The sequence below is a fragment of the Stenotrophomonas sp. YJH_SMC_94-11 genome, from assembly GCF_059370435.1.
The window spans coordinates 56,001-99,520 of sequence record NZ_JCAFTR010000013.1 but is presented as its reverse complement, the minus strand read 5'-3'; the positions used below and the strand labels follow the sequence as shown (position 1 = coordinate 99,520).

Here is a 43,520-nt window from a genome sequence, read left to right as displayed (position 1 = left end):
GTGCTGGCGCGCGCGGTGCGCCGCCATGTGGAGCACCGCATCCTGCTCAACGGGCACCGCACGGTGGTGTTCCGGTAATCGCCCATCCCGCGTCCGCCGGGCATGGCCCGGCGCTACCACGGGTGCTATCCGGTAGTGCCGGCCGCTGGCCGGCAACTGCAGAGATCCCGAGGTTGCCGGCCAGCGGCCGGCACTACCGAATCCTGATTTCATCCAATGAAAAGCCCCTGGTTCGGCCGTCCCGCGATCTGTAGGGGGGCGTAGTTAGGGGGCTGGATGAATCGATTGTGTTGTTGTGGGCAGGAGCGCGCAAGCGGCATAAGCGACGTGCGCGGTAGCGCCGGGCCATGCCCGGCGGTCACGCCTCAGGCGATCGCGATCCCTGCCTTGCCCAGCGCTTCGCGCACCATCGCGTCGTTGGCTTCGGTCACCGGCCGGGTCAGCTCCCACAGGAACTTCACCCGGAAGCCGGACTTCACCGCATCCTGCCCGCTCCACAGCACGCAGTAGTCGCGGGCCAGGCCGCACACATGCACTTCGCGGATGCGGCGCTCATGCAGCCAGCCGGCCAGGCCGGTGGCCGGGCGCTCGCCATCAGGGCCGTGGTTCTCGCGGAAGGCGCTGTACGAATCCACCTGTTGGCGCGTGCCCTTGCGCAGGATCAGGTCGGCCACGGCCCAGTCCACGCCCGGGTGCAGCGCGGCGCCATCGCTGCCCTGCACGCAATGGTCGGGCCACAGGGTCTGTGGCTGCGCGTGCAGCAGGATGGTTTCGAACGGGCGCTGGCCGGGGTGTTGGCTGGCGAACGAGGCGTGGTCGGCCGGGTGCCAGTCCTGGGTCGCCACCACGGTGCGGTAGCGACGCTGTGCCAGCAGGTCGGCAATCGGTGCCACCAGCGCATCGCCCTGGTCGCAGGCCAGCGCACCGCCGGGCATGAAGTCCGGCTGCAGGTCGATCACCAGCAGGGCGACATCGGCGGGCAGGGCGGTCATGGCAGTTCCGGTACAACAGAAGGGGCGACCAGCGTGGCCGCCCCATGCCTGCACGTCAATCGCCCTGCGGCGTCTCAGCGTCCTGCCCGTAGTACAGCAGGCCGATCTTGATCCGTTCGCGCCCGTTCTCGCGGCGGTGGCGGTTGGCATCGCGCAGCGAGTACACGCAGCCGCAGTACTCCTGCTGGTAGAACTGCTCGCGCTTGCTGATCTCGATCATGCGGCTGGCACCGCCGCCCTTGCGCCAGTTGTAGTCCCAGTACTGCAGGCCTTCATAGCGCGACGCCGCGCGGATGCCGCAGTCGTTGATCTGCGCCATGTTCTTCCAGCGCGAGATGCCCAGCGACGAACTGATGGTGTCGTAGCCGTGTTCATGCGCGTACAGCGCGGTGCGCTCGAAACGCATGTCGAAGCACATCGTGCAGCGGATGCCGCGCTCGGGCTCGTTCTCCATGCCACGCGCACGGCTGAACCAGTTGTCGGTGTCGTAGTCGCAGTCGATGAACGGAATGCCGTGCTGCTCGGCGAAGCGGATGTTCTCCTGCTTGCGCAGCTCGTACTCCTTCACCGGATGGATGTTGGGGTTGTAGAAGAAGATCGCGTAGTCGATCCCGGAAGCGGTGATCGCCTCCATCACTTCGCCCGAGCACGGCGCGCAGCACGAATGCAGCAGCAGGCGCTTGCCATCGGCGGGCAGGGTCAGGGTGGGGCGTTGGAACTCGGTCATCGTGGCGTGCGTCAGGGCGTGGGAGCGGTCTGGCCGGTTACCGTGAACAGGACGCGCGCGGCCACGCCGCCTGTACGTGCAGGCTGGCGATGGCCCCGGCACCCTCCCCGCGGAGAGTCCAGGTCGAATCAGGGGACGGTCGTGTCCCCCGGCCGGGGCCGGTATTCGGGCTGATGGACACGGGCCGCAGCCCACCTACTCCCTGCCGCTTCCCAGGCGCGAGCCCAGTGCTGTTGGCAGGATTCGTTTCCATTCACCGCTGCGGGGCAGCTCCGGAATGGGCGCACGAAGCGCCTTCACCGGATTCCCGTTTAACTCCCTGCCGCCATCCAGCCACGGCAGGGATACCTTCGGCGTGCCCACGGTGGACGCGTTGCCGGCGTGGGTCAAGGGGCACCGGGGTCGGAGCCCTTTGCGCTGCAACGGGATCCGACCCCGGTCGGGATGCGCCTCAACGCCCCGCCGCAGCCCGCGCGCGGATCTCATCCAAGCGCTGGTCGTGCAGCAGGCGCCCGTTCTCCCACACGGTCACCATCGCATCCTCGAAGCCGGTCGGCAGCGCCTCGTCACCGCTGGGAGGCAACGCCACCGTGTGCAGGCTGCCGTCATCCAGGCGCCGCAGCAGGCGCATGCGGCCACGCTTGCTGGTCTTGCCGGCATCGGTGACCGGGTCCTTGTAGACGTCGATCCACTCACCCTCGACCCGTGCTGCCGAGCACTTCAGCGCGAACTTCTGGGTGTCGCGGTCCAGCCGCTGCAACAGCGCGCCGCCCATGCCGAAGGCCACGTTGTCGGCGGCGTAGCCGTCTTCGGTGATGCGCTGCAGGATGGCGCGGATCGTATCCGGGTTGATGCCATCGCCCTGGATCACCCGCACGTGGTTGAGTACGCGGTAGCCCTTGCCGTTGAGGGTGTGGCCGAATGCTTCATCCAGCCGGCGCAGGCTTTCGGCCACCACGTCCACCGGGTCACCCGAGTCGGGGCGGATGACCAGGGTGGCGCCCGAAGCGATCACTTCATCACGCAGCGTCGTGCCCCAGTGTTCACTGATCGCGCGGTAGATGTCATAGCTGTCCGACACCACTGCCACGATCGCGCCCGGCTTGCCGAACTGGCGCAGCATGTTGCGGTAGGCGTCCACTTCGCGCTCGCGGCCCCAGCTGGTGATGGTGCTGTGCTCGGCGGCGGGAATCGAATAACCGGCCATCGGCGCGTGATAGTGCGCGCGGGCCAGGCACAGGGCCGAGACGGTGTCGGTGCCGAGGAAGTTGACCAGGTGTGCGGCACCACCGAGCGCAGCCGATTCCAGGCTCGATACACCGCGCGCGCCGAAGTCGTGCAGCTTGAAGGGCAGCTGCCCCTGCGGATCGTCGCTGGTCTGCTGCAGGAACGCAGCAATGGTCTGCCGTGCATGCCAGCTGATGGTGGCCACGGTGACCGGGTACCACACGCGCAGCAGCAGCGTTTCCAGGTACGACGGCACCCAGAATGCAGCCGGGTCGGTCGACTCGATCGTCATCAGTGCCTGGTGGGTGGGTACCACGCTGCCCTCGGGCACGGCACGGATGCGCACTGGCAGGTTGCCCCCGAGCCGGTCGACGATATCGCGCCAGCCGGCTTCGTTGAACGGCTCGCCATGGGCGGCGAATACCGCAGCAGCGTCGTCGATGTCAGCGTGGGTGACCGGCCGTGCCAGCGCGTCCTTGAGGATCGCCTGCAGGCCGAAGAACACCGTGCGATCGTGCAGGCCGCCACGTGATTCGACGTAGAAGAACGTGGCATCGGTACCCGGCGGGTACTGCAGCCAATGGCTGGCCTTGTAGCTGTCGGTGTTGAGGAGAAGATTATCGAGGTAGTGCATGACGGAAGCTCCTTCGCGTCGAGTGACACCAGCGGTCTATCCGCCAGTGGGGAGAGCCGGGCAGGTCAGCCGCGGCCGAGGAAATACTCCAGGATGTGCAGGTGGTCCTCGAACAGCTGCGGGCCCATGTCCAACGCCTCACTCACCGGTATCCAGCGCGCCTTGTCGGCGTCGTCGCCACCGCGCACCGGCGGCAGGTCACCGGCCGGGAATTCGAAGTGGAACCCGTGGGTGATGGTGCGGCCGCGCTGGCTGCGGTCGGGGTGGTCGAATACCTGCTGGCCCTTCAGCGAACCCTTCAGCACCGGCAGCGGAATCTTCAGACGGGTTTCCTCGCGCAGTTCGCGCAGGCAACTGTCCAGCAGGCTCTGCTCCTGGCCAACGAAACCGCCGGGCAGCGCCCACAGGCCCTTGCCGGGCTCCGAACGGCGCCGTACCAGCAGCACGTGGCCCGAATGCACTACCACCGCATCGGTGGTGACGAAGGTGGGCGCGTAGGGCGCATCCTTCCAGGCGGCCTTGTACTGTTCGATGAAGCGGTACTCGGCCACCAGCTGGGCATACGCAGGCGCGCTTTTGCGGAACGCTTCGAGCATGTCGTACACCGGCGCCGGCACATTGCCACGCAGCATCAGCAGCGCGCCGTGGAAGTCGACGTCGCCGGCTTCGAACAGGTAGCGCCGCAGCTCGGTGGCCGACAGGGTGGCGGTGTGCTGCACGTCCACCAGCGGCCATTGCGGGAACTCCCTCAGGTAGTAGCTGGAGGCATCCTTGTCCATGCCGATCAGGCCGACCTTGGCATCGGCGGCGGCGCCGTCGTTGCGCAGGGCTTCGGCCACCTGGCGCTGCACGTTGGCGATCCACTGCGCTTCGTTGTACAGGTGGTCGCGCAGCGGGCGGATCAGCAGGCGGTCGGTGTGGCCATCGAGGGCTGCCTGGATCATCACGGCGCGTTCGGCCACGGTCCAGGGATTGCGGAGGCTGCGGGGGGTATCGGCAGAGCCGACCAGGAAGATCAGCTTGCGGGCCCGGCTCAGGGCCAGGTGGGCAACGGCGGCGTGGCCGTTGTGGAAGGGCTCGAATCGCCCGATGAAGACGAGATAGTCGAATTCCATGAGAATCCCTCATGTCGTTGTGGCAGCCGCGGGTCTGTCCCTTGGCTTGCTGCAGATGCTACGCCGATGGTGGGGCCGGTCAAGCCTGCAGGCCTGCCATCTGCTGAACGCCGCAGATTCCCGCCCGGACTGCGGTGGTGTTCTCAGGCCCTGAGAAGCCGCTGCGCCATACTGGCATTCACGCGGCGGACGGCATGCTCGGGGGCAAGACGGTGGCGGACAAGTACTGCGATCTGGTCATGAAAGGCGGCATCACCAGCGGCATCGTGTACCCCAATGCGGTACTGGCGCTGGCACGCGAGTATCGGTTCAAGAGCATCGGCGGCACCTCCGCTGGCGCCATCGCTGCGGCGGTAGCGGCTGCGGCGGCATGCGGTGATCGCCGCATGCAGGCCGGCGAGCACCTGCCCGGTGATGCCGGTTATGGCGGGCTGTCGGCGGTGTCGGCGCAGTTGTCGCGGCGCGGGTTCATCTACAGCCTGTTCCAACCGGCGCGGGGCGCGCGCGCGGCCTATCGGCTGCTGGTGGTGCTGACCGGCAATGCCGGCCTGCCGCACAAGCTGCTGTGCCTGGCGGTGGCGGTATTCGAGATCGCGCCGCTGGAAGTGCTGGTGTCGCTGGCGCTGCTGCTCGGCCTGGGCTGGTGGGGCGGTGGCTGGAGCGGCGTGGCCGCAACGCTGCTGCCGTCGCTGCTGTGCGCCTACGGTGCAGGCGTGGCCGGAGCCGCGTTGCGCGTTGCGCGTGTGGCCCGGCGCAACCTGCTGGGCCTGTGCAGTGGCCTCGGCCGCGATGCACGTAAACCGGCATTGACCGAGTGGCTGCATGAATGCCTGCAGCAGTTGTCCGGCAAGCCGCTGGATGCACCGCTGACCTTTGCCGACCTGCACGAGGCGCCGCGCTATGCCGGCGAGCCGGACAGCCCGCATGCGATCAGCCTGCAGATGATCACCACCTGCGTGTCGCACAATGAACCACGCACACTGCCGCTGGGCGGCGCGCAGTTCTGGTTCCTGCGCGAGGAGTTCGAGCAGTTGTTCCCCGCCAGCGTGGTGCAGTGGCTGGTGACGCAGGCCGGCCCGCCGCTGGAGGTGGAAGGGCGCCGGTACTACCACCTGCCGCAGGGCCCGAAGCTGCCGGTGCTGGTGGCCACGCGCATGAGCCTGAGTTTCCCGTTGCTGATCAGCGCGGTGCCGCTGCATGAGCCCTCGCGCCGCGAGCGCCGCTGCGAACCCACTGCACCGGCCGCCGACCAGGAACACAACGTGGCCGACAGCATGGAAGGGCTGACCAGCGCTGGGCAGACCTGCGGCCCGGTGATCACCGCGTTCCGCATCTGCTGGTTCTCCGATGGCGGCATCAGCAGCAACTTCCCGATCCATCTGTTCGATGCCGCGTTGCCGCGCTGGCCGACCTTCGCCATCAACCTGGTCTACCCGCAGCATGCCGAAGACGTGGGCCACGGTAGTGATGGCCGCCAGGCGCTGGAACATGCCGTGTTCCTGCCCACCGAGAACCGCCACGGCTGGCAGCGGACCTACCAGTCGATCGCCAGACCGTTGGCGGCGGCCGAGCTGGGTCGCTTCCTGTTCGCGGTGGTGGCGACCATGCAGAACTGGCGCGACCTGCTGCAGGCGCGCGCGCCGGGTTACCGTGACCGCATCGTGCACGTCAGCCTGCAGGGCGACGAAGGCGGCATGAACCTGGACATGCCGCAGGAGGTGCTGACCCGCATCGCCGACAAGGGCAGCCTGGCGGGTGCGCGCTTCTGTTCGTTCTCGTTCGGGAACCACTACTGGATCCGCTGGCGAAACCTGGCCTCGGCCTACCAGCGCTACACGCTGGAAGTGGCGCGTACCGACGACCCGGCGCAGCAGGTGCTGGCCTACCGCGCGGCGTACTCGATGGTTGCCCGTGGCGAGCCGGCACCGCCGTCGTACAAGCTGGGCTCGGAAGACAAGCGTCGCGGCTCGCAGCAGCTGTGGGCGCAGATGGTCGAGCAGGGCCGCACCTGGGAAGACCTTGGCCCGGACCTGACCGACGGCGCACCGCGCCCGCTGCCGCAGATGAAGGTGACGCCGATCTACTGACCCGGTAGTAGAACCACGCCATGCGTGGATGAACGTCCATCGAAATCGAATATTTCGAACATTCATCGAAGAGCATCCACGCATGGCGTGGATCTACCGTGTCGACCAAGGTCGACACCTACCAGAGCAATACGTCGTTCCGACAGATGGAAGGAAACTGTCGAAGGCGGGGTGGTGTCGGATTGCGGGGTGTCCGCGGCATGGATGCCGCGGCCAAGCCCCCAGGGACGGGTTCACGGCGTCCCCGCAATCCGACACCGCCCCGCAATCCCACGGAATGCCAGCTTTTGCTGTTGCTGTTGCTGTTGCTTCGGCTTCGGCAGGTGCAGGGCGCAGCCCTGCCGAACCAACCCTATCGCCCCGGTAACTGCGCGAACGCACGCTGCATGCAGTCCTCGCGTGGGCACACCCGGCAACCCGGTCCGATCGAAACCGAGTTCCCTGGGCTCTGCACATCCAGCCCCAGCGAATACACCAGGCGTTCGGCATGCTGTAGATCGCAGCCCAGCGCCACCGCGAAGGTCTTGCGCGGCTGGCCATGGCCCACCGGGCCACTGCTGACCTGCCGCGCCAGCCAGAAATGGCGGCGCCCGTCGGGCATGCGCGCGGTCTGGGTAAGGATGCGCCCGGGCTGGTTGAACGCCTCGTAGACGATCCACAGCGGGCACGAGCCGCCCACCTGCGAGAAATGGAAGTCGGTGGCCGAATGGCGCTTGGACACATTGCCGGCACGGTCTACGCGGATGAAGAAGAACGGCAGGCCGGGCGCACTGCGCCGTGCCAGCGTGCTCAGCCGGTGGCAGACCGCCTCGAAGCCGACGCCGAACTGGTGCGCCAGCAGTTCGATGTCATAGCTGCTGGCCTCGGCCGCACGCAGGAAGCGCATGTAGGGCATGACCAGCGCGCCGGCGAAGTAATTTGAAAGACCCACCCGTGCCTGCGCGATGCATGCGTCATCGGTGAAGCCGGCACGCGCCACCACCGCATCGATCTGCGGCAGGTAGCCGTGCAGGGCCAGTTCGGCGGCCATCTGGAACGCCTGCTGGCCCGGCTCCAGGTAGTCCGGCAGCCACAGCCGCCGCGTACCCGCATCGTACTGGCGCTTCTCGCGCCCGGCCTGCAGTGCGGCCACTTCCACCAGCACGCCGTGACGGTCGGCCAGCAGCTGGCGCAAGCGCGGCGCCACATGCCCGGGCGAGAGCCCCCACTCGGCGAACAGGCGCTCGGCCAGTTCGTCCAGCTCGGGAATGTGGTTGTGCATGCGGTTGAAGAACTCGCGTACCTGGTCGCCGGCCGGCAGGGTGCTGCCGGCGCCGGGCTCGCCCAGCTGGAATTCCAGCGCGGCGGCATGCTCGCGCAGTGCCAGGTGGCGGCGGTGCAGGTCCAGCAGCGCACGGCTGACCTGCGGCAGGTTGCCCGCCAGGGCGCGCAGTTCGGTGGCACTGACTTCGGCCAGGCCCAGGTCGCGCAGGGTCTCGCCCAGCGCTTCCTGCAGCGCGGCGGGCTCATCTTCGTCGAACAACACGGAAACATCGCCCAATACCTCGCCCAGCTTCTTCTGCACCGCTGGTGTGAGGGGGCGCTTGTTGCGCTCGATCTGGTTCAGGTAGCTGGCCGACAGCCCCAGCGCCCGCGCCAGGTCAACCTGGCTGTAGCCGCGCTGTTCGCGCAGGCGCAGCACGCGCAGGCCGAGTTGCCGCTGGGGAGCTGGGGTATTCACAAAATTAACAGGAATCGTGGGGTGTGTTGGCCAGATTAAGCGGATTCAGCCCGGAAATCGAGGTGCGTGCTGTGAATAATGCCAAGCATCTTTCGCACCCTGTGGGATTGTCGTCATGACTGTTGAAGCGCCCCGTATCCGCATGCTGATCGATGGCCAGTTCGTTGAATCGGCCACCTCCCACTGGCAGGACGTGATCAATCCGGCCACCCAGGACGTGCTGGCCAAGGTGCCCTTCGCCACCACCGGTGAAGTGGACGCCGCCGTCGCAGCCGCCAAGGAGGCCTTCAAGACCTGGCGCAAGACCCCGATCGGCACCCGTGCGCGCATCTTCCTGAAGTACCAGCAGCTGATCCGCGAAAACATGAGCGAGCTGGCCCACATCCTCACCGCCGAACAGGGCAAGACCCTGCCGGACGCCGAAGGCGATGTGTTCCGCGGCCTGGAAGTGGTCGAGCACGCCGCCGCCATCGGCAACCTGCAACTGGGCGAGCTGGCCAACAACGTGGCCAATGGCGTGGACACCTACACGATCATGCAGCCGCTGGGCGTGTGCGCCGGCATCACCCCGTTCAACTTCCCGGCGATGATCCCGCTGTGGATGTTCCCGATGGCGATTGCAACGGGCAACACCTTCATCCTCAAGCCGTCCGAGCAGGACCCGATGGTCACCATGCGCCTGGTCGAGCTTGCCTTGGAAGCCGGCATTCCGAAGGGCGTGCTGAACGTCGTCCACGGCGGCGAAGAAGTGGTCAACGCGATCTGCGACCACCCGGACATCAAGGCCGTGTCGTTCGTCGGTTCCACCCGCGTCGGCACCCACGTGTACAACCGTGCCTCGCTGGCCGGCAAGCGCGTGCAGTGCATGATGGGCGCCAAGAACCACGCCGTGGTGCTGCCGGACGCCAACAAGGAACAGACCCTCAACGCGATGGTCGGTGCGGCCTTCGGCGCCGCGGGCCAGCGCTGCATGGCTGCCTCCACCCTGGTGCTGGTCGGTGAAGCGCGCAACTGGGTGCAGGATCTGGTCGAAAAGGCCAAGACCCTGAAGGTCAGCGCCGGCACCGTATCCGGCACCGACGTCGGTCCGGTCATTTCCTGCAGTGCCCGCGAGCGCGTGGAAGGCTTGATCGCCTCGGGGGTGGAGCAGGGCGCCTCGCTGGTGCTCGATGGCCGCAACCCGCAGGTGGATGGCTTCGAGAAGGGCAACTTCGTCGGCCCGACCATCTTTGCCGGTGTCACCACCGACATGCGCATCTACCAGGAAGAAATCTTCGGGCCGGTGCTGGTCATCCTCGAAGCGGAGACGCTGGAAGACGCCATCGCGATGGTCAACAGCAACCCGAACGGCAACGGCACCGCACTGTTCACCCAGTCCGGCGCGGCCGCGCGCAAGTTCCAGGAAGACATCGACGTCGGCCAGGTCGGCATCAACGTGCCGATCCCGGTGCCGGTGCCGCTGTTCTCGTTCACCGGTTCGCGCGCCTCCAAGCTGGGCGACCTGGGCCCATACGGCAAGCAGGTGGTGCTGTTCTACACCCAGACCAAGACGGTCACCGCGCGCTGGTTCGATGACGAAACGCTGAGCCACGGCGTCAACACCACGATCAGCCTGAAGTAACGGCAGGAGCAGCCATGAGCCACTCGATGACGACGGAACTGGAAGAAGCGCAGCAGGCGTACCGCGAGGCAGCGCGCGACTTCGCACAGGCCGAACTGGCGCCACACGCCGCGCGATGGGATGCGGAGGGCATCTTTCCGCGCGAGGCGATCGCCAAGGCCGGTGAACTGGGCTTCTGCGGTCTGTACATGGACCCGGAAGTGGGCGGCAGCGGCCTGAGCCGGCTGGACGCCGCCGTCGTCATCGAGGAGCTCGCCAACGTCGATCCGTCGACTGCGGCCTACATCAGCATCCACAACATGGCCTCGTGGATGGTGTCCACGTGGGGCCAGCCAGCACTGCGCGATGCGTGGGGCACTGACCTGTCCGCGGGCAGCAAGCTGGCCTCGTACTGCCTGACCGAACCGGGTGCCGGCTCGGATGCGGCCTCGCTGAAGACCACCGCCGTGCGCGACGCCGATCATTACGTGCTGAACGGCTCGAAGGCCTTCATCTCCGGCGCCGGTGCCACCGAACTGCTGGTGGTGATGGCACGTACCGGCGGTGCCGGTGCTGGCGGCGTCAGCGCCATTGCAGTGCCGTCGGACCTGCCGGGCATCAGCTTCGGCCGCAAGGAAGAGAAGATGGGCTGGAACAGCCAGCCCACCCGTGGCATCACCTTCGAAAACGTCCGCGTGCCGGTCAGCCACCTTCTGGGAGAGGAAGGCGGCGGCTTCAAGCTGGCGATGAAGGGGCTTGATGGTGGCCGCATCAACATTGCCGCCTGCTCGCTGGGTGCCGCGCAGGGCGCGCTGGATGCCGCGCGCCGCTACATGGGCGAGCGCCGCCAGTTCGGCAAGGCGCTGGCCGAGTTCCAGGCGCTGCAGTTCAAGCTGGCCGACATGGTCACCCAACTGGTGGCTGCGCGGCAGATGGTGCACACCGCCGCACGCAAGCTCGATGCCGGGGCCAGCGATGCCAATGTGTGGTGCGCGATGGCCAAGCGCTTCGCCACCGATGCCGGTTTCAACGTCTGCAATGAAGCGCTGCAGATCCACGGTGGCTACGGCTACATCCGCGAGTACCCGATCGAGCGCCTGCTGCGTGACTGCCGCGTGCACCAGATCCTGGAAGGCACCAATGAGATCATGCGGGTGATCGTTGCCCGTCACCTGCTCAACACCGAAGAGGAACTGCGATGAAGGATTGGCGTACCCAGGAGCACGTGGGCCTGAAGGTCGAGGCCGACGGCCATACCGCCGTGGTCACCCTGAACAACCCGCCGGCGCACACCTGGACCGTGCACAGCCTGTCGGCGCTGCGCGACCTGGTCGGCGCGCTCAACGCAGACCGCGACATCTACGCGCTGGTGATCACCGGTGACGGCGAGAAGTTCTTCTCCGCCGGTGCCGACCTCAACCAGTTCGCTTCCGGCGACAAGGCCGCAGCGCGCGAAGCCGCGCGCCGTTTCGGCGAAGCCTTCGAGGCGTTGTCCGGTTTCCGTGGCGTGTCGATCGCCGCGATCAACGGCTACGCGATGGGCGGAGGCCTGGAATGCGCACTGGCCTGCGACCTGCGCATCATCGAAGAGCACGCCCAGGTGGCGCTGCCGGAGGCCACCGTTGGCCTGCTGCCGTGCGCCGGTGGCACCCAGAACCTGCCGCGCCTGGTCGGCGAAGGCTGGGCCAAGCGCATGATCCTGCTGGGTGAGCGCATCAACGCCGAGACCGCGCTGCGCATCGGGCTGGCCGAAGAAAAGGTCGGCAAGGGCGAAGCCAAGGCACTGGCGCTGGAATGGGCGAAAAAGGCCGGCAAGCAGAGCCCGACCAGCATCGCCGCCTGCAAGACGCTGGTGCAGTCCACCCGCACCGGCACCCACGCCTCGGCGCTGGTGGCCGAGCGCGAAGCCTTCGTCGACCTGTTCGACACCGCCGACCAGGTCGAGGGCGTGACTGCCTTCCTGGAAAAGCGCGCCGCGCAGTGGAAGAACGCATGAGCGCCGACACCGCTGCCGACGACGCACCGGTGCTGTTCGAGGAGCGCGTGGCCGGTAACGGCGTGCGCATCGGCCTCGCCACGCTCAACGCGCCGCGCACGCTCAATGGCTTCTCGCTGCCGATGGCACACCTGCTGCTGGAGCAGTTGAACGCTTGGGCCGACGACGACGGCATCGCCATGGTGGTGCTGCAGGGTGCTGGCGAAAAGGCGTTCTGCGCCGGCGGCGACCTGCACAGCCTGTACAAGGCCATGGTCGCCTTCCGTGAGGACGGCCGCAGCGACATCCGCGAGAACGACTACGCCGCCGAGTTCTTCGACGTTGAGTACCGCGTCGATTACCTCATCCACACCTACGCCAAGCCGATCCTGTGCTGGGGCCACGGCATCGTGATGGGCGGCGGCATCGGCCTGATGTCCGGCGCCAGCCACCGTGTGGTCAGCGAGCGCTCCAAGCTGGCCTTCCCGGAAATCACCGTCGGCCTGTTCCCTGATGTCGGTGGCAGCTGGCTGCTGCCGCGCGTGCCGGGCAAGGGCGGGCTGTTCCTGGCCCTGACCGGCGCGCTGCTCAACCCGGGCGATGCCATCTACGCTGGCCTGGCCGATGTACATGTGCCCGAAGAGCGCCGCAGTACGGTGTTCGATGCGCTGCTGCAGGTGGCCTGGTCCAGTGACTCCGCACACAACCACGAACGCCTGACCCATCTGCTGCAGGCGCATGCCAGCGATGCCGCCACCGGTCCGCTGCTGGCCAATGCGGCGCAGGTCGATGCGTTGTGCGAAGGCGATGACCTTGAAGCCATTGTCGCGCGCATTGCCGGCCTGCAGACCGATGATGCGTGGTTGCAGGCGGCACAGAAGACCCTCGCCGCCGGTGCGCCGGGTTCGGCACGGTTGTCGTACGAGCTGCAGCGCCGCAGTGCCGGCCAGGATCTGGCCGCGATCTACCGCCTGGAGTACATCGTCGCCCTGCATTGCGCCGCCCACGGTGATTTCGCCGAAGGCATCCGCGCGCTGCTGATCGACAAGGACCGCAATCCGCAGTGGAACCCGGCCACCCTGGCCGAGGCCACCGGTGCGTGGGCCGACACCTTCTTCGCTTCCCCCTGGGCCGCTGCCGCGCATCCGCTGGCCGACCTGGGCACTCCCCTTGTTGAAAGGAGCCTTGCATGAGCCGCATTGCATTCATCGGGTTGGGCAACATGGGTGGCCCGATGGCCGCCAATCTGGTCAAGAACGGCCACACCGTGCGCGTGTTCGATCTGGTCCCGGCCGCGGTGCAGGCCGCCGTCGATGCCGGTGCCAGCGCGGCGTCGTCGGCACGCGACACCCTGGCCGATGCGGAAGTCGTGATCTCGATGCTGCCGGCCAGCCGCCACGTCGAAGGCGTCTACCTGGGCGATGACGGCATCCTCGCCGCAATCCCGGCCGGTGCACTGGTCATCGACTGCAGCACGATCGCACCAGCCAGTGCCCGCAAGGTCTCGGAAGCGGCCGCCGCGCGTGGCCTGCTGATGATCGACGCGCCGGTCTCCGGCGGTACCGCCGGCGCCCAGGCCGGTACCCTGACCTTCATCGTCGGTGGCGAAGAGGACGCGCTGGAGCGCGCCCGCCCGGTGCTGCAGGCGATGGGCAAGAACATCTTCCATGTCGGCGCCAGCGGTGCCGGCCAGGTCGCCAAGCTGTGCAACAACATGGCGCTGGGCGTGATCATGGCGGTGACCGGTGAAGCCATCGCACTGGGCGTGGCGCACGGGCTGGACCCGAAGGTGCTGTCGCAGATGATGGCGGTCAGCACCGGCCGCAGCTGGGCCACCGAAGTGTGCAACCCGTGGCCGGGCGTGCTGGAAAATGCGCCGGCCTCGCGCGGCTACAGCGGCGGTTTCGGCAGCGATCTGATGCTGAAGGACATGGGCCTGGCGGTGGAAGCGGCGATGAGTGTCGGCGCCTCGATCCCGCTGGGCGAAGTGGCCCGCAACCTGTACTCGATGAACCACCAGGCAGGCCGCGGCAAGCTGGATTTCTCCAGCGTCGTGCAGCTCATCACCAGCGACCAGTAACTGGTCGCTGGTCCGCGCATTCCACCTTATCCCCGCGCCGTTGGCGCGCCCCCTTGAACAACAAGGGGGCTCTTCTCCAGAAGGATGGATGCGCGCCGCAGCGAATGCGTCCCCGGCCGCGCGCCGGGGCCCACCCGGGGTGGGATGGGCGGATGTTTGGTTTCGACCGGCATCCGCCCATTTTTTTGCACCGCGCGCGGGTAGTGCCGGCCGTTGGCCGGCAGCGCTGCATCAGGCAACGATCAGCGTCACGTCGATGTTGCCGCGGGTGGCGTTGGAGTACGGGCACACGATGTGTGCCTTCTGCACCAGTTCTTCCACCTGCTCGCGCGGCACGCCCGGCACGTTGATGGTCAGCTCGGCCTCGATGCCGAAACCGGTCGGGATCTGGCCGATGCCGACCTTGCCGGTGACGGTGGTGTCGGCCGGCAGCGCGACCTTGGCCTGGCCGGCCACGAACTTCAGCGCGCCCAGGAAGCAGGCCGAGTAGCCGGCGGCGAACAGTTGTTCCGGGTTGGTGCCTGGGCCACCGGCGCCGCCCAGCTCGCGTGGGGTCGACAGCTGGATGTCCAGCACGTTGTCGGAGGAGACGGAACGGCCTTCGCGGCCGCCGGTGGAGGTGGCCTGGGCGGTGTACAGAACCTTTTCGATGGACATCGGGATGCTCCTGGTCAGTGGGTGGGTGTTGCGTTGGAGCCTACTTTGCCCGCTTTCCGCGTACGTTGGGTTGCAACGCGTACGAAAAACTTGATCGATCGTCCTGTTGGCCTAGATCGTCCACTCGCGGTCGGTGGTGAACATGATGGTCAGCCAGCGGTCCGGCGAGGCCTCGCCCAGCGCTTCGCCGATCTCGTCGCGCAGCCGGTCCCATTCCACCAAGGGCCGCGGCGGGTCGTCTTCCGGCACCACGAAGAACAACTCGATCTGCTCGCCACGCCCCACCTGCGCCACGTAGCTGCGGTGCTCGACGAAGCCGTGCCTGGCCACGATCGCGCGTGCCACCGCATCCACATGCGCCTGCAGTTCCGGCGGAGTGACCAGCAGGATGCCGGCCAGCGCCCGGCGCACGGTGCCGAGCGGGGCGATCATCACCAGCACGCAGACGAAGGCGAGAATGGCCGGGTCGATGTACGGCCCGACCCACGCCAGCGAGGTGCCCTGCACCAGCACGCCGCCGAGGAAGGCCAGCAGATAGCAGGCCGACATGCTGGCGGCGATCGCCCAGTTCTTCGCGTCCAGTGCGATGAACTCCGAACCGATGCGCCGGTTGGCGCGCAGCACGAACCAGGCCAGCGCACCTTCGCCGACGATCGACAGCCCGGCGAAGGCGATGGCCGGGCCGAGCGCGATGTGGCGGCCGCCGGACATCAGCGCGTCGACCGCATTGACCAGCGCATACAGCGCCGCGCCGATCATCAGCGTGCCGCTCACCCCCAGCACGATCGGCTCCAGGTGCCAGAACCCCATGGTGAAGCGCTGGTTGAGCCGCGACTGCAGCGCGTCGGTCTGGGTGGACAGCGCGATCAGGCGTGCCACCAGCAGCGACAGCCAGGTCATCACCACGTCGATCAGGCCGTAGATGCCATCGAAGATGATCAGCGAGGAATTGGCCAGCAGGCCGAATACCACTGCGGCGGCGGCCAGCAGCAGCGAGGCGGCGATCGACAGGCGCAGCACGCCCTGTTCGGTGGTGGGGTCGAAGAACGGCGGGCGGTGGATGGCCATGGCCCGATTGTAGAGCGGCGGCATGCTTCGTTGCCTTCCGCTGTCCGGCATCGTCGCAGAACGTCGAGGACATCGCTGAGACGCCCAGCGAGCGTGACCGCGAATGCGCCGCCCAGGGCGTGGCCAACCTGGTCATCGAATTCCTCGGCCGCATGCGGGATATGCAGCGCTACGATGCCGGTGACACGCAGGTCTACCGCGTGCGTGGGCAGGTGTTCCTTGCCTCGGCCGGCACTCTGGGTGCGGTGTTCGATTATCAGCACGTGACGCCGAAGGTGCAGATTGATCTGCGCGACGCCCACCTGTGAGACCTGACCGCCGCAGCCGCGCTGGAACGCGCGCAGGAATAGCTGGCCGCACATAGGGCGAAGGTGACGGTGGTGGGGCTGAATGCTGCCAGCCAGACGTTGATCGAGCAGGTGGGTGGCGCGCGGCGGGCACTGAGGCGGCAGTGTTTCAATGCCTGCGTCGGTTCTGGGGGGCTAAGCCTCCAGAATTTTCCTGAATCGGCTTTTCAGTGAGGTAGCGCCATTACAGATGGAGAGTCCATATGTGGCCAGCGCCTTGGCAGATTCGGTGTCAGCCTTTGCCTGCCACGAATGGGCAGCGAGCAGAGCCCTGCCGACGCGCGTGATCGAACTGAAGTGTGCCGGCGTCGTGTCGGCCTGAATGGCCGCGACCGTCAGAGCTTCACAGATGGGATCGATGTCCTGGAACTTTGAGAAAAAGGGAAGGGCACTCTCTGTCAATAGAGCATCCACCTCAGTCCTGAGCAGATCAGCGTCCTTTTCAACGGCTATCCAATGGTCGCTGTTCCCTGGGGGAGCGGCCCTGCATCTCACGTCGCAGTCGGTTTCGTTGAGATTGGTGGTCCGATCCATGCAACGCCGCGGGATGAAGCGGGCGAGCACACCGACATTGAGTGCGAATGCTTTGCCGTCGCTTCTGATCTGAGGCGAGAGCACGTCAATGAAATTCTCGCGGCATCTCGTAAAAGTTGGTCCATTTCGGACAAATCCTGCGTCCTTCAAGGATGCGTAGACGATGCTCAGGGCGCGCTTTGTGATAGCGGTCATGAGGCGAGCATCAGGAGGGAGGATGATTGCAGGCGAGGCCTCTCAGACTGGGTAAGCCGGTGCGAGGCAATGAGTGTATCGACTTGGCTGGGAGCGGTAACTGGCATTGACGCCAGTAGCTGTCGCTATCAACAAAAGTTGTTGTTTGGCCGTTGTTCCCTGGGTCGCGAAACCCCGAAAGACGTCGGATCGCATGATGCAGATTGCAGCTTTTCTCATTGCCAATCTTCTGAGTATGGAAGCAGGCTGGAGACACGCGATTCTGTGTTCAAGGAAGCAGCATCCATGGAATCGAATTTTTCGGTGTCATTCAAATGTCTGTTGGCTTTTGCGCTTGCGCTTGGTTCGACGACATGGCCGGGAGTGACGGCGTTGGACCGCCTTGCGGTTGCCGTCGATAGGACCACGCGCTACAGCGCCGGAACTGACGAAGCGAACGAAGTCGTTCGATGGCTGGACGCACGCAAGGATGTCCACCAGCGGACGCTTGCACTTGGGACACTGACCATTCGCCATCGCTGTAGGGGGGAGCGGGATTCACCTCGGACGCCAGCCATCCGCGCCCTTTTCCATCATGGTGCTTCCGGAGAGAAGATCACTATTACCAACGATCTTCCAGGATGCGCACGCGAGACGTGGACGTTCGCATGGACCGGAGATGGCCAGGACGCCTACTGGAAGCAGACCGCCTATGGATGGCGGGTACTGACCACTTAGGGAAAGCTCCGGACGGACTTATCTGTCGTCAAAGCGTCGACGCGATCAAACCGGATCGACTACACCTCGAGGCCGACTACCTCGAAGCGTGGGCACGCTCCGGGGCGCAAGACCTCGCATTTGCGACAATCCCCGATGCACCTCAACCAACGCCCTCGTCGGCCTCAAGCCGACGAGGGGTGAGCAAGGCAATGGCACTCACGGGCCAGTTGGCCCGCTCTCTTACGCCATTATGGCCCGCGGGCCGTGCTGCTGGGTCTGCTGGTCGATCTTCTGCTGCTCGCGCTGCTGATCGCTCACCTGCAATGCCCGCTCGCTGTTTTCCTGCACGCTCTGGCGCATCGCGTCTGCCGTCGATACCGGCGCGGTATTGCGGTTCAACGCGCTTTCGTCGTGCAGTGCATTGGCCTGCACCGCGCGCGCCATCGAGCCATCCTGGTTCAGCTCAACGCGATCAACCCGGTACAGGCCGGCACGTGCAGCTTCCACGGTAAGCGCAGCGGCCAGCTTCTCGCTGTGCTCGCCGGAGGGCAGGCCACGCGCTTCCTCGGCGAACTTCACCTGCACCAGGGTCTCGGTGTACAGCCAGTTCTGCGGGCTGCGCGGATCGGACATCGGGTACACCGTCTCGCGTGCAGGCTCGGCCGCTGCCTGCTGTTCCGGGGTGTTGCCCTGCGCCTGCGCACGCTGCTGCACTTCATTGGCCAGCGCCTGGCGGGTTTCCGCATCGGCAATGCCGGTCGCAGGCAAGCCATGCTGCTGCTGGAAAGCATTGATCGCATGGCGGCTGCCACCGCCCAGATAGCCATCGCTGCCGATGGCCTGGCCCTTGGCGTCGGTCAGCCCCAGCGCGGCCAGGTTGCCCTGCAGTTCGCGCGCGTCGCGGTCGATCGCGGCCAGCGTGGCTGGCCCGGCCTTGCCGTCCACCGGGTCCAGGTTGTGTGCGCGCTGGAAGTCTTCCACCGCCTTGCGGGTGGTGGCATCGAAGCGCCGGTCCGGATTCAGTGTCTGGTGGCCGTCAGCACTGGCATAGCCCAGCGTGACCAGGTTGCTTTCCAGCTTCAGCACGTCACGGCCGCTGGACCCTTCCTTCAACGTCTGCGAACCGGCCTGCTGGCGCGGTGCGCCGATCTGGTCCAGCGCCACCTTGATGTCCGCATCGTTGTGCTCACCGGCGGGCGAGTAGTCGCGGCTGCTGACCTTGGCATGGGCGCGGTCCATTGCGTCCTTGTTGTTGGCGTAGGCATTTTCGTAGCGCACGGCGATGTCGCCGGCCTTGGGCGCGTCGAAGTACTGGTAGGTCTCGCGGATCTGCCCGGCCTTCGCGCGCAGCGCCTCGTAGTCACCGCCTTCTTCCAGCACCTTCTGCAGCTTGGGCAACTGGCTGGGCAACTGGTTGGCGGTCTTGGCGATCAGGCTGATCGCTTCGAAGCGGTTTTCCTCGGCGATGCCGCTGCCGTGTGCGTCCACCATCGCCATGCCGATCCGGGTGGCGTTGCGCACCTGCGGGTAGTCGATATTCGCGTGGATCCACTGCTTGCCCTCGGCCGAACCGGCCCAGGCGTTGATGCTGTCGCGCGTGTTGGTATCGATGAACTGGATCGAGCTGCGCCCGCTCAGGCCATTGCCGTGGCTGAGCAGGTCGCGGCGCAGGTCGGCGTGGTCCTGGGTGAAGGGCAGGTTGTGCGCCTTGGCATAGGTGCTGGCCTGATCGATCACGGCGTCGACATAGGTCGTCTCGCCCGCCTTCAGTGCGTGGCCGTCGATGGCGCCCAGCGCCCACTCGCCGCGCTGGCCGAAGTCGACCTGAATCGCGCCCAGGCTGTAACCGCTGTTCTGCGCGACTTTGTTCACCGTGCCCCAGTACGGTTCGGTCACGCCCTGGGTGATGCCGGCGATGGCCAGATGGTAGGAGGCGGGGCCACCTTCGGTACCACGGCCGACGGCGAAATACACGGCGCCGGAGGTGGCATCGAGATCATGGGTATCGATGTTGGTTGGCATGTCTTACATCCTTGTGCAGTCAGAGGGTCTGCCCCTCAAGGGTCAGTCCAGCAGCTGCAGATACTTCTGCAGCTGGTCGGCACGCGCGCTCAGGCGCATCACATCGTTCAGCTCGCCCTGCAGGTTGCCGGGCTGCGAATCGTCGTACAGCGCGGTATCCAGTTCGCCATCGCGGCTGCGCGACTGCAGCCACGCGCGCTGGGCATTGACCAGCTTGGTCTTCTTCGCGCCACTCAGCTTTGCCTGCAGCTGACGGTACGCCTGGTTCAGGCGCTGGTCCTGGCGTGCGCTTTCCGAGGTCAGGCAGGCGGCCTGCTCGATCGCACCCTGTGCCTTTTCACGGCAGGTGGTGAAGGTCGGGCTCAGCCCGGTGGCAGCCGGTGCTGCGGCTGCCGTGCCGATGGCCAGTACGGCGACCGCCAGCGCGGTGGCGAGGGTCCTGCTCAAACGCTTGTGCTGCATCATCTGCTCCACACGTCCAATCCATTGCGAGCGACGGACTATAACGGCGTCAATATTTCGTCGTCGTCAACGAATCGCGACAACTGTGACCGGTTGCCCGTCATTGTGGGGTGGCGCCGCCCGGCTTGCGGACGGCCCTCGGGCCCGGGCGCCCCAGCGCAGTCCCGGCGCCACCCGCCGCCATTCAGCCGTCCGGTGTAAACTATTGATCTCACTGGCAATGCCAGTCTCCGCGATCAACACCCCGATGACGTCCGCCACCGCCCGCTACGCCGATTCCCTGCGCCTGTCCGTGGCCCCCATGATGGACTGGACCGACCGCCATTGCCGCGTGTTCCACCGCGTGCTGGCGCCGGGTGCGCGCCTGTACACGGAAATGGTGCACGCCAACGCGGTCATCCACGGCGACCGCGAGCGCCTGCTCGGCTTCGACCGCAGCGAACAGCCGCTGGCGCTGCAGTTGGGGGGCAGCGACCCGGCGCCGCTGGCGCAGGCCGCGCGCATCGCCGCGGAGTGGGGCTACGACGAGGTCAACCTCAACTGCGGCTGTCCGTCCGACCGCGTGCAGGCCGGGCGTTTTGGCGCCTGCCTGATGCGCGAGCCGGCGCTGGTAGCCGACTGCGTGGCGGCGATGGTCGACGCGGTCGACATCCCGGTGACGGTGAAGTGCCGCCTGGGCGTGGACGAGGACAACGACTATGACGTGTTCGCCGCCTTCGTCGACCGCCAGGTCGCCGCCGGTGCCGCAATGGTGGTGGTGCATGCGCGCAACGCGTGGCTGAAGGGCCTGTCGCCGAAGGAGAACCGCGAGGTTCCGCCACTGAAGTACGACTGGGCCTACCGCCTGAAGCAGGAGCGCCCGGCGCTGCCGGTGGTGCTCAATGGCGGCCTGGCCAGCATCGAGGCGGTGCAGGCGCAGGCCGCGCACGTCGATGGCGTGATGCTGGGCCGCGCGGCCTACCACGACCCCTACCTGCTGCATCAGCTGGAGGCGCTGCAGACCGGCGCCCCGCTGCAGGCCCGCGGCGACCTGCTGCGCACGCTGCGTCCCTACGTGGAAGCGCGCCTGGGCGAAGGCCTGGCGCTGAAGCACATCGCCCGCCACCTGCTCGGCCTGTTCCACGGCCAGCCCGGTGGCCGCGCGTTCCGCCAGGTGCTGAGCGAGGGCGCGCACCGCCCGGGCGCCGACTGGAGCTTGGTCGAGCAGGCGCTGTCGGTCACCGAGCGCGAAGCCGATCGTGCCGCAGCGTGACCGCAGTCACATTCCTGACTTGACAAGGGACGGCGATTCGTCCCGAATGTTCACCTAGCTGAACATCGCGGGGCTGCGACCGGAAAAGTTCAGACCGGATTCACTGCCCCAAACCAAGAATTTGCAAAGGATTTGTAAAGCGCCGTGTCCCGAACCCGGCATCCGGATTTACGACTTTTGAACGAATCGCCGTGCTCGGCTAGGATCGCATCGATGTCTTCCGCTCCCTTCCATTGCCGCATTGCCCTGGCCACCTGTGTGGCGCTGTCGGCTGCGCCGCTGTCTTCGGCGCTGGCGCAACAGCCGCCGCGCGGCGAGCAGGCACGGGCGGAAATGATGGATCGGGGAGAGCGTGGCAACCGTGGCGACGAGCGTTCGCTGTCCGATGCCGTGCGCCGCGTGCAGCGCAGCACCGGCGGCCACATCCTCGGCGCCGAGCGCGTGCCGTTCGATGGTCGTGATATCAACCGGGTGAAGTACATGGACGACCGGGGCCGGGTCCGCTACATGGACGACCCCGCCCCGTCGCGTTCACAGCCGCGCACGCCGCGGTCGGATATGTCATCACTACGCGGCGATAACCCCTGAACAGGGATAGTCGTCGCTATCAACCCGTACCCCACAGGCCTCCAGGCCACACCCAGGACACTAGGGAGAGTTCATGCGTATCCTTCTGGTCGAAGACGAAGCCCCGCTGCGTGAGACCCTGGCAGCCCGGCTCAAGCGCGAAGGCTTTGCCGTCGATGCTGCGCAGGACGGCGAGGAAGGCCTCTACATGGGGCGCGAAGTTCCGTTCGATGTCGGCATCATCGACCTCGGCCTGCCCAAGATGTCGGGCATGGAGCTGATCAAGGCCCTGCGTGACGAAGGCAAGAAGTTCCCGGTACTGATCCTGACCGCGCGTTCGAGCTGGCAGGACAAGGTCGAGGGCCTGAAGCAGGGCGCCGACGATTACCTGGTCAAGCCGTTCCACGTCGAAGAGCTGCTGGCCCGCGTCAACGCGCTGCTGCGCCGCGCCGCCGGCTGGAGCAAGCCGACCCTGGAATGCGGCCCGGTCGCCCTGGACCTTGCTGCCCAGACGGTCAGCGTGGCCGGCAGCAATGTCGACCTGACCAGCTACGAGTACAAGGTGCTGGAGTATCTGATGATGCATGCCGGTGAACTGGTCTCCAAGGCCGACCTCACCGAACACATCTACCAGCAGGACTTCGACCGCGACTCCAACGTGCTGGAGGTCTTCATCGGCCGCCTGCGCAAGAAGCTGGACCCGGATGGCGAACTGAAGCCGATCGAGACCGTGCGCGGTCGCGGCTACCGTTTCGCGATCCCGCGCAACGAGGGCTGAGCCGGCTCACCCTGGCGATAACACGATGTCCGGCCGTCTGTGGTTCTTCCGACGCTGGCGGCCGCGCTCACTGCAGGCGCGCCAGATGCTCGCCGCGTCCGTGGGCCTGGTGGCGTTCCTGGCGCTGGCCGGCTACGCGCTCGACGCCGCCTTCGCCGATACGGCGAAGGCGAACCTGCGTGAGCGCCTGAAGAACTACGCCACCTCCTACGCGGCCGGCATCGACTTCACCCGCGACCGCTCGCTGTACATCCGCGAGCAGCCGCCGGATTCACGCTTCGACGTACCTGGCAGTGGCCTGTACCTGCAGGTGGTGATGCCGCACGGCAAGGGCAATTCGATGTCCGCCGAAGGGCCCATGCTGCCCACCGTGGGCGGCGGCCTGCTGGCGCCGCGCCAGGAAGTGTTCGAAGGCCCGCTGCCGATGATCCAGATCGATGGCAGCCAGGGCTCGGTGTACCGCTATGGCCTGGGCCTGGTGTGGGGCGCCGACGCCGACCCCGCCACTGAATTCCCCTACACCATCTATGTGATGGAAGACTCGCGCGCGCTGGGTGCGCAGCTGCGCGTGTTCCGTGGCCGCGTCTGGTTCTACCTGGGCGGCATCGGCCTGATCCTGCTGCTGCTGCAGACCGTCATCCTGCAGTGGAGCCTGCGCCCGTTGCGCCGGGTGATCACCGAGCTGACCAAGGTGCAGCGCGGCGAGACCGAGCGCATGAGTGAGCGCCACCCGCGCGAGCTGGAACCGCTGACCGACAGCATCAACGCCTTCATCGAAAGCGAGCGCGAGAACCTCGAGCGCCAGCGCAACACCCTGGCCGACCTCGCGCACAGCCTGAAAACGCCGATCGCGGTACTGCGCACGCAGATGGACAGCGGCGCCGGCGACGGTGCGCTGCGCGAAGAACTGGACGTGCAGCTGCAGCGCATGAACAACCTGGTTTCGTACCAGCTGGCACGCGCGGCCTCGTCGGGCCACAAGCTGTTCTCCGCGCCGCTGCCGATCGAGTCCAACGCCGAGGAAATCGTGCGTGGCCTGGAAAAGGTCTACGCCGCCAAGGGCGTGCTGTGCGAATTCGATATCGACCCGGCCGCACGCTTCCACGGCGAACCGGGCGACCTGCAGGAACTGCTCGGCAACCTGCTGGAGAACGCCTTCAAGTGGGCCAACCGCCGCGTGCTGTTGACCGCGCAGCCGCTGCCGGCGCCGAACGCACGCCGTGCCGGCCTGCTGCTGGCGGTGGACGATGATGGCCCGGGCATCGCCCCGGACGACATCGGCAAGGTGCTGCAGCGTGGCGTGCGTGGCGACGAGCGCGTGCAGGGCCACGGCATCGGCCTGTCGATCGTGCAGGACCTGATCAAGGACTACCGCGGCGAACTGACCGTGGGCCGTTCGGCCGAACTGGGTGGCGCCCGCTTCGAAGTGCGCTTGCCGCCGGGGCCGTAAACCGCGCATTCCCGTCCGCCGGGCATTGCCTGGTGCAACAACGCAGGGTGTTCCGGTAGTGCCGGCCGCTGGCCGGCAACCTCATGATCTTCGGTAGCCTTGCTTGGTTGGCCGGCACTACCGAAATTCGATCTTCGGCGGCTCGCCATAGAACCGCCGCAGCTGCGCGGCGACCTCGGGCAACGCCTGCTGCAGCAGATCCGGTGCCGAGAAGTGGTACTCGCTGGCTACCGCGAAGAACTCTTCCGGCGCCTCGGCCGCATACGGATCGATCAGCGTCTCTTCGCCTGCGTCCACCTGCGCACAGAAGGCGTCGTAGGCGCGCTGGAACGTGGCCGCCCACTCGCGCTGCCATTGCCGCGGCAGCGGCGGTGTGCCGTCCATCGCACCATCCAGTGCATCGAGCTTGTGCACCATCTCATGTACCGCCACGCAGTAGCCGTCGTGCGGCGCGGCCAGGTCGGCCTGCACATCGGCCCAGGACAGGATCAACGGACCACTGTCCCACGACTCGCCGATCAGCTCGTCATCCCACTCGTGCAACACGCCGGCCGCATCCATGTGGCTGCGGTGCACGCGGAACGCATCCGGGTAGACGATCAGCTGCGACCAGCCTTCCAGCCCCACTTCACCGAATTCCAGCAGCGGCAGGCAGCACAGTGCGGCCAGCAGCACGCCATCGCCAGCCTGCAGTTGCAGTTCACCGACAGGGGTAATGGTCTTCTCATGCAGGAAGCGCGTGGCCAGCACGCGCAGTCGCGCGCGGCGTTCGTCGTCCAGGCCGTGCAGCCAGGCCGCACGGCGGCAGGCGTCTTCCCAAAGCGCATCGTCGATCGGCCGCGGCGAGGGCCGCAGCCACTGCAGCAACGACTTGATCAGCGGAACATTCCCGGCAGGTAGCTGTGCCACTTCGGCGCACGGATGCGCTGCAGCACGTCGTCGTCGCTGCCGCCGCCCCCGGTGCTGGTGGCACTGCTGGCCGCAGGGCGTACCGGTGCCGGCTTGGTGGTCGCAGCCGAGGCGGTCGCGGTCGGCGCGCGCTGCGAGGCGGCATCACCGTTGGAGGACACGCAGGCGCCCCGGCTGTCGTCCAGCGCTGCCGTTGCAGACGCCGCGAAGGGCATCATCAGCAGGATCAGGCAATGGGCATAACGGCGCATTGACGACATCCACGTTAAGGGAGGGTGAGTTCCCGATTCTAGCCCGAACCCGGCGCCCCGTTGGAAGCCCCTGCGGAACCCAGCGTGGCAGGCGTCGCTGGCGGCTTTCCCGCATAATTCCTTCCTGACTTCGTGGAAGCTGCCGTGGACGATCGCCAATTGCTGGCCAAACTCGCTGCCGGTCGCCTGTCCGGCGACGCCCTGGCCCGAGAGCTGGGCCAGACCCGGGCGGCTATTTGGAAGCGTATTCAAGGGCTTAGGGCCGCAGGTGTGGACATCGAGGGCCGTGCTGGCGAGGGCTATGGCCTGACCCGCCCGGTCGACCTGCTGGACCCGGCGGCGATCCGCGCCGGCCTGCCCGCCGATGCCCAGGCCCTGCTGCACGACCTGCAGGTGGCCTGGACGGTGGACTCCACCAACGCTGAATTGCTGCGGTGCAGCGCGCCCCAGCGCGGGGTCAGCGTGCTGCTGGCCGAACGCCAGACCGGTGGCCGCGGCCGTCGTGGCCGCACCTGGGCCTCGCCGCTGGCCGCGCATATCTACCTGTCGGTGATGCGCCTGTACTCCGGCGGCCTGGGCCGCCTGGCCGGGTTGAGCCTGGTGGCCGGCATCGCCGTGGCCGAAGCGCTGCACGACCTGGGCTACACCCAAGCGCAGTTGAAGTGGCCGAACGACCTGATCGTCGATGGCAAGCGCAAGCTGGTCGGCCTGCTTGCCGAGGGCGGTGGCGAATACGCCGGCCCGGCGCGCGCGGTGATCGGCATCGGCATCAACACCCACATGCCGCCGTCGTTCGGCGAGCAGATCACCCAGCCGTGGGTGGACCTGGACACGCTGGCCGGCAAGCCGGTGGACCGCAATGGGGTGGTTGCTGCCGTGCTGGCGCGCCTGCTGCCGGCGCTGGAAGAATTCGATCGCGAAGGCCTCGCTCCGTTCCTGCCGCGCTACGCTGCCTTCGACATGCTGGCCGGCCGCGAAGTGCGCGTGGAACTGGACGGGCAGTGGCAGCACGGTACTGCGCTTGGCCTGGCTGATGACGGCGCATTGCGCGTGCGCATCGATGGCCAGGAACGCCTGCTGCACGCCGGAGAAGTCAGCGTGAGGGCGGCATGAGCGATTGGTTGTTCGACCTCGGCAACTCGCGCTTCAAGTTCGCGCCGTTGCAGGGTGACCGTGCCGGTGACGTACAGGCCTGGGCGCATGGCGCCGAAGGCATGGCCGGGCAGCCGCCGCACAGCCTGCCCAGCGGCCGCACCGCGTTCGTGGCCAGCGTGGCGGCACCGTCGCTGACCAGCGCCATGCTGGACCAGCTGCAGCGCCGCTTCGAGCATGTGCATGTGGTGCGCACCAGCGCCGAATGCGCCGGCGTGCGCATTGCCTATGCCAGGCCGGAAAAGTTCGGCGTCGACCGCTTCCTCGCCCTACTGGCTGCGGCCAAGGCGCAGCGCCCGGTGCTGGTGGTCGGCGTGGGCACCGCACTGACGATTGATCTGCTCGATGCCGACGGCCAGCACCACGGTGGCCGCATCTCCGCATCGCCCACCACCATGCGCGAAGCACTGCACGCCCGTGCCGTGCAGCTGCCCGCGACCGGTGGCGGCTACAGCGAGTTCGCCAACGACACCGCCGACGCGCTGGCTTCCGGCTGTGATGGCGCTGCGGTGGCGCTGATTGAACGCAGCGCACAGCACGCGCACACGCTGCTGGGCGTGGCACCGTCGCTGCTGGTGCACGGTGGCGGCGCAGCGGCGCTGATGCCGTTGCTGCCCGCTGCCGATTACCACCCCTCGCTGGTGCTGGATGGCCTCGCCCGCTGGGCGGTGTACCAGCCCGCGCGCTAGTATCCGCGCATGCTCACCCGTGCCCTGATCGTCGTACTGGCCATTCTCAATCTCGGCGTCGCCTGCTGGTGGCTGCTGCGCGATGCGCCGCAGAAGCCTGCGCCTGCGCCGCAACCGGCTGGCGTCGCCGAGCTGCGCTGGGTGCCCGGTGGCGTGGATGCCAATGCCGCAGCCGAGGCCACCGCCGCCGCCCCGACTGCACCGCTGATGGAGCGCGAACCGGCGGCGAAGACCGCGGTGGCTGCGACACCCGCGCCCGTTGCGCCGGCAAAGCCGGAGATCGCCAAGCCGCAGGTGGCTGAGGCTACGCCGGTTGCTGCCGCTGCCAAGCCGGTAACACCGCCTGTACCCGTTCCGGCAGCGGAAAAGCCCGTAACCCCGCCCGCGGCCGCCGAGCCGCCGCGCTGCGTCGCGCTGGGCCCGTTCGCCGACCGCGCCGCCGCGAGCAGCGCGCAGGGCAAGGCCGGCACGCTGCTCAGCCAGGTGCGCCTGCGCGAACAGCCCGCTGCCAGCGGCAGCGCCCGTTACCGGGTGATGCTGCCGGCCGCCGCCAACCGTGATGAAGCCCAGGCCACCGTGAAACGCATTGTCGCCGCCGGCCTGAGCGACTACTACATCATCAGCCAGGGCGAGGAGGCCAACGCCGTGGCGCTGGGCCAGTACCGCAACCGCGAAGGCGCCGAACGGCGCATGGCGGCGGTGCAGGCCGCCGGCTTCCAGCCGCGCCTGGTCGCCAGCGGCGACGCCGGCCAATGGTGGCTGGAAGGGCAGCTGGCGGCGGGCACGCAGCCGGCCCAGGCCCAGCAGCGCAGCGGGGCGGCACAGAGCCGGTCGCTGGAATGCACGCGGTTGCGCTAGAATCCCCGGACCGCGGCGCTGCCGCCGGTGCACCACCCATGCCGCTTTAGCTCAGTTGGTAGAGCAACTGTCTTGTAAACAGTAGGTCATCCGTTCGATTCGGATAAGCGGCACCACCCCAAAGATTCAGCGCCTCTTTGCGCTGCTCCAAGTACCTGCCCGGTGGTTCGAAGGGCGGCAGAGCTGTTTTCTCGACAGCCTCACCTTGAAAACGATGGCCCGTCCTGCGCATGAACCTGCTGCGCCGGCTGCTGTTCAAGATTTGCGGCCAACGCTTCAGCGCGATGAAGGGACTCTGCTTCAGGCACGCGAAGCGCGTCCATCGTACTCATGGTTCCACGGCGTTGGGCAGGATCGTCCATCGCCCCCTCGACGATGAATACTTTCTCGCCACGTGCAAGGGACTCCGTCGGGTTGTTCAATACAACGTGGTCAACTCTTGAAAACCCTTGCTCCTTCGCGAGCACCAACAGACTCGCGGACATGCGCTGGCTCGACTCATCCCACTGCTTCCCGCTCTCGGCGTCCAAGCGTTCCACACCCGCTCTTATCTGCATGTAGAGAGAGCGGTCAGCGTCGCCGAGTTCAGCTACTGAGGAAGCTGTTCGCTGCACTGAGAGCGAGTCGTCGGCGACCACGGCGACTCTTTCCCCAGCCGAAGTGCGCTCGGCGTCAAATTCTGGCTCGGGCCTACGTCGACGCTGCGTGGGTGCTATGTGCTGATCGTAGTGCGCGCCATAGTAAAGCTCGTATGTCGCATGAGGACCAACAGAAGGAGCCTCCGTTTTGAACACCTCAGCGATCTGTCCAAGTGCCTGGTTTCGATTGATCCGCCCGGCCTGGAGTTCAACGGCAATGGCTCCATACTGTTGCGGTCGATTACCCGTACCCGACACGCCAATGTCCGGTCCACCGGCCGCAATGAGTTCACGCTGGACCTGGACATTACTGAGCGTCGCAGCGGCTTCTCCGCGTAGCAGGGTGTTTACATAGGATTGCTTGGACGTCGGATCGGGACGTTCGGTGAAGAGATGGTGCCCCACCTCGTGTGAAAGAGAGCGCGCGATTCTGGAGCCTTGCCCAACCGCGTTCTCGTCAATAACGATCTTCTCACCGGGAACAAGATAGGTGCCCCTACCGGCTTGTCCCCAGACAACCTCCAGATCGTCGCGCTCGGCCTGTGCGAGACCCGCCCGAAGTGTTGGGGATTTCGCTAGAAGCGGCGCCAGCGAGGGGTCAGCTAACGGGGAGTCCGGCCGACGTACGGGTCCTGGGCGAGGCCCCCCCTGCGGCTGCGGCAGTACAGAGTCTTCAGTACGTTCCATGTTGGAGCTCCTGCCCTGGGGGTCAACGCTGACTGATCAATACGTGGGTCAATGTCGCATTGTCAGGGGCCAGAGTGAGTACAACCTCAGCACCGTTCACTGGCGCGGTCCAGTAAGGGCGTGAGTCAGGGGCATCAGGCCGAGGTGGATATTGCGCGGTTCCCTCCCAGATGACTTCTTTGAGCGCGACGCTCGGTGGCGCGACATCGAAGGTCAGCTTCGCCTGCGCAGGATTATCGACAGCACTTCTCAGTGAGATGTTCCGAACTTCAAGGCCACCCAACATTCCACGTTCTGCGGTTCGCTCGTCTCTCAGGCCCTGCCGGGTCGGTTTTCCAAGATGCGTGTGAAGCTGTTCGTTCAACGCATCGATATCGCCAAAACGCACATTGGACAATCGCTCGATGCTGTTCTTGAATCGCTCCATACCAGCTTCACTCCCTGATTTGATGGCCTGTCTTTGATTCACATGATCTGATGGGGGCGGCGTCGCGGCGCTCGAACATGCTGTCAGCACAAGCGCCGGAATAACGATCGCGAGGCGACGACGCGCTGCGATCCAGAGGCGGCGCCGAAGTCCGCGTTTTGATGAAGAAGCGCATTTCTCGACCCACGCATCCATGAAAGCATCTCTCGCGCCAATGTCACGCTCTTGAATCTAGCACAGCATCTTTTGACTGCGGATTGGGTCCGTGATCCGTGCCTTGGGTGTGCGCTTGCATGCCAGAGCAGCATGGGCATGGGCCGATCATGATGCGTCGGCGCGGCGCCGGTCGCAAAGGCGATGGAACGAAAATGAAGAAACCGCCATTCGCTGGTTTTCTCGTCCCAACCCGGTGAGTCAACTCACTGTATGGCGCGGGCAGATCCTTCGATCAACGCCGCACACACACTGCGACCGCAGCAGCCTCAGCTACGCACCTGCAACGCCACATACTCCGCCAGCCCCCGGCAGGCCAGCATCAGCCCTTCGCGCGTGCCATCGCCGATATCGTCCTTCTCTTCCCCGTCCACGCGCACGCGCTCGGCGGCGTGATACAGCTCCAGCAGCGACACCAAGCCAACCTCAGCGCGATCCCGGCGCGCGGCAGCCACCGCTTCACCAGGTGTGCCTGCCGGCCCCGGCCACGGCTGTCCATCGGCGGCGTCACCGGCCTGGATGCGCTGCAGGCAGCCGGGCAGGTTGATCGGCGCGGGCGCCTCGTTCGCGGCGGCGAAAGCGGCTTCCAACGGCTGCGCCAGTTCAGGTGGCAGGCGCAGAGCCGCCTCGCCGAGGGTGGCGGTCAGGTACGGGTGAGGGGTTCTGGACATGCGGGCATCCTCGTCAGGAACAGAGGTGCCGCCACGGTAAGGTGGCGGGCGATACGTGGTTTCCAATCCCGGGACTGAATTAGCCGGTGGGCACGAGGCCCCCACGCACCGCCCGCCGTCGATCGGCGAACGGATTGCCAGCCGGCGCCGCACCTGGAAAGGACGACGCCGGCTGGCAAGCGTATACAGCTTTCAGTCTTCGGGTTGGAAATCCCGGCCACCTCGCTGAAGGTGGCGATTCATCATGCGCACGTGAAATCACCGCCTGCCAGTCGTTTGTTTCGATGGCATCGGGAGATCTGAAAGGAAAAATGAATTATCGCGTTTGGCCCGTTTCGGGCATCGCAATGCCAGAAGCGACAGATTGCGCAGTGGCGCCATCAGCGAGAAATCTGCCCGAACCATCGCTGCCGCATGCCCTGAGCTGGCCCACGAAGTAAAGGTGACTTAACAGCCCGGGCAAGGCTCCACATCTACCATAGCAAACACAAACGCCCGAATGCGCTGCCGGCTTTTTGATTCTCCTCACAGACCATTTGCAGACCCCCGACACATACTGGGGACACATGCCCTTCGGGACCCGCCCATGCGTCGCCATGCCCTGCCGCTCACCGTCGCACTGTTGGTCACAACCTTCGCAGCCCCGGCCATGGCCGCCGTGCCGTTCTTCAACGCCAGCTGCCCGGGCGGCATCGATGTTCACGCAGACGATGGCGGGCCGGTCTACGTGCAGGGCCGCGAGACGGCGCTGAAGCGCTTCAACGACCGCTATTTCGAAGCACGCGATGCCGACAGCGGCATCACCCTGTCGATCAGCCGCAGCGATGACGGCACGCCGCAGATCAGCTATACCGGCCGTGGCGGCGCCAATGGCATCTGCCAGGTCAGTGCCAGCGGAACGCCCGCGCCCGCCGCAAATGGCGCACACCCGCGCGAGGTTGCTACCGGTGACGCCGCGCTACCGCGCGAAGTCACCTGCGAATCCACTGGCGAGCAGCAGGTGTCGTGCGATCTGAATACCCGCGGCAATGTGGAAATCGTGCGCCAGCTCAGCCGCACCCGCTGCGAGGAAGGCAGGAACTGGGGCCTGTCGCGGCACTCGGTGTGGGTCAATGGCGGCTGCCGCGCGGTGTTCCGCAATGTGTCTTCGGTGACCACCCCGGCGCCGGCGGGCGATACCGCGTTGGGCGCCTGCAACATGCGCAAGGGCGCTCAGGGCACGCTGGTGACCCAGATGCCGGTGGGCAGCGATTACCAGGAACTGATCATCGATTACCCCGATGGCCGCTTCCTGTGCATGATGCGCAACAACGGCCAGGTGCAGAGCCTGACGCCGGTTCGCCGCCGCGGCGGTTGAACATTCGGCGTTGGCGTATGTCCGGACTGGGGCAACGCAGCACGCGTTGCCCCAGTGCGGCTACTGCTGGTTCACCGGGTCATTTCCCTTCTTGTAGGTGTAGCCGGTTACGTCCCAGCCGCCGCCATGGCCGGATGAGGGTTCCACCCAGGTGAATTCCCACGTCTGGATGGAGCCGTCGGGAAGCAGGTTTTCCACCCGGTAGATCTCACCGGGAATGCCCTGGTCTGGCAGTTTTCCAGGAATCGATTCATCCGAGCGTGCAGACGCACGTCCTACGGAGACTGCCTGTCGTTCCACCTGCACGTTGCCGTAGCCCTGGGGGGCGAACGACGGCTTCACCCGCTGCGCCACCCAGTCGAGTACCTGGCGTGCGCCTGCCGTCTGCATGGGATACGCATCGGAGGTCACCGTATGCGTGATGCGTTGCGAGGGTGCACTGGCAGCGGCGGGAAACAGTCCGCCCAGGGCAATTGCCAGTACCGCAAGTCCATTGAGTGCATGTTTCATGCGCGTGGTGCTCCATGATTGAGGAAGTGAGGCGGCACCTTCAGGGTGCCTGCGCAGCGTGGACACAACAACAGCCTTGCGTAAGAGGCGAAACCGACCGGGATGTGAGGTGGATCGCGGAAGGTCCAATTCCTGACGACCCAGCGCTGGAATGCCTGACCGGATACGGCTGGCAGGCCGCGGCGATCTGGCCCATGCCCTGCTGCACCGCCGCGAGTGGTGTCACACAGCTCTGGCTAGACTGTGCTTCTTTTCCGCACCGCAGGAGGCACCCATGGCCCATCCCATTTCCGTATCCCTGATTGGCGTTCCCACCGATGTCGGTGCGGGCCATCGCGGCGCACGGCTGGGGCCGGAGGCGCTGCGCGTGGCGGGCCTGCCGGAGGCGCTGGAAGCGCGCGGCGTGGACGTGCGCGACGTGGGCAACCTGGATGGCCCGCGCAACCCGTGGACCGCGCCGGTGGAAGGCTACCGCCACCTGGATGAGGTGGTGGCCTGGAACCGCGCACTGATGGAAGCCAGCTACGCCGAGCTGCAGGCCGGGCGCATGCCGATCATGCTCGGTGGCGACCATTGCCTGGGCATCGGTTCGATCACCGCCGTCGCGCGCTGGTGCCGCGAGCAGGGGAAGAATCTGCGCGTGCTGTGGCTGGATGCGCATTCGGACTTCAACACCAGCGATGTCACGCCGTCGGGCAACATCCACGGCATGCCGGTGGCCTGCCTGTGCGGCCTCGGCCCGGACGCGCTGACCCGTCTGGGCGGCAGCGCACCGGCTATCACCCCGGCGCAGATGCACCAGATCGGCATCCGCTCGGTGGACCCGGAAGAGAAGCGCCTGATCAAGACCCACAAGGTGGATGTCTATGACATGCGCTACATCGACGAGAACGGCATGAAGCGTGCCGTGGAAGCGGCGCTGGCCGGCATTGATGAGAACACCCACCTGCATGTCAGCTTCGATGTGGATTTCCTCGACCCCAGCATCGCGCCGGGCGTCGGCACCACGGTGCCGGGTGGGGTGAACTATCGGGAGGCGCAGCTGGTGATGGAAATGATCGCCGATACCGGGCGCATGGGATCGCTGGACATCGTCGAGCTCAACCCCTTGCTGGACAAGCAGAATGCCACCGCCGAACTGGCCGTGGACCTGGTGGAAAGCCTGTTCGGCAAGTCCACCCTGATGCGCGACTGACCGCCCCCTGCTGAATGGATCGCCGAACCGTTCACGCCCGCTCCACGCCCCTGCCGCCAGATTGCACTTCACGCGGCGGCAGTGGGCATTGGTGCCCTCCCGCCGAGCGAAAGAATCCCATCCGCGAATGAAGCGGTATAGCGGCGAACCCAAGGAGAAGCCCATGAAGCGCGTAGTTGCCCTGATGCTGTTGTCGATGTTCTCGGTGGCCCTGCTGGCCGGTTGCAACACCGTGGCTGGTGCCGGCAAGGACGTGCAGAAGGCCGGTGAAAAGGTTGAGGATGCCGCCAAGGGCCGTTGAGCCTGAAGTGGAACGGAAAGCAAAAAGGCCGGGGGGATCTCCCCGGCCTTTTTGCTTGCGCGTTTCTCTGCAGCGTACGTGTCGAAGCGTAGTGAACCATTCAAGCAGGTGAGCGTGCATTTCATTGCCGGTTGACCTCTACTCAACAGCGACTGCGCGAAGCTGGAGCCACGGTAAGAACGCCGTTGCAACCAAGGACTCCCAGCAATGAACAAAGACATCATTTCCGGCAAGTGGTCGCAGCTGAAGGGCAAGGCCCAGGCCAAGTGGGGCGATCTGACCAACGACGACTTCGATGTGGCCGAAGGCAATGCCGAGTATCTGGCCGGCCGCCTGCAGGAACGCTATGGCTGGGCCAAGGACCGCGCGGAGAAGGAAGTGCGTGAGTTCCAGGACGCGGTGAGCAAGGACTACCCGGACTACAAGTAAGCGCTTCGGTTTCCCCCACATCACGACGCCCGCACCGTGAGGTTGCGGGCGTCGTGTTGTCTGCGCGGGACGATCAGCGGGCCGGAGGGTCCGGCACGTAGCGGTTGGGGAACGCCTGCGGTTCGCGCGGCAGGCGCGAGGGCGCATCGACCAGGATGCCGCGCGCACGCAGGTTGCGGGCACTGTCGTAGCGCAGCTGCAATACCTGAGCAGGGCTGCGGCTGGCACGTTCGAAGTCGGTGTCGCGTACCGAGGATTGCTCGCGTGCGCCATGGCCGGTACCCAGCGCCGGGGCCTGCGACTTGCTGGCGTAACCCTCGATGCGGCTGGCACTGGCGTCGGCCGCCGCTTCGGCCTGTGCGGCTGGAGCCGGCGGCGGCAGGCCACGGCGCAGGATCGGCTCGGGGCGCCAGCGACGCGCTTCCTCGAACACGGCCACGCCGACCACACCGATGTTGTCCGGGCGGCCGGTGCGGCTGGCATAGCTGCCGCTGGGGCTGCTGAACACGAACTGCGCCACTTCGTTCTGGCTCTTGCGCCAGCCGGTGATGTCGGCGCGCTGGCCGGGATTGAGCACGTAGCCGGTCTGCGAGGGATCGGCATCCTCGCCGGAGATGGCGTTGACGCCGTCCACCGACAGCACTACCAGTACCCGGCGAGGGCTGTCGTTGTACAGGCGCACGGCGTAGCGGTGGCCGCGCTCGCCGGCCACCCAGCGCTGGCCCTCGGCAGGGTAGCTGCGCAGTTCGGTGCCGCGGTCGCGGTCGACCAGGGCCATGCGCACGGGGCCGCCGTCGTACACCGGCGGCGGCAGGGGAGCCGGGCGGAAACCGGCCAGGGGCAGGATCAGCAGCAGGGGCAGCAGGCGTTTCATCGGGCGTCTCCAGCGGGGTTGCGTGAATGAACGCGCCGCAGGCCCTGACGGGGTTGGTGGCGTGCAAGGTAAACTGGCCCCGTTCATCGAAGGTTACCCCACGCAGTCATGACGACCCGAGTCCTTACCGGCATCACCCCCTCCGGCACGCCCCACCTGGGCAACTACGTTGGCGCCATCCGTCCGGCGATCGCGGCCAGCCGCGCGCCGGGGATCGAGAGCTTCTTCTTCCTGGCCGACCTGCACAGCCTGATCAAGTCGCAGGACCCGCAGCGCACCCAGCGCGCGACCCTGGAGATCGCGGCCAGCTGGCTGGCCTGCGGCCTGGACCCGGAACACGTGTGGTTCTACCGCCAGAGCGACATCCGCGAGACCACCGAGCTGATGTGGTTCCTGACCGCCATCGCCAGCAAGGGCATCCTCAACCGCGCGCACGCCTACAAGGCGGCAGTGGACAAGAACCGCGAGGAAGGCGTGGACGAGGACGCAGGCGTCAGCGCCGGTCTGTTCATGTACCCGGTGCTGATGGCCGCCGACATCCTGATCTTCAAGGCCAACCAGGTACCGGTGGGCCGTGACCAGATCCAGCACATCGAGATGGCGCGCGATTTCGCCCAGCGCTTCAACCACGTGTACGGCAAGGAGTACTTCCCGCTGCCGGACGTGGTGATCGATGAGCAGGTGGCAACGCTGGCGGGCCTGGATGGCCGCAAGATGAGCAAGAGCTACCACAACACCATTCCGCTGTTCGTGCCGCGCGAGGAGCTGAAGAAGCTGGTGTTCTCGATCCTGACCGACTCGCGCGCACCGGGCGAGCCGAAGGACACCGAGGGCTCGGCGCTGTTCCAGATGTACCAGGCGTTCGCCACGCCGGAACAGACCGCGGAATTCGCCAGGGCCTTCGCCGCCGGCATCAGTTGGGGCGACGCCAAGCAGCAGCTGTTCGAGCGTATCGACAGCGAGCTGTCGCCGCTGCGCGAGCGCTACAACGCACTGATGGCCGAGCCGGAGAAGATCGAAGCGCTGCTCAAGCGCCGTGGCCAGCAGCTGCGCGAGCAGCTGGCGGCACCGCTGCTGGACGAGCTGCGCCATGCGGTGGGCCTGCGTGACCTGTCCAGTGCCGGTGGCATCGCCAGCGAAGATGCCGGCGTGGCCCGCGTGGCGCCGCCGCAGTTCAAGCAGTACCGCGAAAAGGACGGCCGCTTCTACTTCAAGCTGACCGCCGGTGACGGCACGCTGCTGATCCAGAGCGAAGGCTTCGATTCGCCACGCGATGCCGGCCAGTTGATTGCGGTGATCAAGCAGGCCGAGCAGGGCGACCAGTTGCAGAGCGAGCTGTTCAAGCTGGAAACCGAGGTGGACGCCGTGCTGGCCGCCCTGGCTGCGTTGCGCGAAGCGGCCTGATCGCCGGGCCTGCCTGCCCTTTGTAGAGTCGAGCCATGCTCGACCCGGCTCCGCCTCTGTAGAGCCGAGCCCACGCTCGGCTGCTTTGCCACCCAGCCGAGCATGGGCTCGGCTCTACAGGGAAGACCCCCGCCGGCACGACCGTGGCACAGCCCCATGGCATGATGTCCGCGCGCCTCTGGCGCGATGACATGGAGTCCGCGATGGCCTGGTTGTCGCTGCTGCTGTTCCTGCCCTGGTTCCTGCTGCTGGGCAGCCTGTACTGGCTGTTTCCGCGCCAGCCGCGCAGCGCGCGGCGGCGCCTGTTCGATGGCACCATCCTGGTGCTGGCCTTCGCCCTGAGCATCGTGTCGATGCTGTGGGGCTACCGCATCGGCGTGGTGCAGCCCGGCGCCGGACCTATCTGGCCACAGGTGCTGGCGGTGCTGTATGCCTACGGCGCGTTCCTGGCGGTGCTGGTGCTGGCATTGCTGCTGCGGCCGCGCTGGCTGGACCGGTAGCCCTGCCTCTGTAGAGCCGAGCCACGCTCGACTTCGCGTGCCTCTGTAGAGCCGAGCCTATGCTCGGCTGGTGCCTGACAGAATGGCAGCCGAGCGTGGGCTCGGCTCTACAGAAGCGCCCTCCGACCAAAGCCGCATCGAACCCGGGCCGCCTGCGCGCCTACCATGGGCGTCTGTTCCCGATCCTGCCAGGTGCGTGCCGATGACCGCCGATCCCAGCATCCACACCATCGATACCGGCTTCCAGCGCCCGGACTTCGACGCGGCCTACCTGATCGTTGAAAACGGCCGCGCGGCCTTCGTCGACTGCGGCACCGGCCTGTCTGTGCCGGCGATGCTGCAGGCGCTGGTGGACGCTGGCCTGGGCGTGGATGCCGTGGACTGGCTGCTGCTCACGCACGTGCACCTGGACCACGCCGGCGGCGCCGGACTGCTGATGCAGCAGCTGCCCAACGCAAAGGCGGTGCTGCATCCGCGCGGTGCGCCGCACATGATCGACCCGACCCGGCTGATTGCGGGTGCGACGGCGGTGTACGGCGCCGAGGAGATCGCGCGCAGCTACGGCCGCATCGAGCCGATTCCCGAACACCGCGTGGTGGTGGCCGAAGACGGCCACCGCATCGATCTCGCTGGCCGCGAGCTGGTGCTGCTGCACACGCCGGGCCACGCACTGCACCATTATTGCGTGTGGGATGCGCGCAGCCGCAGCTGGTTCACTGGCGATACGTTCGGCATCTCCTACCGCGAGCTGGACAGCGCGCAGGGCGCTTTCATCTTCCCGACTTCCTCGCCGGTGCAGTTCGACCCGGAGGCGATGAAGGCCTCGATCCGACGCATGCTGGGCTACGCCCCGCAGGCGATGTACCTGACCCACTATGGGCGCGTGCAGCAGGTGGAAAAACTGGCTGCGGACCTGTTCGAGCAGATCGATGCGATGGCCGCGATCGGCCGCCAGTGCGATGGCCGCCCGGACCGCCACCGCTGCCTGCTGGCGGCACTGCAGGCGCTGTACCTGGAATGGGCGCAGCAGCATGGTTGTGCGCTGGACGATGCGGCGGTGATTGCCGTGCTGGCGATGGACATCGAACTCAACGCACAGGGCCTGGCCTGCTGGCTGGATCGCATCAGCAGGTAGATCCACGCGATGCGTGGATGACACTGGCCCAAGCCGCGCCGTGGTGTCACGACCACGTTACACTCTGGTGACTTCCAAGCTAGCCGTGGTACTGCCGTGAATCCGATGCGCGTGTTGCTGCTGTCGTCCTGCCTGTTTGTCGGTGGCCTGGCCCATGCGGCCAACGACCTGCCGGGTGGCGGCATCGATCCGCAGGCACTGTCGCGGCATGTGCGTGTGCTGGCGTCGGATGAGTTCGAGGGCCGCGCACCGGCCACCGAGGGCGAAGAGCGCACGGTGCAGTACCTGATCGAGCAGTTCCGCAGCTATGGCCTGCAGCCGGGCGGCGTGGACGGCAGCTGGGTGCAGCCAGTGCCGCTGGTGCGCGCGCAGCTGGAGGGTGAGGCCAAGGCCAGCCTGTCGCTGAAGCAGGGCAAGCGTGCGCTGGCCAATGGCGTGGACGTGACTCTGCAGAGCCTGCAGCCGCGCAAGCGCGTGCAGATCAAGGATGCACCGTTGGTGTTCGTCGGCTACGGCATCGACGCACCGGAACGCCACTGGAACGACTACAAGGACGTGGACCTGCACGGCAAGATCGCCGTGGTGCTGATCAACGACGCCGACTTCGAGGCCGACGCGCCGGGCGCGTTCGATGGCAAGGCGGTGACCTACTACGGCCGGTGGACCTACAAGTTCGAGGAAGCCGCACGCCGGGGTGCCGAAGGCGTGCTGATCGTGCACGAGACCGCGCCGGCCGCGTATGGCTGGGCCACGGTAAAGAGCTCGGGCACTTCGCCGCTGTTCGACATCGAGCGCGGCCACGCCGAAGCGATGGCGCAGCACACCCCGCTGCGCGGCTGGATGCAGCGCGAGCTGGCCGAGGCGATCTTCGCCGACGCCGGCCTCGACTTCGATGCGGAGAAGCGCAAGGCGATGCGTGCCGACTTCCGCCCGGTGGCACTGGACAACGCGAAATTGAGCGTGGATTTCGCGCTCAAGCGCGAGCAGGTGGTGACCCGCAACGTGGTCGCCAAGCTGCCCGGTGGTGAACATGCTGACGAGGCCGTGATCTTCTCCGCGCACTGGGATGCGTTCGGCTTCGGTCAGCCCGACGCCAAGGGGGACCGCATCCGCCGTGGTGCGATCGACAACGCCACCGGCGTGGCCACGGTGCTGGAGCTGGGTCGGGTGTTCGCTGCCGGCCCGCAGCCACAGCGCACGCTGTACTTCGTGGCGCTGACCGCTGAAGAGAAGGGCCTGCTGGGGGCCAGCTACTATGCTGCGCACCCGCTGGCGCCGCTGGACAAGACCGCTGCGGTGCTGAACATCGAGATGTTCAGCCCGGATGGCCCGACCCGCGACATTGCCTCGTGGGGCAAGGGCCGGGTGTCGTTGGAAGGCGATCTGGAGCGCGTGGCCAAGGCCCGTGGCCGCAGCTACAGTCCGGACCCGAACCTGGAAGCCGGCTTCTTCTACCGTGCCGATCATTTTGCCTTCGCCCGCCTGGGCGTGCCGGCGATCACCATCGGCCCGGGCCTGGACAAGCTGGACGGTGGCGTTGAAGGCGGCCGCGCGCTGCGCGAAAAGTACTTCGCCGACTGCTACCACCAGGCCTGTGATGCCTGGACGCCGAGCTGGGACCCGAGCGGCCACGCTGCCGACACGCTGCTGGTCTACGACCTGGGTGCCGAGCTGGCCAACAGCCGCCGCTGGCCGACGTGGGAAAAGGAATCGGAGTTCCGCGGCGCGCGCGACAAGAGCGAAGCGGCCCGCCGCTGAGGTAGTGCCGGCCGCTGGCCGGCAACTCGCTGCTCTTTCCGGAGGTTCATGAGGTTGCCGGCCAGCGGCCGGTACTACCGGCGCCGTCGCAGCAGCTTCCACGCGCCCCAGCCGCCGGCGACGAGCGCTGCCAGATAGCACGCCACCATCGTGCGCAGGCCAACCAGGGGTGCCGGACTGACACCGCGATGCAGCCGCAGGTGCAGCGAGCTGTGGCCGCTGCCCAGGTCCATCGCCAGCTGCAGCGCCAGCGCGGCGCAGAACACCAGCAGGGCGATCCCGTACCCCGTGCGCGGCCACGTGGCCTGCGCGTTGGGGCGGCGCAGCACCCAGGCCAATGCCGTGGCTGCGGCGAGCGTCACCGCGATCCACATCAGCGCGGTGGCGGGAGACGTAGCGGCCACCGGCGTTGCGCCAGTGGCCGCGATCAGGGCAACGCGCTTACTTGCGGGTGCCGTCGAGCCAGTTCGGGCCCTTGTTGGTAAGGAAGAACACATAGACCACCAACGATACCGCGATCGTGGCGGTCACGTAGATGGCGAACCAGTCGACGTGGCCGGTCTTCAGCGCGCCCTGGTACAGCAGCGGGGCGGTGCCGCCGAACAGCGAGTTGGCCAGCGCATAGCCCAGGCCCACGCCCAGTGCACGCACGTGGGTGGGGAACAGCTCGGCCTTCACCACCGCGTTGATCGAGGTGTAGCCGGTGAGGATGACGAACGCCAGCGCCAGGGTCAGGAAGGCCAGGGTGGCGTCATGCTGGTGCGGCAGCTGGGTGATCAGGTACCAGCTGTACAGCACGCCGCCGACGCCGAAGAACACCAGCAGGGTCTTGCGGCCGATGATGTCCGACAGCCAGCCGCCGACCGGTTGCAGCACCATCAGGAAGGCCAGCACGCCCAGGTTGATCAGGGTGCCGGTCATCGGGTCGTTGCCGGCGAAGGCGCTCTGGATCATCTTCGGGCCGTTCACCGAGTAGGTGTAGAAGGCCACGGTGCCGCCAGCGGTGATCAGGAAGCACAGCAGCAGCGGCCGCCACTGGTGCACGAACAACTCGTACATCGAACCGGACTTCTTTGCCTTGCCCTCGCGCGCGGCCTCGATCGACGACTCCGACAGCGATTCGTCCATGCCCCGGCGCAGCCAGAACACCACCACCGCAGCGATGCCACCGATACCGAAGGCGATGCGCCAGCCCCACTCGGAGATCTCCGGCTTGCCCCAGAAGGTCAGCATCAGCAGCAGGGTCAGCTGGGCCAGCACGTGGCCGCCGACCAGGGTGACGTAGTGGAACGAGGACAGGAAGCCGCGACGGCCCGGAATGGCGGCCTCGGACATGTAAGTGGCGCTGGCACCATACTCGCCGCCAGTGGCGAAGCCCTGCAGCAGGCGTGCGAACAACAGGATCACGGCGGCCCAGATGCCGATGCTGGCGGCGGTGGGGGTGATGGCGATGAGGAACGAGCACAGCGCCATCAACGTGACCGAGACGGTCAGCGCCAGGCGGCGGCCGTGGCGGTCGGCGAAGCGGCCGAAGAACCAGGCGCCGATCGGGCGCATCAGGAAGGTCGCCGCGAAGATCGCCCACACGTACAGGGTGGAGTTCTTGTCGTCCGGCGAGAAGAACTGCGATTCGAAGTACACGGCGAACACCGAGTACACGTAGACGTCATACCACTCCACCAGGTTGCCGGCGGAGCCTTTGAGGGTGTTGGAGATCGACCGCCGCAGGGCGGCACGGTCGTTCGCGGGGACAACAGGTTGGGACGTGGTGCTCATCTGGGTGGAAATCCTCGATGCGGCGCGTCCGTGCGCAGGGAAAACGGCGTCCGGCCTTGGGGCGGCGCGGCCGGGCAGCCCTCTTGGTACTGCATCGGCCGTCAACACGGGGTAGCAGACCAGAGCAGGGTGCATGGATGGATGACAGCGTGCCACCGTATGGGGTCCCGGACCATACTCAAAACGTCCTAGAATCCGCCTTCCCCCGGCTCCCTGGTGTGTCATGTCGGCTCCCCCCTCTTCGTCTGCGGCTGCCCCCCGGGGTGGCCTTGTCGCGCTGGCACTGCTGCTGGTCTACGTGGTCTGGGGTTCGACCTATCTGGGCATCGCCAAGGCCCTGCACGGCGGCGCACTGCCGCTGACGATGGTTTCCGGCAGCCGCTTCATCATTGCCGGCGGCCTGATGTTCCTGGCCTTGCGCCTGTTCTGGAAGCTGCCGAACCCGACGCTGCGGCAGTGGCGCAACCTGGTCATCATGGGCGTGACCATGCTGGTGCTGGGCAACGGCATGGTGGTGCTGGCCGAGCGCGAGGTGTCCTCGGGCCTGGCCGCCACGGCGGTGGCCTCGGTGCCGCTGTGGATGGCGCTGTTCTCGGCGCTGCGCGGGCAACATGCCAGCCGTGGTGAGTGGCTGGGCATCGCCATCGGCTTCCTCGGCGTGGTCTGGCTCAACGCCGGCAGCAGCCTGACCGGCTCGCCGACCGGGCTGGTGCTGCTGCTGATCGCGCCGATCGGCTGGGCGTTCGGTTCGGTGTGGGCACGCGGCCTGGACCTGCCGGGTCCGTTCATGACCGCGGCCGGGCAGATGATCTGCGGCGGCGTGCTGCTGGTGCTGATCGGCCTGGCGGTGGGCGAGCGCCCGATCACGCTGCCCGATACCGGTGGCCTGCTGGCGATGGCCTATCTGTGCGTGTTCGGCTCCATCGTCGCGTTCACTGCCTACGTGTGGCTGCTGCAGAACGTGCGCCCGGCGCTCGCGGGCAGCTACGCGTATGTCAATCCGGTGATCGCAGTGCTGCTGGGCGCGCTGCTCAACGGTGAGCGCTTCGGTTGGCGCGACCTGCTGGCGATGGCGGTGATTCTTCTGGGTGTGGTGGTGCTGACAATGGCAAGGACGAGAAAGAAGTGAGCATGGACGAGAAAGAACAACGCCGGGGCCTGCTGGTCACCGCATCCACCTTCGTGATCTGGGGCCTGGTGCCGGTCTATTGGCACCTGCTCAACGAGGTGCCCTCGTTCCAGATCATCGCCCACCGCATCATCTGGAGCACGGTGCTGGTGCTGGGTTGGCTGTTGATCAGTGCGCGCCTGGGCTGGTGGCGGAAGATCGCCGCGCAGCCGCGCGCGCTGCCGATCCTGCTGGTGTCGAGCCTGACCATCGCGTTCAACTGGGGCCTGTACATCTGGGCGGTCAACGCCGGTCATGTCATCGAGACCAGCCTGGGCTACTTCATCAACCCGCTGGTGAACGTGCTGCTGGGCGTGCTGGTGCTGAAGGAACGGCTGCGCCGGCTGCAGTGGGTAGCGGTGGCAATGGCGGCGGTGGGCGTGGCCTGGCTGACCATCGATGCAGGTACGCCACCGTGGATCGCGCTGGG

44 protein-coding genes, 1 tRNA gene and 1 riboswitch (1 of these 46 only partly in view) are annotated in these 43,520 nt (G+C 66.7%); of the genes, 26 read left to right on the top strand and 19 right to left on the bottom strand.

Annotated features, from left to right (window positions below; genetic code table 11):
- Positions 1-365: 365 nt before the first annotated feature.
- The 4 genes from pncA to AC5P74_RS19085 all read right to left on the bottom strand — a co-directional run bounded on the left by pncA (position 366) and on the right by AC5P74_RS19085 (position 4,695).
- A complete protein-coding gene (pncA, locus tag AC5P74_RS19100) occupies positions 366-992 on the bottom strand; it encodes a bifunctional nicotinamidase/pyrazinamidase (RefSeq protein ID WP_346608200.1) in 627 nt (208 codons plus the stop codon).
- A 55-nt stretch (positions 993-1,047) separates the two neighbouring features.
- Positions 1,048-1,719: an epoxyqueuosine reductase QueH gene (locus AC5P74_RS19095; RefSeq protein ID WP_235647696.1), complete on the bottom strand. Its 672-nt coding sequence runs from the start codon at positions 1,717-1,719 to the stop codon at positions 1,048-1,050.
- A 139-nt stretch (positions 1,720-1,858) separates the two neighbouring features.
- Positions 1,859-2,072: riboswitch (cobalamin riboswitch) on the bottom strand.
- Between the two features lie 98 nt (positions 2,073-2,170).
- Complete coding sequence (locus tag AC5P74_RS19090) at positions 2,171-3,580, bottom strand: nicotinate phosphoribosyltransferase (protein WP_138953301.1); 1,410 nt, start codon at positions 3,578-3,580, stop codon at positions 2,171-2,173.
- 65 nt (positions 3,581-3,645) lie between these two features.
- Positions 3,646-4,695, bottom strand: coding sequence for a bifunctional nicotinamide-nucleotide adenylyltransferase/Nudix hydroxylase (locus AC5P74_RS19085; protein WP_053498734.1), 1,050 nt, complete (start codon positions 4,693-4,695; stop codon positions 3,646-3,648).
- 194 nt (positions 4,696-4,889) lie between these two features.
- Here AC5P74_RS19085 and AC5P74_RS19080 point away from each other — a divergent pair, with 194 nt between their 5' ends.
- Positions 4,890-6,782: a patatin-like phospholipase family protein gene (locus AC5P74_RS19080; RefSeq protein WP_171958099.1), complete on the top strand. Its 1,893-nt coding sequence runs from the start codon at positions 4,890-4,892 to the stop codon at positions 6,780-6,782.
- A 352-nt stretch (positions 6,783-7,134) separates the two neighbouring features.
- On the opposite strand, the gene AC5P74_RS19075 is transcribed toward AC5P74_RS19080, so the two are convergent.
- Positions 7,135-8,502, bottom strand: a complete 1,368-nt coding sequence (locus AC5P74_RS19075) for a helix-turn-helix domain-containing protein (protein ID WP_346607450.1) — start codon at positions 8,500-8,502, stop codon at positions 7,135-7,137.
- 115 nt (positions 8,503-8,617) lie between these two features.
- On the opposite strand from AC5P74_RS19075, the gene AC5P74_RS19070 reads away from it, so the two are divergent.
- The 5 genes from AC5P74_RS19070 to mmsB are packed head-to-tail and all read left to right on the top strand — an operon-like array spanning position 8,618 to position 14,157.
- Positions 8,618-10,123, top strand: coding sequence for a CoA-acylating methylmalonate-semialdehyde dehydrogenase (locus AC5P74_RS19070; RefSeq protein WP_206619882.1), 1,506 nt, complete (start codon positions 8,618-8,620; stop codon positions 10,121-10,123).
- 26 nt (positions 10,124-10,149) lie between these two features.
- Complete coding sequence (locus AC5P74_RS19065) at positions 10,150-11,304, top strand: acyl-CoA dehydrogenase family protein (RefSeq protein ID WP_485129837.1); 1,155 nt, start codon at positions 10,150-10,152, stop codon at positions 11,302-11,304.
- A complete protein-coding gene (locus AC5P74_RS19060) occupies positions 11,301-12,098 on the top strand; it encodes an enoyl-CoA hydratase (RefSeq protein ID WP_005420654.1) in 798 nt (265 codons plus the stop codon). Before AC5P74_RS19065 ends, AC5P74_RS19060 begins: the two co-directional genes overlap by 4 nt.
- Positions 12,095-13,270 (top strand): enoyl-CoA hydratase/isomerase family protein, encoded by a 1,176-nt coding sequence (locus AC5P74_RS19055; RefSeq protein ID WP_053498743.1) that lies wholly within the window; start codon positions 12,095-12,097, stop codon positions 13,268-13,270. The genes AC5P74_RS19060 and AC5P74_RS19055 overlap by 4 nt, the downstream gene beginning before the upstream one ends.
- Complete coding sequence (mmsB, locus tag AC5P74_RS19050; protein WP_346607451.1) at positions 13,267-14,157, top strand: 3-hydroxyisobutyrate dehydrogenase; 891 nt, start codon at positions 13,267-13,269, stop codon at positions 14,155-14,157. Before AC5P74_RS19055 ends, mmsB begins: the two co-directional genes overlap by 4 nt.
- A gap of 231 nt (positions 14,158-14,388) precedes the next feature.
- On the opposite strand, the gene AC5P74_RS19045 is transcribed toward mmsB, so the two are convergent.
- Both AC5P74_RS19045 and AC5P74_RS19040 read right to left on the bottom strand, forming a co-directional pair.
- A complete protein-coding gene (locus AC5P74_RS19045; RefSeq protein WP_004153735.1) occupies positions 14,389-14,814 on the bottom strand; it encodes an organic hydroperoxide resistance protein in 426 nt (141 codons plus the stop codon).
- A gap of 111 nt (positions 14,815-14,925) precedes the next feature.
- Positions 14,926-15,906: a cation diffusion facilitator family transporter gene (locus AC5P74_RS19040; RefSeq protein ID WP_372485088.1), complete on the bottom strand. Its 981-nt coding sequence runs from the start codon at positions 15,904-15,906 to the stop codon at positions 14,926-14,928.
- Positions 15,907-16,001: 95 nt separating this feature from the next.
- Between AC5P74_RS19040 and AC5P74_RS19035 the strand changes: the two genes are divergently transcribed.
- The gene (locus AC5P74_RS19035; protein WP_329843288.1) at positions 16,002-16,190 is read left to right on the top strand and encodes a sulfate transporter; all 189 of its coding nucleotides are present in this window, start codon (positions 16,002-16,004) and stop codon (positions 16,188-16,190) included.
- Between the two features lie 174 nt (positions 16,191-16,364).
- Here the strand turns inward: AC5P74_RS19035 and AC5P74_RS19030 are convergent, their stop codons facing one another.
- Complete coding sequence (locus AC5P74_RS19030) at positions 16,365-16,958, bottom strand: DUF4304 domain-containing protein (protein ID WP_346607453.1); 594 nt, start codon at positions 16,956-16,958, stop codon at positions 16,365-16,367.
- A 69-nt stretch (positions 16,959-17,027) separates the two neighbouring features.
- On the opposite strand from AC5P74_RS19030, the gene AC5P74_RS19025 reads away from it, so the two are divergent.
- Positions 17,028-17,675, top strand: coding sequence for a hypothetical protein (locus AC5P74_RS19025; RefSeq protein WP_329843286.1), 648 nt, complete (start codon positions 17,028-17,030; stop codon positions 17,673-17,675).
- Between the two features lie 222 nt (positions 17,676-17,897).
- Here AC5P74_RS19025 and AC5P74_RS19020 read toward each other — a convergent pair whose 3' ends face one another.
- The gene (locus AC5P74_RS19020; RefSeq protein WP_346607454.1) at positions 17,898-19,679 is read right to left on the bottom strand and encodes a peptidoglycan-binding protein; all 1,782 of its coding nucleotides are present in this window, start codon (positions 19,677-19,679) and stop codon (positions 17,898-17,900) included.
- Between the two features lie 42 nt (positions 19,680-19,721).
- Positions 19,722-20,141, bottom strand: coding sequence for a lysozyme inhibitor LprI family protein (locus AC5P74_RS19015; protein ID WP_346607455.1), 420 nt, complete (start codon positions 20,139-20,141; stop codon positions 19,722-19,724).
- Positions 20,142-20,361: 220 nt separating this feature from the next.
- Between AC5P74_RS19015 and dusA the strand changes: the two genes are divergently transcribed.
- The 4 genes from dusA to AC5P74_RS18995 all read left to right on the top strand — a co-directional run bounded on the left by dusA (position 20,362) and on the right by AC5P74_RS18995 (position 24,188).
- Entirely contained in the window at positions 20,362-21,393 is a 1,032-nt protein-coding gene (dusA, locus tag AC5P74_RS19010; RefSeq protein WP_346607456.1) for a tRNA dihydrouridine(20/20a) synthase DusA, read from the top strand.
- A 213-nt stretch (positions 21,394-21,606) separates the two neighbouring features.
- Entirely contained in the window at positions 21,607-21,981 is a 375-nt protein-coding gene (locus AC5P74_RS19005; protein WP_065196018.1) for a hypothetical protein, read from the top strand.
- 73 nt (positions 21,982-22,054) lie between these two features.
- A complete protein-coding gene (locus tag AC5P74_RS19000) occupies positions 22,055-22,738 on the top strand; it encodes a response regulator transcription factor (protein WP_004136763.1) in 684 nt (227 codons plus the stop codon).
- A gap of 25 nt (positions 22,739-22,763) precedes the next feature.
- Positions 22,764-24,188, top strand: coding sequence for an ATP-binding protein (locus AC5P74_RS18995; RefSeq protein ID WP_053498753.1), 1,425 nt, complete (start codon positions 22,764-22,766; stop codon positions 24,186-24,188).
- Between the two features lie 117 nt (positions 24,189-24,305).
- Here the strand turns inward: AC5P74_RS18995 and AC5P74_RS18990 are convergent, their stop codons facing one another.
- Complete coding sequence (locus tag AC5P74_RS18990; RefSeq protein ID WP_204274215.1) at positions 24,306-25,097, bottom strand: M90 family metallopeptidase; 792 nt, start codon at positions 25,095-25,097, stop codon at positions 24,306-24,308.
- Positions 25,064-25,348, bottom strand: coding sequence for a hypothetical protein (locus AC5P74_RS18985; RefSeq protein ID WP_014645622.1), 285 nt, complete (start codon positions 25,346-25,348; stop codon positions 25,064-25,066). The genes AC5P74_RS18990 and AC5P74_RS18985 overlap by 34 nt, the downstream gene beginning before the upstream one ends.
- 144 nt (positions 25,349-25,492) lie before the next feature.
- Here AC5P74_RS18985 and birA point away from each other — a divergent pair, with 144 nt between their 5' ends.
- The 4 genes from birA (at position 25,493) to AC5P74_RS18965 (ending at position 28,163) form a co-directional block, all read left to right on the top strand.
- Positions 25,493-26,461, top strand: a complete 969-nt coding sequence (gene birA / locus AC5P74_RS18980; RefSeq protein ID WP_053498755.1) for a bifunctional biotin--[acetyl-CoA-carboxylase] ligase/biotin operon repressor BirA — start codon at positions 25,493-25,495, stop codon at positions 26,459-26,461.
- Positions 26,458-27,189 (top strand): type III pantothenate kinase, encoded by a 732-nt coding sequence (locus AC5P74_RS18975; RefSeq protein WP_329843281.1) that lies wholly within the window; start codon positions 26,458-26,460, stop codon positions 27,187-27,189. Before birA ends, AC5P74_RS18975 begins: the two co-directional genes overlap by 4 nt.
- Positions 27,190-27,198: 9 nt before the next feature.
- Positions 27,199-28,047 carry an SPOR domain-containing protein gene (locus AC5P74_RS18970; protein ID WP_346607457.1) on the top strand — a complete coding sequence of 283 codons (849 nt, stop codon included), beginning with the start codon at positions 27,199-27,201 and terminating at the stop codon, positions 28,045-28,047.
- 40 nt (positions 28,048-28,087) lie between these two features.
- Positions 28,088-28,163, top strand: a tRNA-Thr gene (locus AC5P74_RS18965).
- 84 nt (positions 28,164-28,247) lie between these two features.
- On the opposite strand, the gene AC5P74_RS18960 is transcribed toward AC5P74_RS18965, so the two are convergent.
- The 3 genes from AC5P74_RS18960 to AC5P74_RS18950 all read right to left on the bottom strand — a co-directional run bounded on the left by AC5P74_RS18960 (position 28,248) and on the right by AC5P74_RS18950 (position 30,683).
- Positions 28,248-29,372: an XVIPCD domain-containing protein gene (locus AC5P74_RS18960; RefSeq protein ID WP_346607458.1), complete on the bottom strand. Its 1,125-nt coding sequence runs from the start codon at positions 29,370-29,372 to the stop codon at positions 28,248-28,250.
- Between the two features lie 22 nt (positions 29,373-29,394).
- Positions 29,395-29,994 carry a hypothetical protein gene (locus AC5P74_RS18955; RefSeq protein ID WP_346607459.1) on the bottom strand — a complete coding sequence of 200 codons (600 nt, stop codon included), beginning with the start codon at positions 29,992-29,994 and terminating at the stop codon, positions 29,395-29,397.
- 287 nt (positions 29,995-30,281) lie between these two features.
- Complete coding sequence (locus tag AC5P74_RS18950) at positions 30,282-30,683, bottom strand: hypothetical protein (protein ID WP_346607460.1); 402 nt, start codon at positions 30,681-30,683, stop codon at positions 30,282-30,284.
- Between the two features lie 586 nt (positions 30,684-31,269).
- Here AC5P74_RS18950 and AC5P74_RS18945 point away from each other — a divergent pair.
- Entirely contained in the window at positions 31,270-32,040 is a 771-nt protein-coding gene (locus AC5P74_RS18945) for a DUF3011 domain-containing protein (protein ID WP_053498763.1), read from the top strand.
- A gap of 60 nt (positions 32,041-32,100) precedes the next feature.
- Here AC5P74_RS18945 and AC5P74_RS18940 read toward each other — a convergent pair whose 3' ends face one another.
- The gene (locus AC5P74_RS18940; RefSeq protein WP_053498765.1) at positions 32,101-32,550 is read right to left on the bottom strand and encodes a hypothetical protein; all 450 of its coding nucleotides are present in this window, start codon (positions 32,548-32,550) and stop codon (positions 32,101-32,103) included.
- Between the two features lie 274 nt (positions 32,551-32,824).
- Between AC5P74_RS18940 and rocF the strand changes: the two genes are divergently transcribed.
- The 3 genes from rocF to AC5P74_RS18925 all read left to right on the top strand — a co-directional run bounded on the left by rocF (position 32,825) and on the right by AC5P74_RS18925 (position 34,475).
- Positions 32,825-33,745 (top strand): arginase, encoded by a 921-nt coding sequence (gene rocF, locus AC5P74_RS18935; protein ID WP_005420594.1) that lies wholly within the window; start codon positions 32,825-32,827, stop codon positions 33,743-33,745.
- Positions 33,746-33,908: 163 nt separating this feature from the next.
- Complete coding sequence (locus AC5P74_RS18930; protein WP_005407710.1) at positions 33,909-34,046, top strand: entericidin A/B family lipoprotein; 138 nt, start codon at positions 33,909-33,911, stop codon at positions 34,044-34,046.
- 207 nt (positions 34,047-34,253) lie between these two features.
- On the top strand, positions 34,254-34,475 hold the full coding sequence (locus AC5P74_RS18925; RefSeq protein ID WP_004153772.1) for a CsbD family protein: 222 nt from the start codon (positions 34,254-34,256) through the stop codon (positions 34,473-34,475).
- Positions 34,476-34,548: 73 nt separating this feature from the next.
- Here AC5P74_RS18925 and AC5P74_RS18920 read toward each other — a convergent pair whose 3' ends face one another.
- Positions 34,549-35,349, bottom strand: a complete 801-nt coding sequence (locus tag AC5P74_RS18920; RefSeq protein WP_053498768.1) for a hypothetical protein — start codon at positions 35,347-35,349, stop codon at positions 34,549-34,551.
- 108 nt (positions 35,350-35,457) lie between these two features.
- Here AC5P74_RS18920 and AC5P74_RS18915 point away from each other — a divergent pair, with 108 nt between their 5' ends.
- The 4 genes from AC5P74_RS18915 (at position 35,458) to AC5P74_RS18900 (ending at position 40,146) form a co-directional block, all read left to right on the top strand.
- Positions 35,458-36,753: a tryptophan--tRNA ligase gene (locus AC5P74_RS18915; RefSeq protein ID WP_053498770.1), complete on the top strand. Its 1,296-nt coding sequence runs from the start codon at positions 35,458-35,460 to the stop codon at positions 36,751-36,753.
- Between the two features lie 203 nt (positions 36,754-36,956).
- A complete protein-coding gene (locus AC5P74_RS18910) occupies positions 36,957-37,253 on the top strand; it encodes a hypothetical protein (RefSeq protein ID WP_329843294.1) in 297 nt (98 codons plus the stop codon).
- Between the two features lie 202 nt (positions 37,254-37,455).
- Positions 37,456-38,388, top strand: a complete 933-nt coding sequence (locus AC5P74_RS18905; RefSeq protein ID WP_329843276.1) for an MBL fold metallo-hydrolase — start codon at positions 37,456-37,458, stop codon at positions 38,386-38,388.
- A gap of 105 nt (positions 38,389-38,493) precedes the next feature.
- Complete coding sequence (locus AC5P74_RS18900; RefSeq protein WP_329843293.1) at positions 38,494-40,146, top strand: M28 family metallopeptidase; 1,653 nt, start codon at positions 38,494-38,496, stop codon at positions 40,144-40,146.
- Between the two features lie 74 nt (positions 40,147-40,220).
- Here the strand turns inward: AC5P74_RS18900 and AC5P74_RS18895 are convergent, their stop codons facing one another.
- Positions 40,221-40,520, bottom strand: a complete 300-nt coding sequence (locus tag AC5P74_RS18895) for a hypothetical protein (protein ID WP_329843292.1) — start codon at positions 40,518-40,520, stop codon at positions 40,221-40,223.
- Between the two features lie 67 nt (positions 40,521-40,587).
- Positions 40,588-41,922, bottom strand: a complete 1,335-nt coding sequence (locus tag AC5P74_RS18890) for an MFS transporter (protein ID WP_005420583.1) — start codon at positions 41,920-41,922, stop codon at positions 40,588-40,590.
- 223 nt (positions 41,923-42,145) lie between these two features.
- Between AC5P74_RS18890 and yedA the strand changes: the two genes are divergently transcribed.
- Both yedA and rarD read left to right on the top strand, forming a co-directional pair.
- The gene (yedA, locus tag AC5P74_RS18885; protein ID WP_206619905.1) at positions 42,146-43,051 is read left to right on the top strand and encodes a drug/metabolite exporter YedA; all 906 of its coding nucleotides are present in this window, start codon (positions 42,146-42,148) and stop codon (positions 43,049-43,051) included.
- Positions 43,048-43,520 carry the 5' portion of an EamA family transporter RarD gene (gene rarD / locus AC5P74_RS18880; RefSeq protein WP_065178981.1) on the top strand. The gene runs 424 nt beyond the window's last position, so only the first 473 of its 897 coding nucleotides appear in the window; its start codon is at positions 43,048-43,050; its stop codon lies beyond the right edge, outside the window. The genes yedA and rarD overlap by 4 nt, the downstream gene beginning before the upstream one ends.

Bases quoted from the DNA above. Each gene is read 5' to 3' on its own strand.
- AC5P74_RS19080 (WP_171958099.1), top strand. From the start codon at position 4,890: ATGCTCGGGGGCAAGACGGTGGCGGACAAGTACTGCGATCTGGTCATG.
- AC5P74_RS19070 (WP_206619882.1), top strand. From the start codon at position 8,618: ATGACTGTTGAAGCGCCCCGTATCCGCATGCTGATCGATGGCCAGTTC.
- AC5P74_RS19060 (WP_005420654.1), top strand. From the start codon at position 11,301: ATGAAGGATTGGCGTACCCAGGAGCACGTGGGCCTGAAGGTCGAGGCC.
- dusA (WP_346607456.1), top strand. From the start codon at position 20,362: ATGCCAGTCTCCGCGATCAACACCCCGATGACGTCCGCCACCGCCCGC.
- AC5P74_RS18960 (WP_346607458.1), bottom strand. From the start codon at position 29,372: ATGGAACGTACTGAAGACTCTGTACTGCCGCAGCCGCAGGGGGGGCCT.
- AC5P74_RS19055 (WP_053498743.1), top strand. From the start codon at position 12,095: ATGAGCGCCGACACCGCTGCCGACGACGCACCGGTGCTGTTCGAGGAG.
- AC5P74_RS19040 (WP_372485088.1), bottom strand. From the start codon at position 15,906: ATGCCGCCGCTCTACAATCGGGCCATGGCCATCCACCGCCCGCCGTTC.
- AC5P74_RS18940 (WP_053498765.1), bottom strand. From the start codon at position 32,550: ATGAAACATGCACTCAATGGACTTGCGGTACTGGCAATTGCCCTGGGC.
- AC5P74_RS19025 (WP_329843286.1), top strand. From the start codon at position 17,028: ATGAGTGTATCGACTTGGCTGGGAGCGGTAACTGGCATTGACGCCAGT.
- AC5P74_RS18945 (WP_053498763.1), top strand. From the start codon at position 31,270: ATGCGTCGCCATGCCCTGCCGCTCACCGTCGCACTGTTGGTCACAACC.
- AC5P74_RS18930 (WP_005407710.1), top strand. From the start codon at position 33,909: ATGAAGCGCGTAGTTGCCCTGATGCTGTTGTCGATGTTCTCGGTGGCC.
- AC5P74_RS18900 (WP_329843293.1), top strand. From the start codon at position 38,494: ATGCGCGTGTTGCTGCTGTCGTCCTGCCTGTTTGTCGGTGGCCTGGCC.
- AC5P74_RS19030 (WP_346607453.1), bottom strand. From the start codon at position 16,958: ATGACCGCTATCACAAAGCGCGCCCTGAGCATCGTCTACGCATCCTTG.
- AC5P74_RS18920 (WP_053498768.1), bottom strand. From the start codon at position 35,349: ATGAAACGCCTGCTGCCCCTGCTGCTGATCCTGCCCCTGGCCGGTTTC.
- AC5P74_RS18895 (WP_329843292.1), bottom strand. From the start codon at position 40,520: ATGTGGATCGCGGTGACGCTCGCCGCAGCCACGGCATTGGCCTGGGTG.
- AC5P74_RS18905 (WP_329843276.1), top strand. From the start codon at position 37,456: ATGACCGCCGATCCCAGCATCCACACCATCGATACCGGCTTCCAGCGC.
- mmsB (WP_346607451.1), top strand. From the start codon at position 13,267: ATGAGCCGCATTGCATTCATCGGGTTGGGCAACATGGGTGGCCCGATG.
- yedA (WP_206619905.1), top strand. From the start codon at position 42,146: ATGTCGGCTCCCCCCTCTTCGTCTGCGGCTGCCCCCCGGGGTGGCCTT.
- pncA (WP_346608200.1), bottom strand. From the start codon at position 992: ATGACCGCCCTGCCCGCCGATGTCGCCCTGCTGGTGATCGACCTGCAG.
- AC5P74_RS19000 (WP_004136763.1), top strand. From the start codon at position 22,055: ATGCGTATCCTTCTGGTCGAAGACGAAGCCCCGCTGCGTGAGACCCTG.
- AC5P74_RS19090 (WP_138953301.1), bottom strand. From the start codon at position 3,580: ATGCACTACCTCGATAATCTTCTCCTCAACACCGACAGCTACAAGGCC.
- AC5P74_RS18955 (WP_346607459.1), bottom strand. From the start codon at position 29,994: ATGGATGCGTGGGTCGAGAAATGCGCTTCTTCATCAAAACGCGGACTT.
- AC5P74_RS18985 (WP_014645622.1), bottom strand. From the start codon at position 25,348: ATGCGCCGTTATGCCCATTGCCTGATCCTGCTGATGATGCCCTTCGCG.
- AC5P74_RS18975 (WP_329843281.1), top strand. From the start codon at position 26,458: ATGAGCGATTGGTTGTTCGACCTCGGCAACTCGCGCTTCAAGTTCGCG.
- AC5P74_RS19065 (WP_485129837.1), top strand. From the start codon at position 10,150: ATGACGACGGAACTGGAAGAAGCGCAGCAGGCGTACCGCGAGGCAGCG.
- AC5P74_RS18970 (WP_346607457.1), top strand. From the start codon at position 27,199: ATGCTCACCCGTGCCCTGATCGTCGTACTGGCCATTCTCAATCTCGGC.
- rocF (WP_005420594.1), top strand. From the start codon at position 32,825: ATGGCCCATCCCATTTCCGTATCCCTGATTGGCGTTCCCACCGATGTC.
- AC5P74_RS18890 (WP_005420583.1), bottom strand. From the start codon at position 41,922: ATGAGCACCACGTCCCAACCTGTTGTCCCCGCGAACGACCGTGCCGCC.
- AC5P74_RS18910 (WP_329843294.1), top strand. From the start codon at position 36,957: ATGGCCTGGTTGTCGCTGCTGCTGTTCCTGCCCTGGTTCCTGCTGCTG.
- AC5P74_RS19015 (WP_346607455.1), bottom strand. From the start codon at position 20,141: ATGCAGCACAAGCGTTTGAGCAGGACCCTCGCCACCGCGCTGGCGGTC.
- AC5P74_RS19005 (WP_065196018.1), top strand. From the start codon at position 21,607: ATGTCTTCCGCTCCCTTCCATTGCCGCATTGCCCTGGCCACCTGTGTG.
- AC5P74_RS19045 (WP_004153735.1), bottom strand. From the start codon at position 14,814: ATGTCCATCGAAAAGGTTCTGTACACCGCCCAGGCCACCTCCACCGGC.
- AC5P74_RS19085 (WP_053498734.1), bottom strand. From the start codon at position 4,695: ATGGAATTCGACTATCTCGTCTTCATCGGGCGATTCGAGCCCTTCCAC.
- AC5P74_RS19020 (WP_346607454.1), bottom strand. From the start codon at position 19,679: ATGCCAACCAACATCGATACCCATGATCTCGATGCCACCTCCGGCGCC.
- AC5P74_RS18925 (WP_004153772.1), top strand. From the start codon at position 34,254: ATGAACAAAGACATCATTTCCGGCAAGTGGTCGCAGCTGAAGGGCAAG.
- AC5P74_RS18995 (WP_053498753.1), top strand. From the start codon at position 22,764: ATGTCCGGCCGTCTGTGGTTCTTCCGACGCTGGCGGCCGCGCTCACTG.
- AC5P74_RS19095 (WP_235647696.1), bottom strand. From the start codon at position 1,719: ATGACCGAGTTCCAACGCCCCACCCTGACCCTGCCCGCCGATGGCAAG.
- AC5P74_RS18950 (WP_346607460.1), bottom strand. From the start codon at position 30,683: ATGTCCAGAACCCCTCACCCGTACCTGACCGCCACCCTCGGCGAGGCG.
- AC5P74_RS18915 (WP_053498770.1), top strand. From the start codon at position 35,458: ATGACGACCCGAGTCCTTACCGGCATCACCCCCTCCGGCACGCCCCAC.